This is a genomic window from Actinoplanes sp. NPDC051513, from assembly GCF_044454685.1.
GTDB lineage: Bacteria > Actinomycetota > Actinomycetes > Mycobacteriales > Micromonosporaceae > Actinoplanes.
Map to the genome: position 1 here is coordinate 372,610 of NZ_JBITDW010000004.1, position 56,154 is coordinate 428,763.

Consider the following 56,154-nt stretch of genomic DNA (forward strand, 5'->3'; position numbering starts at 1 on the left):
CGGTGATCGCCAGGCTGTACGCCTCCTCGCCCGAGGAGCAGGCCACCGACAGCAGCCGCAGCGTGCGCTGGGCCGAGCGGGCCGTGATGCGGTTCGGCAGCGCCTCTTCGCGCAGCGCCTGGAACTGCTCGTTGTGCCGGAAGAAATACGTCTCGGTGATGCTCAGCCGCTCGACGAGCTCGGTGAGCTCGTCGCCCCAGGGCCGCGCGGCCAGCCGGTTCAGGTAGTCGGCGCGGCTCATCCGGCTGGCCCGGGCCCGCTCGTCGAGCAGCGGCGCCAGCTGTCCCGCGTCCCGGTCGGTGAACATCCAGCCGAGCTTGCGGCCGAGCAGCTCCCGGAACCGGGTGATCTCCGCGTCGCCGGCGGTCACGGCACGCCCGCGGCCGCCGCCGCCGCTTCCCAGACCTGGTCGGGCACCGCGCGCATGCTCTGCAGCAGCAGCAACGGCTCCGCCCCGACCGTGCCCACCCCGGCCACGAGGCTGCTCGACGCGCCGCCGAACAGCGCCGGGTGGCCACCCGTCTGGGCAGCGTCGATGGTCCGGATGCCGAGCACCGCGCCGGTGGCCATGGCGACGGCGCCCCGCTCGGTGCCTACGGTGACGAAGCGCTGCGGGTCGCCGCACGGCCCGCCGCCGAGCAGGCGGGACACGTCGATCACCGGCGTGGGGACTCCGCGCAGCACGCTGATGCCCAGCACGAACGAGGGGGAACCGGCCAGCGGCAAGGTCTCCATCGGCCGCATGGTCTCGATGACCTCCTCCAGCGGCAACGCGCACAGCAGCGGCCCGGCACGGAAGACGAGCGCCGTGATGACGGCCTCGACTTCCGGCGTTTGTCCGCATTGCCGCACTGGCCCAGATTAGCCAGAGTTCGTGCCTTACATCCGGCTAAGGCTAGGTTTTCTCGCTTTTCCCGGCGGCCCAGGCGGAAACCACCTGACATTTGCGTCACCAGTTGACTACCGGGCGTACATGAGACACAGTGAGCGCGGATCGATCCGTGCGAATGTGCCATGAAACGTTCCGCGATTCGGGGGAAACTCATGTCATTGCTGCGCAAGACCTGCGCGCTCTCATCCGCGCTCCTGCTCGCCGCGATCTTCACCGCGTCCGGCCCGGCTCAGGCCGCGCCACCGGCGCTGCACTGCGTCGCCGAGGCCGGCACCCCCACCGCCGCGCCCGGCGTGCCGACCTGCTTCGCCACCTTCCCGGAAGCCATCTCCTTCGCCACCAAGGGCGCGGTCAAGTTGCCGGCCGGCGCCGGCTCACTGACCGCGAGCCAGCTCTCGACGGCGGCCCTGGCCTCGTCGGTGCTGGGCGTCTCGTACTGGAACACCGGCTACAGCGGCTCCAGCTACACCCACCTCGGCGGCAGCGGCTGCGACACCAACAGCGACGTCGACTTCTATTTCCAGTTCCCGACGGCCTGGAACGACAAGGCGGGCTCCGGCCGCGAGTACGGACTGTGCGACGCCACGTACTGGGACGACGGGCACGGCACGTACGGTTCGGGCGCCCAGGTCGCGGCCGACTGGTCGGGCGGGGCGATGAACGACCACGCCACCTTCATCGAATGGCGTTAGCCAACGGCGCCGGCTTCGTTCATTCCTGGAGCCGGGGCAGTCCCAGCCGGGCGCAGGTCTGCTCGTCGCCCGGCAGCACCGCGGCGATCCCGTTGTCCAGCGTGCAGGCGACCAGCGCCGGCACCGGGTAGTCGTCGCGCTTGTCGGCCGGCATGCCCACTTCCTTCGAGTTCAACGTCAGCAGCCCCTGCCGCCACAGGGCTGCGCAGATGTCGACTGCCGCCTCCGCCTTGCGCTGTCCCACCGCCGGCACCGCCTGCCCCACGGTCGTGCCGTAGAAGTCGTCGTCGCCGCCCTTCAGCGACGCCTTGCTGTAGCAGCGGGTCTGGTCGACCACCGGCACGGCGGCCGGCTTGAACGCCACGTAGGCCGCCGCCGCCCCGCCGAACAGCAGCACGGAAGCGCCCGCCGCCACGACGACCAGCCGGTACGTCACCCGCCGGCCCCGCGGCGCGAGGGACTCGACCACGTGGACCTCGAGGGTCTCCCGCCGCATCTGCGCGTGCGCGGCCGGAATCTTCCGCTCCGGGGGGAGCTTGGCCAGATCTATCATCGGGTCACTCCTTCGTCGCGTGGGAGAGCCGCACCGGCGGCGAGGGGAACGCGTTCTCGAGGCGCTTGCGGGCGCGGGCCAGCCGGGACCGGACCGTGCCGATCGGGATGCCCAGGGCGGTCGCGGCCTCCGCGTACGACAACCCCGACATGAGCACCATCGCCACGACGTCCTGCTCGCCACGGTTGAGCCGGGCCAGTTCCCGCAGGACCTCGCGCATCCGGCTCTCGTCGTCCAGCCGCTGCGCGACGTCGTCGGCGGGGTCGGGGACGGTGGGCGGCGACGGGAGCTTGAACAGCGCGGCGTCGTACCGGCGCCGCGCCCGGTTCAGATTGCGAACCACATTGTTGGCCACTCCGAGGAGCCACGGCACCAGTGACCCCTCGAAGTGAACCGCTCGCTCCCGCCGCCGCCAGATCTCGAGGAACACCAGCGACGTGGCGTCCTCCGCCGCGCTCCACGACCCCAGCCGGCGAAAGCAGTGGTTGTAGACCACGGTCCCGTGCCGGCGGAAGAGTTGCCCGAACGCGTCCCCACGCCCCTCGACCGCGAGCGCAAGAAGGTCGACATCTCTCAGACTCTCGTCCATCGCCGGCTCCATACCCTGTTATGTCCGCGGCCCGGCCCCGAGTTCCCACCTTGGTGAGCCTTGTCGGTGACCTGATAGCCGCCGTGCGCCCACTCTCGTAGCGTCGACGGGCGTATCACCCGGATTCGCCTACGTTCGCACATGGATTCTCGAGCAAGTTCGATGGAGGGGGCACACGGTGGCGGATCTGGACGTGGATCAGTTCACGAAGGACGTCGTTCAGTCGGCGTACCGGATCGAGCTCGCCGACGCCCTCGGCGGCGCCCGGGAAGCGATCACCTTCCCCGGGCGCGACCGTGAGGTGGTAGTGACTCCCGACGAGGTCGCCGAGGCCAAGCGCAACGCCGAAGAGCTGATCTCCCGGCCCAGCGTCCGGGATCGCCTCTGCCCGCAGCTGAAGGCCGTGAGCGACGATCTTGGCGACGTCGCCAAGGGCGTGGTGGGCGCCATGATCCCGCTGGCGATCGGGCCGCAGGCGGTCATGCCGCTCAGCGCCGTCGCCTTCGGCGCGCTGGCCGTCATCGTTCTTCGCGCCGGCGTGAAGACTCTCTGCCCCGACCCGCCGGCCCCGCGATGACTGCCCCCGGACCCTGGCTGGCGAGACTGCAGAACGCCGCCTACCGAGCGAAGCTGGGCACCACTCCGCCGGTCTACCGCGCCGACGACATACGGAAGTTGTTCGCCCGCAACCAGGAGGTGCTTCGCGCCGGCGGCGAGTACGAGCGCGAGATCGCCGCGAAGGTGGGTGACGACGCCCGGGCCCGGTCGGTGCTGGCCCTGCTGAGGCGGGGCCAGGAGCAAGTAAGCGCGCACCGCGACGTCGAGGCCGTGCTCGCCGAGTACGTGAACGCACCGACGCCGTACGTGGACCCGTTCCACCACTCGATCCTTACCCGGATCCAGCGGCAGATCGAGATCCTGCCCGCGATGTACCCCGCGCTCAGTTTCGGCCGGGCGCTGGCCGATCTCGCCGGCCGGGTCACCGTCAGCACGCTGCCCACCGGCCAGGTCAACGCGCGGACGGTGGCCGTGCCCGGGGGCGAGCACTTCTTGATTCTGTTCGATCCGGCGTTCTTCGACTTCGTCTACTACGCCAGCAACAACTTCGCGCAGGCGATCAACCCGGTCTCCATGAAACGCGAGGCCATGCGCTTCATGGAGACCGGGGAGTCGCGGCCCCTCACTCCGTCGATCAACTACGGCGACGAATCGGTGTCGCGGGAGTTCCTCAAGACATTCGAGATGTTCCTGCACACCGGCCTGCCGCCGCTGCCGACGCCGTACGACGAGGGGATCTTCCGGCTGGCCGAGCACCTGCGCGAGGGTGCGGTGCTGTTCATCTGCGCGCACGAGTACGCGCACATCCTGCTCGGCCACCTGACCCCGGACGAGGAGACCGCCCACTCGGTCCACGCCGGTCCGGGCTCGCCGTCGTGGGATGCCGAGATGGAGGCGGACGTGCTGGCCTTCGCCCTGGTGGACGCGGTTTCGGCCGCGCGCCTGGTGCGCCCGGTCCGCCACATGGGTGCGTACTTCTTCCTGTTCTCGGCCATGCTGATCGAGGCGGCCTTCGAGGTCGCGGACAGCGGCCGCACCAAGGAGCTCCACGAGTTCATCGCGCCCCCGGCGGACGACGAGCCCGCCACGGCGCACCCGGTGGCGCCGCTGCGCGTGGGCATCCTGAACGACTGGCTGGAACGAAAGTTCCCCACCACCGACTTCCGCGGCTCGCACTACCACGCCGCCGTGATCGCCGAGGTCGCCAGCTCGGTCTGGCATCACATCCAGCCCCGGATCGCGGCGATGCGCACGGACGGCGTCGCTCCCCGGGGCGTCTGGACCGCCTTCGACAGCGGCAACCACTGATCGCCCACCCTTTCCTGCGAGCCCGCCGTCTGCGTCAATGACACAGTGGACCTGCCCCTCTCCGAGCGCCTGCTCGTCGCCGTCGTCGGCCCGGCCTGACCGTCTCCGAGCTGCGCAACCCCGAGCGCCTGCTGGCGGCCTACCACGAAGCCCTGAAGGCCCTGGTCCCCGCCATCCTCGAAACCCCGTTCCGCCGAACCTGACCCGCCGCCCGCTTCAGAGCCGTTTCAGGGTCACTCCAGCGCCCGTCCCTAGCGTTGCGTCCGGCAAACGGCCGACGGAATGGGGACCACATGATCAAGCCGAGCAGAATCGGGGTCGTGGCGGGGGTGTGTTGCCTGGCGGCCGGCGTGGGGGCGGGCGCCGGGCCCGCCGTCGCGGACTCTCCGGCGGGGGAGCGCCCGCTCTACGTCACGAACTCGGACACCGCGAACATCTCCACCTTCGCCACCGACGTGCCCACCGGGCAGCCGGTGCTGTCCCGCGATCTGGCCGAGGCCAAGGACGGCGTCCGGCAGATGGCCTTCACCCCGGACGGGCGCATGGCGTACGCCGCCAACACCGATGTGGTCGGCACGATCTCGGTCTACCGGGTCGGGGCGCACGGGCGGCTGACCGAGGCGGGAGTCGTTCCCACCGGGGGAGACACGCCGCTGGGCATCGCGGTCACGCCGGATGGGCGCTCGTTGTTCGTCGCGCATGTCTTCAGCGACACGGTCGCCGGCTTCACCATCGCGTCCGACGGAAGTCTCAAGCGGCTGCGCACCACGGCCACCAGCGTGGCGAATCCGCGCGGGCTGGCGCTGACGCCGGACGGGCGTTTCCTGTACGTCGGCCACGGCGACCCGGGGGAGGGACGGCCCGACTCCGTCGGGGCGCTCACGGTCTTCGCCGTCAATCGGGACGGCAGCCTGACCTCGATCGGGACGCCGATCCGGGTGGGCCGGTTCTGCGGGGCGCTGTCGAGCACGCCGGACGGGCATCGCCTCTACCTGGTCTGCCAGGACACGAGTGAGATCTACGGCTACGCGATCGGCGCCGGCGGCGGGCTGACGCCGCTGCCGGGATCGCCGTACACCCCGGCGCACTTCCCCGAGGGGATCACGACGTCGCCCGACGGCCGGTTCGTCTACACCGCGAGCCCGGGCACGGATCCGGACGAGCTGGGGGCGGTCACCGGCTTCGCCGTCGGTGGCGACGGGGCGCTGACGCAGGTGCCGGGGTCGCCGTTCGCGGCCGGCAGCTTCCCGGTGGGGATCGTCGTGTCGCCGAGCGGGCGGTTCGTGTACTCGTCGGGCGGCGACGCCACCGGTGAGCTCAGCGCGTTCCGGATCGGCGCCGGCGGCACGCTGGCGCGCCTTTCCGGCTCGCCCTTCGACACCAAGGGCGTGGGGCCCGCCTACAACTCGGTGGCGGTTCTGCCCAACCAGGGGCCGGTCGCCGGGTTCGCGGCCGATGCCGGCGGGCGGTCGGTGAAGTTCGACGCGGCGGCCTCGAGCGACCCGGACGGGCGGGTGGCCCAGTACCGCTGGAACTTCGGGGACGGGACCACCCGGACCACCGCCGACGCGCGGGTCACCCACGTCTACGCGCGGGCCGGGACCTTCCGGGCGACCCTCGTCGTCACCGACAACGAAGGATGCTCCACGGCGTTGATCGCCACCGGGCAGGCCTACCTGTGCAACGGCACCGCGGCCGCGGCCACTTCACGCGACATCGTCGTCCGAGGATAAATAGCGCTACCGCGCCCCGTCTGTGGCAGCCGCCGCAGGCGGGGTTCGCGCGCTGCGGTTGTCCGGCCCCGCCGGGCCGTACGATATCGGATTTATTCCGTGCGCAAGGCGACGACCGGATCGAGGCGGCCCGCGCGCTGGGCCGGAACCACGCCGAAGATGATGCCGACGGCGGCGGAGACGCCGAAGGCCAACGCCATCGACCACCACGTGATCGCGGCCGGCACCGGCGTCAGGCGGTCGACCAGCAGGGCCGCCGTGACGCCCAGGGCCATGCCCAGAACTCCGCCGATCGTCGTCAGCAGCACCGCTTCCAGCAGGAACTGGATCCCGATGTCGCGGGGGCGGGCGCCCACCGCCTTGCGCAGGCCGATCTCCTTCGTTCGCTCGCGGACCGACACCAGCATGATGTTGGAGACGCCGACGCCGCCCACCAGGAGGCTGATGCCGGCGATCGCGGCCAGCACCCCGGTCAGCACGCCGAGGATGTCGCCCAGGACGCCCAGGATCTGCTCCTGGGTCACGGCGCTGAAGTCGGTGTCGGGGTGGCGTTTCACCAGCGCCGCCACCACCGAGGCGCCCAGCGCGTCGATCGTGTCGCGGTCGGGCGCCCGGATGGCCAGGCCGTCGATGCGGTCGGTGCCGAGCAGGCGCTGGGCCGCGGTGACCGGGACGTGCACCTCGCTGTCGCGGTCGACGCCGAGACTCTGGCCCAGTCTCTCGAAGGTGCCGATGACGCGGAAGCGGACGCCGCCGATGGTGACCTGGCGGCCGATCGGGTCGCGGTCGCCGAACAGCTGCGTGGCGATGCCGGCGCCCAGGACGGCCACCCGGCGGCCGGTGGTGACGTCGGTCCTGGTCAGGTACTGGCCGCGGTCGAGGTGGCGGACGAAGACGGTGGGGGTGGTCTCGAGGACGCCCTGCATGCTGGCGTAGGCCGAGCGCGAGCCGGAGCGGATGGTCTCGCCGGAGCTGATGGTGACGGCGACGCGGGAGCGGTCGCCGACCACGCGGGTGACGGCGTCCACGTCGTCCATGGTCAGCGTGGAGGTGGTGGGGGCGGCGCCGGGGTCGAGGCGGCCGGGGACGACGATGAGCAGGTTGGAGCCCAGGCCCTCGACCTGCTGCTCGATCTGGCGCTTGGTGCCGGTGCCGATGGAGACCAGCGCGACCACCGCACCCACGCCGATGACCACCCCGAGCATGGTGAGGATGCTGCGCAGCCGGTTGGCGCGCAGGGCATCGATGGCGACCCGCCAGGCTTCGGCGATCCTCACGCGACGATCAGCCCGTCCCTCATGGTGATCTGGCGCCGGGCCCGGGCCGCCACGTCACGGTCGTGGGTCACCACGACCACGGCGACCCCATCGGCGTTCAGGGACTCCAGCAGGGACAGCACCGACGCGCCGGTGGTGGTGTCGAGGTTGCCGGTGGGCTCGTCGGCGAGCAGGACCGTGGGATCGGTGACGAGCGCGCGGGCGATGGCGACCCGCTGCTGCTCGCCGCCGGACATCTGGTTGGGACGGTGGTCGAGGCGGTGCCCCAGCCCCACCCGCGACAGCATGGCCGTGGCCCGTGCGCGCCGCTCCCGGCGGCCCACCCCGCGATAGACCAGCGGCAGCGCCACGTTGTCCCGGGCAGTGGTGCGCGTCAGCAGGTGGAACGACTGGAACACGAACCCGATCGTGGTGTTGCGCAGGTGCGCCATCTCGGCCGGGCTCAGCGTGGACACGTCCCGGCCGCCGATGAGCAGCTTTCCGCTGGTCGGGCGGTCGAGCGCGCCCAGCAGGTGCATGAGCGTCGACTTGCCCGACCCCGAGGTGCCGACGATCGCCACGTAGTCGTCGGCCGGCACCGTCATGGACACGCCGCGCAGCGCCTGCACCGAGACGCCGTCGAGCTCGTAGGTGCGGGTCACGTCGAGGGCGACGATGGCGTCGGTCATGAGGCTTTCTCGCCGGCGCGCACCTGGTCGGCGCCGCCGACGACGATCTGCTGCCCGGGCTGGAGGCCCGAGGTCACCTGGACCACGTCCTCGCCCTGCACGCCGAGCTCGACCGGCACGCGTTCGTACCGGCCGCCGCGTACCGCCCAGACCGTGTCCTGGCCGTCGGCGTTGACGATCGCGGACGCCGGCACCGTCACCGCGTCGGAAGCCTGCCGGACCTGCAGCCGGACCACCGCGCTCATGCCGGGGCGCGGCGTGGGGGAGCCGCCGGCGAGATCGAGCCGCACCCGGTAGGACACGCCGCCGCGCGCCGAGGTGGTGGGCAGCAGGTCGACGGCCCGCACGGTCGCGTCGTAGGTGACGCCGGTCGCCGCGTCCAGCTCGACGGTCGCGGCGACGCCGGGCTGCACCAGCAGCACGTCGGTCTCGTCGACCTCGGCGACCAGGCCGAGTCGGCTCACGTCGACGATGGTGACGATCGGGGCGCCGGCCGCGACGTAGGCGCCCGGCGGCGTGGCCTCGTCGACGCCGGGGAGAGACGATCCGGCGGCGGCGGTGGGGGCGCTCCCGGAGGAGAGCAGGTCGCTGAGCGAGGACGTGCTTGCGCCTGCGGCGGGCCCGCCCAGCTGCACGGTTCCGGCGATCGGCGCCCGCAAGGTGAGCGCATCGACAGCAGCGTCCGCGAGGTCGTACGCCTGCTGCGCCTGCAGCCGTTGGGCCGTGGAGAGCGACTCGACCGCTTCGCCCAGCGACGCCACCCCGCGCTGGACCGAGCGCAGGGCCGCCGCGGCCGCTGTCGACGCTGCCTCGTACTGCTTCTCGGCCGCGTCGACCTGCTTGAGCAGCACGGCGCGTACGGCGGGGTCGGTGAGCTTGCCCGCGGCGGCGCGGGCGTCGTCGAAGGCGTTTGCCGCCTTCTTGTCCGTATTTTTCCGGACGGAGGTGTATCCGCTGAGGCTCAACGACGGTCGGCCGCCCGAGGATGCCTGGTCCAGTGCCTTCTCGGCCGATGACCGGCGTGCCTCCAGTTCCGGCGAGTCGATCACGGCCACGACGTCACCCTTGGTGACCTTGTCGCCGGAAGAGACCCGCAGGGAGGTCAGCGTGCCGGCCGCGGGCGCGTTCAGCGTGGCGGCGGCCCGGGCGGTCACCGACCCCGGCGCCTCGACGATCTCGTCGACCGTGCCCCGTGCGGCCGCGCCGACGGTGATGGCCTTGTCGTCGCCGTTGCACGAGGCCGCGGTGAGCGAGACCAGCAGAACGATCCCGAGCGCGAGAACGCCCGGCCGGAGCCGGGCGCGGGCGGGCCGGACGGTGGTGCGCGGAGCTTCGCGAGGCACGCACGCCACTCTATGCCTCGATGTATCGGGTCGTTCGCCTGACACCTGGCCGGACAAAACAGACAAATCCCGAAACGGCCCTTGACCACCTGGCACACGCTGAGTGAACCGTCCCCGCGGCCCCCACGTACCCCTACCGGCAAGTGAACCGTGAAGGACGTGAGTAGCAGATGCAGCGAGCCGACGAGCTGACCGTGGTGCACCACGACGACACCGTCAGCCGGTTCCGGGACGTGAACTACACGCTCGGCCGCGACGGGTTGCGCCTGGTCGCCGGCGACGGCAGCGAGCGCCATTTTCCCAGCCACGAGGTGCTGACGACGCACGCGCAGAGCAACGCCCGGGCCTGAAACAGGCCCGGGCGCCGACAGCGGAAAGCCAGGATCAGGTGCCCGGGCGACGCCCGATGACCTTCACCGTGGAACCGATCTTCCCGAGGCCGTAGTACGCCTTGGCGTCCTGCGGCAGCAGGTTGACGCAGCCGTGCGAACCGCGCCACTTGTCGTGGATGTAGGTGGTGGTCTGGTGGAAACCGCGCCCGCCGATGAACCGCTGCCAGTACGGCAGCCAGACGTGGTACGGGTTCGACCACTCCTTCTTGGTCCGCTTGTTGATCTTGAAGGTGCCGGCCGGCGTGCGATAGCCCTTCATGCCGGTGCGGGTGACCGTCGGCTTGAGGTACACCTTGCCGTTCTTCATCACCCACGTGGTCTGGTGGGTGAGGTCGACGCAGAAGGTGAGGCCGGTCTTCTTGGCCTTGCAGGCCGCCGTGCTCGTCGAAGCGAGCCGCTTGGCCACGTCGTACGTCGTCGGACCGGCCAGGCCCTGTGCCGGCTTGATGCCGAACCGGGCCTGGAACTTCTTGATCGCCGCGCAGTCGGCGGCGGACTGCTTGCCGTCGACCTTGACGGCGCCGTAGCCGCCGATCTTCTTGAGGTAGCCCTCGACCTGCTTCTGGTACTTACCGGTCGCACAACCCGCGGCCGCCGCCTTCGTGACCACCGTGGTGCTCACGACCTTGGCTGCCGGGGCGGTGCGCACCGCGGCGCCGGCGCCCGAAGGCGTCAGCGCCATGGCGCCGAGACCGCCGCCGACCAGGGTCGCCAAAGCGGCCCCGGCAAGGCGGGCGGAAACCCGTCTCACTCGCAACTTGGTCCTCCCCAGGACATGTGTTCGCACATCGAAGCACAACCACGCTTGCCGCGGCGCTCGGGGAACGACCGTGGCGCGAATCCGGGATGAGAATCGGTTCGCGCCCTGCCGAGTTAAGACAGACTTTCGTTATAAATCAGGTCGCGGGAGTGGCGAAGTCCTGAACCCAGTACGCAGTGTCATCGCGCGCGATGGCCAGGCCGATGCCCATCTGGTGCAGGCTGCAATCGAGGATGTTCTCCCGGTGCGCGGGGCTGTGCATCCAGCCGTCGACCACCTCGTAGGGGCTGTCGACGCCGCGCGCGATGTTCTCGCCGTATCGCTTCCATCGGTAGCCGTTCCCGCGCACCCGGTCGCCGGCGCCGTCACCGTTGGGCGACTGGTGCGCGAAGTAGCGGCGCCGGGCCATGTCGGCCGCGTGCTCGTTGGCCGCGTCGATGAGCCGCCGGTCGAGCGAGAGGTCGCCGCAGCCGCCGCGCTCGCGGTTCTGGTTGATCAGGGCGAGGATCTGCTGCTGCATCGGCGCGTTCGGGCTGTCCGAGATGTCGGCCGCGGTGACGTCCTCCTTCGCCGCGGTGATCAGGCTGCCGCCGGTCGCGCGCGGCGCCTCGACGTGGGCGGGCCTGCGGACCGGCGCCGGCTTCTGCAGGACGGCAGCGGGCTTCGGGCGTGCGGGCCTGGGTGCGGCGCGCACTCCCGCTGCCGGCCTTTCATCCGTATGGGAAATGTCGTCGTCGCCGCTGTCGTCGGCCGCCTGGTCGTCGCGATCGGCGGCGTCGCCGGACGCCGCGTCGTCGTCCGACCAGCTGTCGTCATCGTCGTCCACGCCGGAGCCGCCGCCGAACCCCGGCCAGGCGAAGAAGTTCGGCATCGCGAACCCCGGCCAGACCGGCGCGTCCGGCGTCTCCTCGGCGCCGGCGCTCGTGGCCGCGATGCCGCCGGTGAGCAGCAACGCAGACGCCGCGATCGCGACCACCGCCAGACGTTTCCTCCGCATACCGAATCATCCCTGTCGATCACTGGGCGCCCGGCCGCTCCGGCACGCCGCTACGCCAGGGGTCAACGTCACAAACCGGCCAAGGTCACCGGCACGGATCACGGACGTCGCACAGCCGCACAGACAAACCGGACAGTTCATCCCTTCGGGGTAAGCCTGCGGGGCGTCTTTGCCGACCGCCCGGACGGTCCCGCCACGCCGATCACCGCCGCTACCTTTCCCCGGTGCGAAACCGCTACCTGGACCTGCTCCGTGCCGCCGCGATCGTCCGGGTGATCGTCTACCATCTCTTCGGCTGGCCCTGGCTGTCCATCGTGCTGCCCGCCATGGGCGTCATGTTCGCCCTGGCCGGCTCACTCACCGCCGCGTCGCTCGAGAAGCGCGCGGCCGGCCAGGTGGTCACCTCCCGCATGCGGCGGCTGCTGCCGCCGCTGTGGCTGCTCGGCCTGGTCGCGGTCCCGGTCATGCTGGTCGCCGGCTGGCGGCACGAGGTCGACGGCGAGCACGCGTTCAGCGTCGCCCGGCTCGCGTTCTGGATCCTGCCGGTCGGCGACCCGCCCGGCAGCGACGCGGGGATCGACGCCTGGGAGCCGCTCTGGTACATCCGGGCGTACCTCTGGTTCATCCTGCTCTCGCCGATCCTGTTCGCCCTCTACAAGCGGATCGGCTGGGCGGCCGTGGCCGCGCCGCTGGCGCTGATGGCCGCGCTGGACGTGACCGGGCTGTCCCTGCCGGAGACGGCCGACGCGGCGCTGTGGGACTTCGTCACCTACGGCGCGTGCTGGATCGCCGGTTTCGCCCACCACGACGGCCGCCTGGCCCGTCTCAAGCCGTGGGTCGTGGCGCCGCTGGCCGTTCTGATGGGGGCGGCGGCCCTCTACTGGCTCAGCGGGCACCAGGGCGAGGACGCCTGGGACCTGAACGACGTGTCCGAGTCGCAGGCGCTGTGGTCGCTGGCGTTCGTGGTGCTGGCGTTGCGCTGGCAGCCTCCGATGGGCTGGCTGGGCCGGGTGCGGCCGCTGGACAGCCTGGTAACGGTGCTCAACGCCCGCGCCGTGACGGTCTACCTGTGGCACAACATCGCGATCGCCGCGGTGTGGCCGGTGCTGACCGTCGTCGCCCTCGACGACCTGGCCGGGGACATCGGGGGAGCGGTGGACCTCGGCACGTCGCTCGCGCTGACGCTGTTCGCGGTGGTGTTGTTCGGCTGGGCGGAAGACCTGGCCGCCCGCCGGGCGCCGAGGTTGTGGCCGACGGGGTCGCGGGCGCTGCAACCGGAGTCGTTGCCGGCCCGCCCGGCGCCGTCGGGGCCGGTGGAGCCGGTGGCGGTCCGGACGGGGCGCCCGGATGCCCGGGCCTACAGCGCGGCCGCGGCGATGAGCCGGCGGCCGGGGTCGTGGCCGCCCGGTCCGCGAAGCGCCCCGGATCCGGCCGAGGGGCGGCACGCGGCGGTGCCCGAGCCGCTCGCCGGCGAGGTCGTCGAGCGGCCGGACTGGTTCCGCTCCCACCCGGACCGGCCCTGACGGGCCGTCCCTACTCCCGATTTCGTGCCAAGGGTCACCTTCCTTACCGGAATCTCACAAGTGTCCGCATTGGATGGTCCGGCAGCGACCGGGGTCGATCCGGTCGCCCGACCGGAAGGACCTCATGACAGACCGGAACAAACGCCTGCTCGCCCGGGGCGCGGCCCTGGCCGTGCTGGTGGTTACCGCCACCGGGGTGGGAGTCGCCCAGGCGGCCGCCAGCCCGCCGCCGCTCGCGTTCGTGGCCGCCACCAACGCGGTCACCGCCGAGCGCTACGTCTACGACGACGAGGTGTGGCTCTCGTTCGACCTGGGTCTGCACGTGATCGCCGGCAAGGACCCGTTCGAGATCTGGGCGCATCGCACCGGCTACGACAAGCCGATCGCCGCCGAGCGGGTCGTCACGCAGAACGGCAAGAAGAAGAAGGTGGCGCTGCCGGCCGGCACGGTCACCGACTTCACCGGGCTCAAGGACTTCACCACGATCAGCATCGCCGATGCAACGGGGGCCGTGGTGCAGGAGTACAAGACGTCGTTCTGCGGCAACTCGTGGAGCTCGGCGCGGACCCGGCCGGACGCGCCGGCGACCACGCCGTACCCGACGCAGTGCGGGGGTGAGTGGAACCCGTTCACGCTGGGCGCGGTGTGGGGCATCCAGGCGGGGTGGGACTCGGCCGTGCCGGATCAGCCCTACTCGCGCGAGGGCACGTCGCTGGATCTCTCGCGCCCGGCCAGTACACCGCCACCGCTACGGTGAGCTCGAAGTACCAGCAGCTGTTCGGCATCCCCGCCGATCAGGCCACCGTGCATGTCTCCGTGACCGTCGTCGACGCCGACATGGACGGCAAGGCCGCGGCGGTGGCGGGCAAAGCGGCGGTGGCCGACAAATCGGTCAAACGGAGCGCTCGCGACGGCGAGCAGGTCTCGGACTACGTGCCTTCGCTGCGCGCCCCGGCCAAGCGGCCGACCTCGACGCTGAAGGCCGCCCCGGCGGCCGGCCCCAAGCCTGACCTGCGCTCCCTGCCCGCCTGGGGCATCGCGCTGTCGCAGGAAGACGACAAATGGTACGTGAACTTCGGCGCCACGGTCTGGAACGCCGGCACCTCCCCGCTGCTGGTCGACGGCTTCCGTCGCTCCGGCACCGAGCTGATGGACGCCTACCAGTACTTCTTCGACGCCAAGGGCAACCAGGTCGGCTCGAAGCAGGCCGGCACCATGGAATGGGACGACCGGGTCGGCCACAAGCACTGGCACTTCACCGATTTCGCGCAGTACAACCTGCTCGACTCGAGCCAGAAGCTCGCCGTGCGCAGCGGCAAGGAGGCCTTCTGCCTCGCCAACACCGACACGGTCGACCTGACCGTGCCCAACGCGAAGTGGCGCCCCGAGAACACCTCGCTCGAGACTTCGTGCGGGGCGAACACCGTCGTAGCCGTGCGTGAGGTGCTCGACATCGGCAACGGCGACACGTACAGCCAGGATCGGCCGGGCCAGTCGTTCGAGATCACCGACCTGCCGAACGGCATCTACTACGTCCAGGTCCTCGCCAACCCGGCGAACAAGCTAGCCGAGCTGAGCACGACCAACAACGCGTCCCTCCGCAAGATCGTCCTCGGCGGCGCCCCTTCGGAGCGGACCCTGGAGGTTCCGCCGGTCAACGGTATCGAGGGCTGAGAAAACCCTTCGGAAAGTGTCAGACCCCACGAGTAGGAAGGTCCCTGGAAGCCATCCAGGGACCGACCAGAAACTCGGGGACATGAAACGGCCTGAAGTGCCCGCGCCACTGCTCGTGCTGCTCTCGATCACCTCGGTGCAGTTCGGTAGCGCCATCGCGCGCACGCTCTTCGACGACCTGGGCGCGGCCGGGGTCACCCTGCTGCGGCTCGCGATCGCCGCCCTGGTGATCGCGGTCGCCACCCGGCCGCGCCTGAGGGGCTGGTCGGCCGCCGCCTGGCGGTCCGCCCTGCTGCTCGGCGTCGTCATGGCCGGCATGAACCTGATCTTCTACTTCGCCCTGCTCACGGTCCCGCTCGGCATCGCAGTCACGGTCGAGTTCCTCGGCCCGCTGCTGCTCACGCTCGTGCAGACCCGCCGCCTTCTCGACCTGTTCTGGGCGCTGCTCGCCGCCGCCGGCGTCGTGCTGCTCGGCACGACCAACAGCGGCGGCGCCCCGATCGGCGGCCTCGTCCTCGCGTTCCTCGCCGGCCTCTGCTGGGCGGGGTACATCGTGTTCAGCGCCAAGCTGGGCGGCCATGTGCCCGGCACCGGCGGCCTCACCGTCTCCCTCGCGGTCGCCGCCCTGCTCGTTCTCCCGTTCGGCGTCGAGGGCGCCTCCGCCGTGTTCCACAATCCCGCCCTGCTGATCGGCGCCACGGCCGTGGCCCTGCTCTCCTCGGTCCTCTCCTACGGCCTCGAGATCAACGCCTTGCGCCGCATCCCGACCCGGGTCTTCGGCATCCTCATGAGCCTCGAGCCGGCCGCCGCCGCGGTCGCCGGCCTGCTGCTGCTCGGCCAGCGCCTGACCGGCATCGAGGTGCTCGCGCTCGTGCTGGTCATGGCGGCCAGCGCGGGCGTGACCCTGGCCGCCCCCAAGAGCCCGAAGAACACCGAGCGGAAGGAGCCGGAACACGTCTGAAATGCTCAGATGCTTGAAGCCGCAACCGAAGGTCTAACCGACACGAGGAGGCGGCAGGGTGCGATATCAGCTACGCGATGAAGCGGGCGCGTCCCGCTCGGTCGCGTACCTGCTGATGGGCGCGGGGCCGTTCATGCTGGTCACGGGCGTGATCCTGCCCGACCATCGGTCGCCGGCCAGCGTCGTGACTTTCGTGCTGCTCACGTTCCTGCTGTGCGGCGCCGGCGCGCTCTGCCGCTGGCGTCCCGAGCGGGTGCCGCATGTGTTCTGGCTGATCGCGCCGTTCTTCGGCATCGGCATGGTCTCCGTGCTCAACCTCGCCACCCGCGACGCCAGCACCGGCTCGCAGCTGTTCTACCTGTGGCCGGTGCTGTACGCGGCGAACTTCCTCAGCCGCGTGGTCAACTACCTGACGATCGCGATGGTCTCGGCCGGCAACGCGGCGGTCGTGTTCTCGATCCTCGGCCCCAACGTGGGCCTCTCCGACTGGGCGTCGCTCACCGTCGCGATGATGCTGACCGCGGTGGTCGTCGCGTCGCTGCGGGGCAGGAACGAGCGCCTGCGGGAGGTTCTGGAGACCCAGGCGTACGCCGACCCGCTCACCGGCGTGGCCAACCGGCGCAGCTTCGACGGCGCGCTCGCCCGAGCCGTGGAGTCGGCCCACCGCACCGGCGAGCCGATCGCCCTGATGACCCTCGACATCGACCACTTCAAGAAGATCAACGACACGTGGGGTCACGGCGTCGGCGATCAGGCCCTCCAGCTGGTCGCCGACGCGCTGCGCCGGGTGGCGAGAGGCCGCGACGACGTGGTCGGCCGTCTGGGCGGCGACGAGTTCGTGGTGCTCATGCGCACCGACCGGATGGCCGCACGCCGCGCCGCCGACGAGGTGCGCGCCGCGGTCTCCGCGATCGAGACGCTGCCCGGCGGCCCGCCCGGCCTGAGCATCGGCGTGGCGGTGCTGCCCGACCACGCCGGGACAGTGATCGAGCTCGGCGCGGCGTCCGACGCGGCGCTCTACGAGGCCAAGGAGGGCGGCCGCGGGCGTACGGCGATGGCCCACCCGCCGGCCCCGCGCCACAACGTCGACCAGGTCCCGTCCGCGACGTTCACTTCTTGACGATCCGCTGCTCCGCGGTGTCCTCGTCGAAGGCGTCGTTCTGCTTCGCCGCCGGCGCCTTCGCCGGCGCCGGCTCCTGCAGCTCGCGAGGGTAGGGTCCCCAGCCGTCGCGCAGCACGTGGATGTAGACGGCCTCGAGACAGATCCCGATCCGCTCCGCCAGCTCCTGGTCATCGGGCCGCCCGAGCCGCACCGCCTTCGCGAAGTGGTCGAGCGCCTCCATGTGCCGCCCCTGGTCGAAGCAGCAGCGTCCGGCGTTCTCGTGCACCACGCTGCGCAGCGCGTCCGGCACCCGCGCCGAGGCCGCCTTCGCGAACAGCCGGTCCGCCTCCTGGAAGTCCCCCCGCAACCGCAGAATGTGCGCCAGCTCGGCCTGCGCGATCACCATCGACTGCACGTCCCGCGCCGACTCCGCGTGCGCCAGCGCCAGCCGGCTGGCCGCGGCCGCCATGCCCAGCTCACCGAGCAGCCGGTAGACCTCGGCCCGAACGCTCAGCAGCCCCGCCTTGGCCACGTTGTCGACCTCGTCGGCGAGCGGACCGTCCAGCCGTTCGCCCACCTCGCGAAGCGCCTGCGTGTCGTCGACGACCTCGCGCAGCGTCCCACCGTCGAGCCGCCACCGGATCGCGTCGAGACCGGCCGCCGCGAGCGCCGCCGGCGGCTTCATGGGCTCCGCGGCAGCGTCCTTGCCATGGACCGGCTCCGGCCCCGGAGCCTGCGACAGCGCCGTCATCCGCCCGGCCACTTCGGCCCGCACCGCAGCGGCGTCCGGCGGCCCGCTCTTGCCCGGCCCGGCTTGCGGCTGGTCGCCGCCTTCCCCACCCTGATCCGTACGTCCGTCAGCCCCGTTCCCCGAGCTCACGTCGCCGTCGGCCGTCTTCTCCGCCGTCGTGCCGCCCTCACCCATGGCCACCCCGTCGAGCAGCCCCGCAAGGTCGAGGTCGAGCACGATGCCGTCGTCCCCACCGTCGGCCCGAGCCGCGGCAGCGCCGGCGTTCCCGTTCCCGGCGTTCCCGTTCTCGGCGGCCGTGGTTTCGGCGGGCTCGTCGTCCTTCCCCGGCGCGACGAACCACATGCCGCCGAACTCGGTGTCTCCCTGCCGCCGAGGCTCCTGATCCGGCCCGGTCAGCGTCAGGCGGGCGATCGGCTTGAGGTTGTGCAGCGTGCCGTTCTCATCCATGTACGGCGCCGCATGGGCCCCGCGCCGGCGATCCTCGACCCCACCGGCCTGCGCGGAGCCTTCGACCCCGTCCGGCGCCCCGTGCCGTCCTTGCCGATCCCCGCCCTGTGAGCCCGGCTGCCCGGCGTGCGGCGCTTGCTGCCCGGCTTGCGCCGGTTGCGCGACATGCGACGTCTGCCCGGCTTGCATTGGTTGCCCGGCTTGCGCCTGCTGCCCGGGTTGCATTTGCTGCCCGGCTTGCGCCTGCTGCCCGGCTTGCGTTGGCTGCCCGGCTTGCGTTGGCTGCCCGGCTTGCGTTGGCTGCCCGGGTTGCGTTGGCTGCCCGGGTTGCGCTTGCGGTCTGGCTTGCGCTTGCTGCGCGGGCGGCTGCCCCGCCGGCGGTTGCGCAGCCTGCATCGGTTGCCCGGCTTGCTCCGCCGGCTGCGTGGCCCGCGTGGGTTGTCCGGTCTGCGCCGCTTGCCCAGCGCGCGCGGCCGACTGCCCCTCGGAGGAAGGCCGTTGCATCGGCACCCCCGCCACCCGCGCGTCGCCACCCGCCCCCGGGCCGCGGCCCGCGACGGGCATACCCGGGTCAACCGGCGCACCCTGCTGCGCCGCCGGGCTGACAGGTCGAGCAGGTGCGGCCGCACGGGGCTGCTCAGCGAGCGGCGCCTGCGCTGCGGGTCGAGCCGGCGGCCACTCCTGGTGCGGCACCCCGGGCTGACCCTGCGGCGCGTGCGGCGGTGCGACCGGCTGACCCTGGGCGGCCTGCTGCGGTGCGACGGGCTGACCCTGGGCGGCCTGCTGCGGTGCGACGGGCTGGGCCTGCGCGGCCTGCGGGGGCATGCCAGGCTGCGCCTGCCCAGGACGCTGCGGTGGCGCGAGCGGCTGGGTCGGCACGCCGCCATGTTGAGGCGCCACGGCCTGCGACGGCTGCGCCGGCGGGTAGGGCGGGGGTCCGGCAGGCTGCTGCGGCATCGGAGGCTGCGGGCGCCGAGCCCCGGACGGCGCGCTGACCGGCGCGGACGCCAGCGAGGTGGGCCGGGCGCCTGGCTGCTGCGCGACCTCAGGCACCGACGGCGGCGCTGGCCAAGGCCCATGAACCTGCCCGGCGGAAGCGGGCGGCGCGGGAGCCGCCACTCCGGGCGGCGTAGCCAGGGTGCCGGGCGGGACGGCAGCAGGCGGGACTGCAGCGGGCGGCATCGCGCTGGGCGGCATCGCGCCGGGGGGAACTGCGCCGGGCGGCATCGCGCCGGGAACCAGCCACCGAGCGTCCGGCGGCGGGGCCGGCGCGGCTTGCGGCTGACCGCTCGGCGCGGCGGCCGGGCTGACCGGACGGCTCGGGTCGATGCCGGGTCGCGGGAGATTCGGAGACATCGGGCGGGACAGGCCGCTGATCGGCTCGGCCGCGGGCGGGGCCTCGTCCGGGACCATCGACCATGGTCCGTCGCCGTCGGTGAACATGACGTGGGCCGTGCGCGGGCTCCGCCGCGAACGGGCCGGCCCGTCCGGATAGGGCGCCGTGAGCCGCGAGTTCGTGTCGGCCGGCGTTCCACCCTGCTGCGGCACGCCCAGGCGGGTGCCGGTGTCGGCCGGCGAGCCGCCATGCTGGGGCGCACCCAGGCGGCTTCCGGTATCGGCAGGGGAGCCGGGCATGCCGGGGCGGGCCCCGGTGTCGGCGGGCGAGCCGCTTTGCTGTGGCGCGCTGAGGCGGGAGCCCGTGTCGGCGGGGGAGCCGGGCATGCCGAGGCGAGTTCCGGTGTCGGCGGGGGAGCCGCCCTGCTGGGGCGCGCCCAGGCGGGTGCCGGTCTCCGAGGGAGAACCGGGCCGGCGTTGGAGCGCGGCTGGGTCGAGGCGGTCAGGCTGCTGGGCGGGCGGGGTCTGCGGGCCGGACGCGGCCGGAGTGACCGGAGCCGGCGGCGGGGTGACCACGCGGGCGGCGGGCGTGGCCGGGTTCGTGCCGACCACCCGGGGTGTGGCGGCGGGCTCGGCCTTCTTGACGACGCGCGGGACCGGCGGCGGCTCCTCGCGGCTGATCACCCGCGCCGGGGTGGGCGGTGGGGCCTTGCTGATGACGCGCGGGCCGTTCCCGTCCTCGTCCTCCGGCTCGAGCTCGGGGCCCTGCTGGTCTGACCGCGTGTCCTGCTGTGCGACCGCGGGCTGGACCGGCTGGTCGGCCGGGTCGGCGCCGGGACGGCGCAAGCGGTCGGTCTCGGGCTCGGCGTCGAGTCGGCGCGAGCGGTTCGCGTCCTGCTCGGCGGAGGCAGCGGCGGCGGCGCGTTGCGGGTCGGTGGTGGGGCGGCGCGGGTCGGTGGTGGGGCGGCGTGGGTCGGTGGTGGGGCGGCGCTGGTCGGTACGGCCGTCCGTGAGCTCGGCGGCCGGGTCGTCGTTCCAGGTGGCCTCGCCCTCGATGTCCCATGTGGTGACACGCTCGCGCTCGTCGTCCCAGCCGGCGTTGTCCGACCAGGCGACCTCGGCGGTGCGGGGGTCGCGGTGGCCGCGTGGGTCGTCCTCGGACCAGCCGGTGCCACCGACCGGGTGGAAGCCCTGGTCGTAGTCGCCGGCCGCGGTGACCGGCGGGCGGCCGCGGCCACGGTCGTCGTCGGGGCGGCCTCGGCGGCGGGTGTCCGGCTCGGGGCGCTGGTCGTGCTCGTCGGCGCGTGGGGGGCGCCGCGCGGACAGGCCGTCGGGGGCCTCCGGGTCCCAGAACGCTGTGCGCTCGCCCATCCGGCCGGGGCGGCGGGGCTGGTCGGGGGTGTCCGCCCAGGCTGCGGGCTCGCCGCGGCGGGTGCGCGGGTCGCCCACCGGACGCTGGATCCGCGGGTCGATGGTGTCCAGCTCGTCGCGGGAACGCCGGCCGCGCGGGTCCGGGCCCTCGCCGGTGCGCCGTCCCCGGGTGTCGGTGATCTCGAGCTCGCCGTCGATCGGGCGTCGGGCGGGGCCGCGACCGTCCCCACGGGACCGCCCGCCCTGCTGCTCAGCCGCCCACCGCTGCTGGTCGCTGCCCGACCCCCGCCGCGGGTCGCCGTCAGGAGCCCGCCGGCGATCGCCGTCGGACGCCCACCGCTCGTCGCTCTCGGACGCCCATCGCTGATCACCGCGGACGCCGTCCCGGCGGCGGCCGTCGTCGGGCCCTCGCCGCTCGTCCCCGGGACGCCGGTACAGGTCCATCGGATCGTCCGGCCGCGCCTCCGGCACCCGCGCACGCCCGCTGGCCGCGGGCTCCGCGTCACGCCACCCGGGCTGGTCGGCCGGACCTCCACGTCCCGGCCGCCCATCGCGCGGCTCCGTCCCACGTCCCGGCCGGCCATTGCCCGGCTCGTCCGGAACCATCGCGGCCACCCGGGGTCCGCGCCCGGCGCTGCGCCCGCGGGGATCCGCCTCCGGCTGTCCTCGGCGCGGATCGCCGTCGCGTCCCGCCCGCCCGTCGCGCGGGTCCGCCCCACGGCCGGTCCGCGGGTCCACGACCTGTCCGGGCTGAGCGGCACGCGGGTCGACGACCCGCCCGGGCTGCGCGGCCCGAGGATCAGCGGCCCGAGGATCAGCGGTTCGGGGATCCGCAACCCGGGGATCAACGACCCGAGCATCGACGGCCCGGGGGTCGGCGGTTCGGGGATCAGCGACCCGACCCGCCTGCGCCGCCCGGGGGTCGGCCACGCGGCCGGGTTGCGCCGCCCGGGGATCGGTGTCCGGCCCGCCGCGGGAGTCCCGTCCGGGCGGCGCCGGGCGCGATTCCGGCTGCGCGCCGCGCGAGTCGGCCCCCCGGCCCTTCTTGCCGCGCTTGTCGGTGGCGCGCTTGCGGTCCTCGTCCTCCTGGGCCTGCCTGCGCCGCAGCCACCCCTTGCGAGCCGGCTTCGGCGCCTCCTCGGCGGGGCCGACCCTGGTCTCGGTCTGCGGGCCGTGCCCGTACGCCTCGAGGTCGCGGTGGTCGAAAGGCTCGTCGATGTCGTCGGCGAAGTCGCCGAACCGGTCGTCGCGACGGCCGGGGTCGCCGGTGCTGCTGATCGGGAAGTCGGGCGCGTCGAAGTCGGCGCTCAGCTCGGGCCGGTTGAAGTCGACGTCGGCGAAGGCGTCGCCCGCGAGGTTGGGGACAGAGGTGTCCACAGGGGAGAAATCGGGATCGTCCAGCCAGCTCGGACGCTGCGAGTCGAACGCGCCCTGCGGTTTGCGCGGCGTGGCCGACGGCGGGGCGGTGTTAGTTGCAGCACGTCGCTGCCGCCGGGCGGCCAGCTCGTCGACCGGGCTGTCCTCGTCCCCGTGCGGATTTCCGGGGCGCCGGGTGGGAATCACCGGGTCGGGCGCGGACCGCTTGGCGTATTGGCGTTCTTGAACGACCGCCGTATTCGGCATGATGGAATACTCGGAGTATTCGTCGTCCCAGTATTCGTCGTCCTCGTAGCTCATGCGGCGGCCCCGCGGGCGGGCAGGCGGCGACCGGGGGTCCGTCTCTCGCCCCAGTGCCGCATCGTGCCCCCCGCTCTCGCCACGGTCGTCCTCCCCCTACCGGCCCGGATGAGTTCCCCCTCCCATCCGGTGGATGTGGAAGGTTAACCACGCTTTTGCGACGGGCGCCAGCACCCTCGTGAGCGCGTCACCGGGCCGCGTGGCCGTGTGGTGACCGAGAGTTGGCGCGGCGGTCGCGCGGGCCGCGTGCTTTTCCTCGCGGGAGAGTACGTGTGGCCCGGCCGAACAGTTCAAACACGATGGGGAGCAGCACGGATCGTCGGCGGCAATTGACGCCACGTCACCGTGCTCCGGAAAGTCGACTTAAAGAATTCTTAAACTCGTTTTGAGGATCCCCACGGATTTCCGGGCGACCCTGATCGGGCGAAGATCCGTAACCTCCCGGTGTCGGACAGGTGTCCGGAGGGTGTCCAACGCCACTCTCGCTTCCTGCGGATCAAGGTGCTAGGGGATGTCACGGTGGATGAGCGCCCGGGACACCGAGGTCCCAGGGCTCCGGATCGAACGACACCGACCGAAAGGATGCGGACATGCCGCGCCTCGACATCGGCGCCGTACGCGCCACCTGGCGGGCGGCCCTGAGCCGCCTCGACCTTTGGACTCTGGAGACCCTCAATCCCCCGGCCGGTGGCCGCCGCCCCCGTAATTAGCGGCCACCCCGCGCCACACCCAACGGACGCTCACACCGCTTGCCCCCCATGCGCGTGTGAGTCCATGGCGGCGCGAACCGGGAGAGGAACGGCGGCGGGGTGCACACCGCCGCCGTTTCGCACGAAAAGCACTACGCAACCCGGGCGAAGAACTAGGAAACGCGCTCCAGCGCGGCCACGGCCGCACCGCGGGCGCCGGCCATGTCGAGGTCGGCGACCAGCGCGAACGATGTCGCGGCCTGCTGCTCCTGCCGCAGCTGGGTGGCCTCGCGTACGGAGTTGAGGAACCACTGCCGGAATCGGGGCGCGGCCTCGACGACCCCACCGCCGAGCAGGTACGCGTCGGGGTCGGTGAAGTTCGCGGCGATGGTGAAAAGTTTCCCGATCGCTTTCGCCTGCTGCCCGAACACCGCCAGCGCCAGCGGATCTTCCTTTTCCCCGTACCCGCGCAACAGTTTGGCCGCCTTGCCGATCGACTCGGCCGCCAGCGGGTGGTCGGGGAACTTCGACAGCCAGTACGGCAGCAGGTTGTTCTTGATGCCGGTCAGCGAGGCGATGCTCTCGACGTCGCCCTCGAACCCGCAGTTGCAGGCCGGCACCGGCTGGTCGTTCTCGAGGACGCCGTGCAGCGGGATCTGCACGTGGCCGAGCTCGCCCGCCATCCCGGCGGCCCCGCTGACGACCTTCCCCTTTTCCACGACCCCGCCGCCCATCCCGGTGCCGACGATCGCCGCGACCGACGAGCGACTCATCGCCTCCGCCCCGAAGTGCCGATGGTGGGCGTAGAGCGCGGCCGCGTTCGCGTCGTTGTTGTAGATCACCGGCAGTCCCAGGCGGGACTCGAGCGCGCCCCGGATGTCGTACCCGTGCCAGGACACCTGGTTGAAGTTGGTGGACCCCTTCGACGAGATCACGCCGGTGGCGCTGGCCGGGCCGGGCGTGTCGAGGCCGACCGCGCGGACCAGCGTGCGCGGCGTGCTGGTCAGCTCGAGGATGTTCAGGAACGCCTCGGCGAGCGCCTCCACCGCCGATTCCGGCCCCTCCTGCACGAGGCTCGGATTTTCCACCAGGTGGTCGACGAGGTACTGGCCGGTGGCATCGAGCACGGTGGCGTTGTTGCAGGTGCCGCCGTTGTCGAGGCCGACGACGACCCAGGAGGCTGGCGTGCGTACCGGTTCTGCCTGATCCACAAGCGTGAGCGTACGTCCGTTTCGGGCCACGGGATACGGGTGCGCGCGGATTGCGGCTCGGTAAGTCACGGTTGCAGCGGCGACGCGGTACCCCGTACGCGTCGAAGGGTCTTGCATGACGACCCGCCGTACGCTCATCGCTGCTGCCGGAGCCGCCACCGCCGTGACCGTTCTCGGTCTGACCGACGTGGCGCAAGCCGCGGAGAAGGCCGATCCGATCGCTCACCTGCTCCGCCGCGCCACTTTCGGCCCGACGCCCGCCTCGCTGGCCGAGGCCACGAAACTCGGCGTCTCCGGGTGGCTGGACCGGCAGCTCAGCCCCGCGAGGATCGAAGACGCGCAGGTCGACTCCCTGCTCACCCGACTGCCGCTGGCCGGCGCCAGCATCGCGTCCGTCCGAGCAAAGATCAAGCAGCATTCGTACGAGGCATTCGGGCAGCTCGGACGAGCGGCGGTGGCCCGTGCCGCGTGGAGCAACCGGCAGCTGTTCGAGGTGGTCGCCCAGTTCTGGGCCAATCATCTGCACATCGCGGCCCCGTCCAGCGGCGTCTGGGACAGCCGCAGCGACTACGAGGTCCAGGTGATCCGCAAGTTCACGTTCGGGAAGTTCGCCGACATGCTCAAGGCGTCGATGAAGCACCCGGCGATGCTCACCTACCTGGACAACCGCTCCTCGCCGAAGGCGCATCCGAACGAGAACTACGCCCGCGAGCTGATGGAGCTGCACACGGTCGGACTGATCTACACCGAGCAGGACGTGGCCCAGGCGTCCCGGCTGCTCACCGGCATGACCGTCGGCAAGGACGGCGCCTACATGTACGACGCGTCCAAGCACGCCGACGGCCCCGTCAAGATCCTCGGCTGCACGAACGAGAACAAGGGCGAGGCCGGCCCGGTGGCTCTCGCCGACTATCTCGCCCGGCACCCGGCGACCGCCCAGCGGATCGCCACCAAGCTGTGCGTGCGGTTCGTCGCCGACGAGGCGCCGCCGTCGCTGGTGACGCGGCTGGCCAAGGTCTATCTCGACAACGACACCGCGATCGTGCCGGTGCTGCGCGCGCTGTTCACCTCGGCCGAGTTCGCCGCGTCGGCCGGGCAGAAGGTCCGCACGCCGTTCGAGGACATGATCGCCACGATCCGGGCGCTCGGCCTCGGACCGGAGGCAAGCGGGATCAAGGCCCTCGACGCGCTCTACAACGCCATGGTCGACGCCGGGAACGCGCCGTTCCGGTGGAACCCGCCGAACGGCTTTCCGGACGTGGCCGCGATCTGGGCGTCGCCGTCGACCTTCCTGCTGCGCTGCAACCTGCACCTCAATCTGGCCACCGGCTGGTACCCCAGCCAGCTCACGCGCCCCGCCGACCTGCTCAAGTCGCTGGTTCCGGCGCTGCCGGGCACGTACGGGGCGCTGGTGGACGCGCTCGCCGTACGCCTGACCGGGGTGAAGCTGCCACCGGCGCACACCGCCGCCGTGCTCAGCGTCGCCGGGAAGCTGCCGACGAGTCCTCTGAGCTCCACCGACAAGTCCGTGGCGGGCCACGCGCCGTACCTGATCGCGCTCGTCCTGAACTCGCCGACCTTCCAGCTGAGGTGATCATGAAGCTTGCCGGATGCGCCGAGAACGTCAGCCTCACCCGCCGCGGCCTGCTGGGCGCGGCCGCCCTCACCGGCCTGGCCGGCGCCGGGCTGTCGACCAGCCTGGCCTTCGCCGACCCGGGATATACCGGCGACACCCTGGTCGTGCTGTCGCTGCGCGGCGGCTTCGACGGCCTGTCGGCGGTCGCCCCGATCGGCGACCCCGACTACTACCGGGCCCGCCCGGCCATCAGCCTGCCGAAAAGTCAGGTCATCGCCGGCGACGGCATGTTCGGCCTGCACCCGGCCCTCGCGCCGCTGCTGCCGGCGTGGAAGGCCGGCCAGCTCGCCGCCGTGCACGCGGTCGGCCAGGGCAACCCGACCCGCTCGCACTTCGCCGCCATGGAGGCCATGGAGAACGCGGCCCCCGGCACCTCGATCCGCACGGGCTGGCTCGACCGGATGCTCGGCGCCACCGGCGCGACCGGCCCGCTCGCCGGGGTCTCGCTCGGCCACGCCATGCCGGCCCGCCTCTTCGCCGGGCCCGCCCCGGCGGTGGCGATGTCCTCGATCGACAAGTTCACCCTGGCGGGTGATTCCGACAAGCGGCCCATGGCCGCGGCGCTGCGCCAGATGTACGGCGACGGGCCCGCTCGTGCCGCCGACAAAGCGCTGACGGCCGTGCGTGCGGTCACGGCCAAGCCGGCGGCCACCTACCCCGCCACCGACCTGGGCGCCGCGCTGCGCGACGTGGCCCGCCTGATCAAGTCCAAGTCCGGCCTGGTCACGGCGGCTGTCGACTGCGGCGACTGGGACATGCACGACGCGCTCGGCACCGCGGTCAAGGGACAGCGCATGTACGACAACCTCACCGACCTGGCCTCCGCGCTCGCCGCCTTCACGGCCGACCTCGGCCCCGCGGGCATGGCCGGCGTCACCGTGCTCACCATCAGCGAGTTCGGCCGCCGCGTCGAGGAGAACGCGTCGCGGGGCGCCGACCACGGCCATGGCAACGCGATGCTGCTGCTGGGCGGCGGGGTGCGCGGCGGCAAGGTGTACGCGAACTGGCCCGGCCTTTCGCCCGGCGCGCTGATCGCGGGGGATCTCGCGGTCACCACCGACTACCGCTCGGTGATCGGGGAGGTCCTGCAGAGCAGGTGCGGGTTCGGCGCCCTCGACGCGGTCTTCCCGGGCGTCAAGCCGTCCTCGTTCGGGCTGGCCACCTTGCGTTCATGATCAACGTTTAGGCTGGCAGCACCATGGAACCAGCCACCGGGCACATCGTGCTCGACACCGCAGAGGACGACGGGTTCACCTCGCTCCGCCGCCCGGCCCGGCCGCGCGCCGAGAGGTACGGCCTGGGCCGGTCGTTGCGCGAGCGCGCCCACCGTTCCGACATGGCGTACTGGACGCGGCCCGACGACCGGGCCGACCCGGTCCAGCAGGTGATCGAGCAGAACCGGGGCCGCCAGCCCTGGCTCATCCCGATCCGGGTCGGCCGCATGATCTCCTCGCCGTACGCGTTCCTGCGCGGCTCGGCGAACATCATGGCCGACGACTTCGCCGCGTTGCCCGCCACCGGCATCACGCCGGTCATCTGCGGCGACGCCCACCTGGGCAACTTCGGCTTCTACGCCTCGCCCGAGCGCGAGCTGGTCTTCGACCTCAACGACTTCGACGAGGCCCACCCCGGCGCGTGGGAGTGGGACCTGCGGCGGCTCGCGGTCAGCGTGCACGTGGCCGGCCGGCAGAACGGCTTCCGTGAGGCCGCCTGCTCCGACGCCGTGCACCACTGCGTCGAGGAGTACCGCGAGCAGCTGGCCCACCTCGCCGAGCGGCCGCTGCTCGGCCGCTCGTTCGACCGGCTCGACGTCGACCAGCTGCGCTCGGCGGCGTCGCGGGCCAGTTTCCGCGACGAGATCGAGCGGGCCGCCCGCCGGGCCCGCCGCCGCACGAGCGACCGCGCGCTGCCGCGCTTCACCGACCGCAGCGACGGCACGGCCCGGCTGGTCCAGGAACCGCCGCTGATCACCCGGCCGTCCGAGGGCGAGCGGGACGCGCTGGCCGAGGCGCTCGACGGCTACCTCAACTCGCTGCCGCCGCACTGGGCACGCATCCTGGCCGGTTACCGCATCGTCGACATCGCGCACAAGGTGGTCGGCGTCGGGTCGGTCGGCCTGCGGGCGTACGTGGCGCTGTGCGAGGGCAGCAGCCCCGACGACGTCGTGTTCCTGCAGCTCAAGCAGGCCCGCCGGTCGGTGATCGCGAAGCATCAGCACGGCGAGTCGGCCTGGCACCGGCACCAGGGCCAGCGCGTGGTCGAGTACCAGCAGGCGCTGCAGACGGTCAGCGACCCGCTGCTGGGCTGGACCACGGTGGGCGATGTCCAGTTCTACGTGCGGCAGTTCCGCGACATGAAGGGCGCCATCGTCGTCGAGGGCATCGACGCGTCCGCGCTCGGCGACTACGCCGGCATCTGCGGTTACCTGCTGGCCAAGTCGCACGCCCGCACCAGCGGCGCGTCGATGATCGCCGGCTACATCGGGAGCAGCGACAAGCTCGCCGACTCGCTGTGCCGGTTCGCACGCACCTACGCCGACCAGGTCGAGTCCGACCACGCGGCGCTGAAGGCCGCGGTCCGGCTGGGCGTGCTGCCGGCGGAGCCGGCGTGAGCGGCGTCGTCTCGCTGGAACATCCCGCGCTTCGCTCGTTCTGGGCCGAGCGGCACCTGTGCACGCTCACCACGCTGCGCAAGGACGGCTCCCCGCACGTGGTGGCCGTCGGCGCGACCCTGGAGGACGCCATCTGCCGCGTCATCTCGTCGGCCACATCGGCACATGTCAGGCATGTCAGAAATAGTCCGCGCGTGGCGCTCTGCCAGGTGGACGGCGCCCGATGGACCACGATCGAGGGCCTCGCGGTCGTCAAGGACGATGCCGAGTCCGTTCTGTCCGGCGAGCGGCTCTATGCGGCGCGCTACCGGCCCCCGAGGCCCAACCCGCTGCGCGTCGTCATCGAGATCAGCGTGACGAAGGTCCTCGGCTCCAGCGCCTTCGCGAAGTAGCGTCGAGGTCGTGAGCAGCTTCGAGGCAGATCCCGAGGTCGGGCCGGAGCTCCCGGTCACTATGGAGTTGTTGGAGGGCGCGCCGGTCGCGCTCGGCGGGCCGCGCGGCTTCGCCGTCACCCGGACCCTGCCCAACCGGCAGCGGCGCATGGTCGGCGCGTGGTGCTTCCTCGACGCGTACGGGCCGCACGACCTGGGCGACTCCGCGGGCATGCGGGTCGGCCCGCACCCGCACACCGGCCTGCAGACCGTGACCTGGCTGGTCGCCGGCGAGGTGCTGCACCGCGACAGCCTCGGCAACCTCCAGGAGATCCGCCCCGGCCAGCTCAACCTCATGACCGCCGGCCGCGGCATCTCCCACGCCGAGGAGACGCCCGCCGAACACTCGCCGGTGCTCCAAGGCGTACAGCTGTGGGTTGCCCTGCCGCGCGCCACGCGTGACATGGCCCCGGAGTTCTCGCACCACGCCGATCTCCCGGTCGCCGCCTTCGGCGACATCACCGCCACCGTCCTGATGGGCACGCTCGGCGACGCCACCTCACCCGCGCGAACCCACACGCCCCTGGTGGGCGCCGAACTCGTCCTGGCTGCCGGGGCGTCGGCCACCGTGCCGCTGAGGCCCGACTTCGAGTACGCGGCGCTGGCCCTCGACGGCGCGCCGAATGTGGACGACGCCACCCTCAAGCCCGGTCCGCTGCTCTACCTCGGCGCCGGCCGCACCTCGCTGAGACTCACCACCTCCTCCGAGTCGCGGGTCTTGCTGCTGGGCGGCGAGCCCTTCGAGGAACGCCTGGTCATGTGGTGGAACTTCGTGGCCCGCGACCACGACGAGATCGTCGGGATGCGCCTGGACTGGGAGTCGCACACCCCGCGCTTCGGCGAGGTTCACGGCTACGACGGCCCGCCGCTGCCGGCCCCGGCGATGCCCATCACCCGCCTGGTGCCCCGCGGCCGCGTTCGCTGATCTCCATTCGCACCACCACCTCCTGCTCGTCTCGCTCTCGCTGACGAACACAAGCCTGGCGTCTCCCCCAAGGGGAGAGTCAAGCGGTCATCGTGGCACGTCCTCCGGTTGGCGCGATGCGCGCGCAATCCGCTTGACGCGGTTCGCCGCGCGGGCGGATGGTCGAAGGGACGGCCGGTAGGTCCGGCCGCGGGGAGCCTCTCGTGAACGTCTGGGATGTGGGGAAACTCGTTCTGATCGTGGCCACGCCCACCCTCATCGGCGCGGCGATCGTCTGTGCGCCGCGCTGGTGGGGCGCCGCCGCCGGCTACCTCGAGGCGCGCCGCCCCCAACCCCCGCAACCGATCGGCCCGCCCATCGAGCAGCTCGCCGCCGACCTGCGTCGCCTGCTGCGCCTGCACGGCTCGCTGACCGCCTCGGCCGCCGTGGCCATGCGGGCGCATCGCCTCTGGGCGGTGGAGGCGGCGATCGCGGTGCGCGCCACCGAGGCGGCCCGCGCCCTCGACATCCCGCACCGCGAGCCCGAGATCCCGGGCGCCCTGCGCCGCGACGAGCTGGTCTCGCTGCTTCGCGCGCTCTCGGCCGCCGGCCTGGTTCTGCCGGCCAAGGTCGGGCCGTTCACGTCGGACGGACGCCTCGGCTGATCGAGCTTTACGCCGTGATGAAAGACTATTACAGCGTATCGATTGATCTAGATATTGACGTTCGTGATCGGTAACGTCGCCCCTACCATCCGCGACCGGGGGGTTCGGATGGCCAGAAGGGGGACCGCTGATGCGACGGAGCGTCGCAACCATCTCCGCGGCCGTGCTCGGCCTGGCGTTGATCACGCCGGCTGCCGCCCACGCCGCACCATCCACCGGCACACCGACCCAGGACACCCCGCTGAGTCCGGCCGAGAAGGCGTCGCTCGCCGCGGGAATCGGCGTCGCGCCCAAGGCGCCGTACGGGGCGAAGCCGAAAGGCCCCAACCCGTTGCTCGCCGAGGTCGCCGACGCCTCCAAGGTGGACTTCGCGGGCTGGGCCAACTACATGAAGGTCCAGGCCAAGGCCAAGACGGCCACCCGACTCAAGGCCAACTCCCTCGCCGCGGCGGCGGCCGCCACGCCCGCCGTGGTCGTCGACGAGGACGAGATCGACGGCACCTACGGCGGCAACGACACCCCGGCCAACGCCCAGCGCGTGACCGGCTTCGGCACCGGCGCTGCCCAGTACTCCAAGATCCGAGTCCTGGGCAGCCTCGACAACGAGACGATCAGCACGCCGGCCGTGCCCGCCCCGGCCGAGGACAACGGCTCGATCACCCTGGCCGGCGACACCGGGATCGGCTCGATCCGCAACGGCGCCGTCATCGAATCGCAGATCGGCGACGGCCCGCACGGCCGCCAGACCGGCGACGGCAGCAACGACTTCGACTTCTACAAGCTGTCCGCCCCGGCCGGGAAGACGCTCACGCTCAAGACCGCCACCCCGACCGGCCCGCTCGACACCGTGCTGCTGCTGTTCGCCCCGGACGGCACTCTCGTCGCCTCCAACGACGACTTCAGCGGGCTGGACAGCCAGATCACCTACGACGTGACCGCCGCCGGCACGTTCTACCTGGCCGTCGTCGCCTACAGCGGGCTGCCGGCCGACCCGTTCGACTCCGGCTCCGGCGACGGGATCGGCGACCCGAGCCCGCCGACCGAGGGCCCGTACACGCTGACGCTGACCTCGGTCTCCGTGGACAAGGACTTCTTCGCGATCAAGCTGAAGCCCGGCGACGTGATCGGCGCGTCCGTGAAGGGCTCGCCCACCTATCTCACCGTCTACGACACCGTGCCGCGCGAGGTGCACGGCTCCGACCAGGACGCCTCCTTCATCTACCCGATGGACTCGCCGCTGCCCGGCGGCGGCAACGCGGTCACCGACTACGTGGCGACCAAGGCCGGCTGGCACTACGTTGGCGTGGCTGCGGGCGCCGGCGCGTACGACATCACGGTCGAGGCGTACCGGCCGCCGCTGCAGGGCACGACCCCGGTGCAGACCCTCTACCTCGACTTCGACGGCGCCCGGGTGAACACCGGCGTGTTCGGCGGGCCGGGTAACCGTGACCTCAGCCCGTTCGCCGCGTTCCTCGCCAGCTGGGGCCTGACCCGCGCCGACGAGGACGCGCTGATCGACGCCGTGACCGCCGGCGTCACCGAGAACATCAAGAAGGACCTGCAGGCCAGCGGCCTCAACGCCAAGTTCAAGCTGAAGATCAAGAACAGCAAGGACGACGCGGACCCGTGGGGCCAGGCCAACGTCAGCCGGATCGTCGTGGGCGGCACCATCGACGAGTCCGGGGTCGACACGATCGGCATCGCGCAGAGCATCGACCCCGGCAACTTCGAGACGGCGGAAACGGCGCTCGTGCTGCTCGACGTGCTCAGCGCCCCCGCCGGTGACTCGGAGGCGTCGCTGAACACGTACCTGACCCCGGCCAGCAACCGGATCGCGTTCCTCGGCCAGGCGCTCAGCAACGTGATCTCGCACGAGGCCGGGCACTTCTTCGGCGACTTCCACACCGACAACGAGGACGCCCTGCCCAACCTCATGGACGCGGGCGGCACCGGCTTCGCGACCCTGTTCGGGGTCGGGCCGGACGGAGTCGGCGGCAGCGCCGACGACGTCGACGTCGACTTCGGCGACAGCGCATTCCTGCCGGCCGAGGGCTTCACCGGCACCGAGGACACGCTGGGCCGCATCGTCTTCGGCGTGACCAGCTAAAGATCATCGCGTACGAGATGACGGCCGTCCCCGGAAGGGGGCGGCCGTCACCTGGGTAAGGTCGGGCAATGTCCGAGCTGAAGCGGCTGCAGGCCGGTCATGCCCCGGCGGTGCTGGCCTTCGAGTTGACGAACCGCGCATACTTCGCCGCCTCGATCTCCGATCGCGGCGACGACTTCTTCGACCAGTTCGCCGAGCGGCACAACGCCTCGCTGGTCGAGCAGGAGGCCGGCAGTTGCGCCTTCTACCTGCTCGTCGCCGAGGACGGCGCGATACTCGGCCGGTTCAACCTGTACAACATCGAAGACCACTGCGCGGAACTCGGCTACCGGGTCGCGCAGCATGTTTCCGGGCGTGGCGTGGCGACCGCGGCCGTCCGGGAGCTGTGCCGGCTGGCGGCGGCCGAGCATGGGCTGCACACGCTACGAGCGGCCACGGCCCACCAGAACGCCGCGTCGCGGAAGGTGCTGACCAAAGCTGGGTTCGTTCCGGTCGGCCCGGTCGGCCCGGCCCGCCTCGGGGGTAAGCCAGGCACTTGGTATCAGCGCGACCTGCAGCTATCGAGGTCCTAGTCTTTGATGGCGGCCGATACGTCGGGGAACAGGGCAAGGTAATCGGTGAGGCCGAGGGTGTCGAAGAGGCGGCGCAGGAAGCCCGACGGTGCGGCCAGGCGCACCCAGCCGCCTCGCTCGGTGGCCCGGCCGCTCGCGGTGACCAGCACGCCGACCCCCATCGAGTCGCAGAAGTCCAGACCCGACACGTCCACCACGACGCGCGGGGCGGGGCGTTCGACCAGCCGGTTGAGATTCGCCTTGAGGGTGGGCGCCGTGTCGATGTCGAGGGAACCACGCAGCACCAGGACGGCCGTGTTCGGCGGGTGGTGCGCGACCGAGACCTGCATGGTGGTGTCGCTTTCGGTGGGAACGGGGGGCGGTGGCGAACAGCCTATCGATCCCGCCCGCCGATCGCCCCCCGGTGGATCTTCAGGCCAGCGTCGCCGTGGCCTGACCCGCGTTCCCGCCGCGGCTGTACTGGACCCGCACCTGATCGCCGGGCTGCTTGCCGACGGTGGCCAGGAACAGGCTTTCCGGCGCGCTCATCGGCCTGCCGTCGATGGCGGTCACGATGTCGCCCTCCTTCAGGCCGGCGTTGTCGGCCGGGCCGCCCGGGGCGACCACCCGCAGGTACAGGCCGACCGGGGCGCCGAACTGCTCGGCCACCGCCTGCGGCACCGGCACCGACTCGACGCCGAGCGACGGCGGCGTGTAGTTCCCGTGCTCGATGAGCTGGTCGGCGACCACCATCGCCACGTCGGCGGGGATGGCGAAGCCGATGCCCACGCTGCCGCCACCGGCTTCGCCCGACGCGTTCGGCACGGTCGCGATCGCGGTGTTGACGCCGACCAGGTCGCCGTCGCAGTCCACGAGGGCGCCGCCGGAGTTGCCGGGGTTGATCGAGGCGTCGGTCTGCACCGCGCCGGGCAGCACCGCGGTGACCCCGTTGTCGGCCGGCACGGGCACGTCGCGGCCGAGCGCGCTGACGATGCCGGCGGTGACCGTGCCGGAGAGGCCGAGCGGGGCGCCCAGCGCGACCACCGGCTGCCCGACCAGCAGCGTCGACGACTTGCCGATCCCGATCGTGGGCAGTCCCTGCGGCGGGTCGACCTTGACCACGGCCAGGTCGACCCGGGGCGCCCGGCCGACGATGGTGGCGGGCAGGCTCTGGCCGCCGCTGAACAACGCCGCGATCGAGCCGCCCGCCCCGGCGGGGGAGATGACGTGGTCGTTGGTGAGGATGTAGCCGCCGTCGCGGATCACCTCGCCGCTGCCGTTGCCGGCCGACGCGCCGCTCGACACGGCCAGGGTCACCACCGAGGGCAGCACCTCATCGGCGATCGTGGTGGCGGCACAGGCGGCGGTGGTCGCGGCCGGGTCGTCGGTCGCGCGACCGACAAATCCGCCTATGAGGCCCGCGACGAGGGCGATCACGGCCGCAATCGCGATGAAGACGCCGAGCGAGGGCGGCCGGCGCGACGGCACGTCGACGGCCTCGTGCGTGGGCGGCGACGGCGTGGCCGGGGGCGGCCCGGCTGCGGGTGGCCCGGCTGCGGGTGGCCCGGCTGCGGGTGGCCCAGCCGGGGGCGGCACGGCCGGCGGGTTGGTGGGAGCCGTCATGCGTCAGCCCCTTCCGATTCGGGCCATCACGAGGTCGGTGAAGCCGTTGGTCAGCAGAATCACGGCGATGCAGGTGAGCAGGATGCCGGAGATGGCAAAGGTCGCCCCGCCCACAGTCAGCGGAAACGTGATCGGCGTGAAGAGGACATTGCGCCGCGGCCCCCCGTCGGGGGCCGCGACCGCGGGGGAGGGCACGACCGCGGGGGAGGGCACGACCGCGGGGGAGGGCACGACCGCGGGAGAGGGTGCAGCGACGGAGGAGGCCGCGCCCGCCGGGGACGGTGCGGCCGTGGGAGAGGGTGCAGCCGCCGGAGAGGGCGCGGCCGCCTTCACCTCCTCCTCAGCGGATGAACCACGCATCATGGGCACCGAGGCGAAAATCAGCGCGATACCACCCGTAGCCGTCAACGCCGCCGGGCTGATCCCCAGCAGCTCGAGCAGGGGATCCCCGATCCAGATCGCCGCCAGCACGAACACGGCCATGTTGACGACCAGCCCGATCGCGAGCCGCATCTGCCGCTCGTGGCCGAAGGGCCGGACCACGGGCAGGTAGGACGACAGCGCCGCGACCGGGCTGTACAGACCCACGAGGGCCAGGAACAACGCCAGCGCCTCGTACGTGATCGACATGTCAGAACTTCACGGCGTCCCGGCTGAGCGGACACGTCATGCAGTGCCCGCCCCCGCGGCCGCGCCCGAGCTCCGCGCCCACGATGGTGATCACCTCGACGCCGGCCTTGCGCAGCAGCGTGTTGGTCTTCGTGTTGCGGTCGTAGGTGAAGACCGTGCCGGGGGAGAGGGCGACCGCGTTGTTGCCGCTGTCCCATTGCTGGCGCTCCGAGGCGTACACGTCGCCGCCGGTCTCGATGACCCGCAACGACGGCAACCCGAGCGACGAGGCGACGACATCGACGAACGGCGTCGTCCCGTGATCCGTGACGTCGACGTTGCCGCGCTCGCCGGGCCGCAGCGAGAACGCGTGGACCCCGTCGACGATCGTCGGGTACAGCGTCACGATGTCGATGTCGGCGAAGGTGAACACCGTGTCGAGGTGCATCGCCGCGCGCAGCTTCGGCATGCCGGCCACCACCACGTGGTCGGCCGCGCCGTTCTCGAACAGCGCCGCCGCGACCTGCGTGATCGCCTGGCGGGAGGTGCGCTCGCTCATCCCGACGAGCACGACGCCGTTGCCGACCGGCATGACGTCGCCGCCCTCGAAGGTGGCCTGGCCCCAGTCCTTCTCGGGGTCGCCCCACCAGATCTTCGAGCCCACGAACGACGGGTGGAACAGGTAGATCGCCTTCATCAGCAGCGTCTCGTCGTGCCGGGCCGGCCAGTACAGCGGGTTCAGCGTGACGCCGCCGTAGAGCCAGCACGTGGTGTCGCGGGTGTAGAGCGTGTTCGGCAGCGGCGGCATCAGGTACTCGCGCACGCCGGTCGACTCCCGGGCGAGGGTCACGTAGCCGGAGCGGAAGTCGTCGGGCAGGTCGGAGGTGGCCAGCCCGCCGATCAGGTACTCCGCGAGCTGCCGCGGCGTCAGCGTCTCGAGGAACCCGCGGGTGTCGTCGATGAGCCCGATGCCGACCTCGTTCGGCACGATCTTGCGGTCGAGCAGCCACGCCTTCGCGTCCGGGATCGCCATGGTCTGCTCGAGCAGGTCGTGCAGCTCGATCACCTCGACGCCGCGCTGGCGCAGCTTGTTCACGAAGTCGAGGTGGTCGCGCTGGGCGTTCTCGACCCACATGACGTCGTCGAAGAGCAGGTCGTCCGCGTTGGAAGGGGTGAGCCGCCGGTGGGCGAGGCCCGGCGCGCAGACCAGGACCTTGCGCAGGTTGCCGACTTCGGAGTACACGCCGTGGCCGTTCATTGCACCGTCCTTAAGTAGTTCAGATCGAGATCCAGCCCAGGGCAAGTGCCGCGATCCCGGCGAGAGCGCCGGCTACCGACACGACGAGGATGATCAGTTCGCGTGGGGAGAACACCCGGCGGCCTTGTTCGCGGCGGGCCATCACGAAGAGCACGGTGGCCGGGGCGTACACGATGAAGGAGATCAACACGAACTTCAGGCCGGCGGCGAAGATCAAGAAGATGGTGTACGCCGTGGCCAGCCCCGCGATCGCGATGATCCTTCCCCGGGCCAGCCGCAGCGCGTAGGCGGCCGCGAACAGGAACGGGATCAGCGTGAGCGCGCTGGTCAGGTCGAGCGCGAAGTTGAACGCGTCCTCGGAGAAGTAGGTGATGACCAGGACGATCTGGATGAGGATCGTGGTCAGCAGCAGCGACGGGAAGGGGACGTCGCCGTGCCGGGTGCCGGCCAGGAAGCGCGGCATGTCCTTGTCCTTGGCGGCGACGAAGAGCACTTCGGCGGCCATCAGCGTCCAGGCCAGGTACGCCCCGAGCACCGAGACGATCAGGCCGACACCGACGAAGACCTTGCCCCACGTGCCGTACGCGGCCTCGAGCACGCCGCCCATCGACGGCTGCCGCAGCTGGGCGATCTCGTTGTACGGCAGGATGCCGTAGGAGACGATCGTGACCGACGCGAAGATCGCGAAGACGCTGAGGAAGCCCAGGACGGTCGCCCGCCCGACGTCCTCGCGCCGCTGCGCGTGCCGGGAGTACACGCTCGCGCCCTCGACGCCGAGGAACACGAAGACGGTGACCAGCATCGTGCCGCGCACCTGCTCGAAGAGCGAGCCCAGGTCGGCGTTGCCGACGAAGTTGTCGGCGAACACCTTGGGGTCGAGCGCGAACAGCGCCAGCACGACGAAGACGAGGATCGGGACGACCTTCGCGATCGTGACGACCCGGTTGATGATCGCCGCGTCCTTCACGCCCCGCTGCACCAGGTAGAAGAACACCCAGACGCCGACCGTCGAGAGCGCCACCGCGAGCACGGTGTCCCCCTCGCCGAGGGCCGGCGCGATCGCCCCGACGGTGCTCATGATCAGCACCCAGTAGGTCACGTTGCCGACGCACGCGCTGGCCCAGTACCCGAAGGCCGAGAAGAAGCCGATGTACTCACCGAAACCGGCTTTCGCGTACGCGTAGACGCCCGCATCCAGGTCGGGACGGCGCACCGCGAGGTACTGGAAGACGAAGGCGAGCATGAGCATGCCGACGCCCGCGACGACCCAGGCGACGAGCGCGCCGGCCACGCCGGTCTCCTGGGCGAAGCGTCTCGGCAGCGAGAAGACGCCCGCGCCGACCATCGAGCCGACGACCATCGCGGTCATCGTCATGAAGGTCAGCTTCTGCGGAGTGCTCACCTCGGTGGCCGTGCCGGGATTCGCCATCGTCATTCCCCCCGGCCGTCAGCCTCTGTGACAAGGCGAGGGCACGGATCATCCGCGATGGGTGATTGCCACCCCTGTTACTCGCCGGTACATCCGAGTAATTTTCTTGTCATGGCAAACAAGGGTGACGTGATCGACGACTTCGAGCTGCCCGACCAGGACGGCGTGCCACGCCGCCTGAGCGACTACTTGGCCGGCGGCCCGGTCGTGCTGTTCTTCTACCCCGCCGCGATGAGCAGCGGGTGCACCGCCGAGGCGTGCAGCTTCCGCGATCTCGCCGCCGAGTTCCGCGAGGCCGGCGCCCAGCGCATCGGGATCAGCCGCGACAAGCCGGAAAAGCAGAAGAAGTGGGCCGAGCTGAACAGCTTCGACTACCCGTTGCTGAGCGACCCGGACAGCAGCGTCGCCGTCGCGCTCGGCGTGAAGCGGAAGTTGCCGCTGGGGCCGCTGAGCACGAAGCGCATCACGTTGGTGATCGACTCCGACCGGTCGGTCGTCGAGGTCATCCACTCCGAGACCAACATGCAGGAGCACGCCGCCAAGGCCTTGGAAGCCCTCGCCGCCCGCAAGCCGCAGTCCTGAGAGAATTTCGGCATGAGACTGCACAACCGGCGTACGGAGACCGTCTTAGGGGGCGTGACCTTCGAGGAATTCGCGATGGCCCGGCTGTCCAGTCTTCTGCGTTACGCGGTCGTCCTCACCGGCGATCGGGATCTGGCGCAGGACGTCGTCCAGGAAGTGCTCGCGCGGGCACAGACCCGGTGGCGACGGATAAGCCAGTCCGATTCGCCGGAGGCGTACGTCCGGCGCATGGTGCTCAACGAGTACCTGTCCTGGCGGCGCAGCTGGCAGTTTCGGAATGTGCACGCGGTGGGCGAGCGCCTGACCGACCTGGACGACGCCCGGGGCGGAGTGCTCGACCACGCGGACGGGGTGGTCGAGGCCGATGCGTTGTGGGCCCGGTTGTCGACGCTGGGCCGTAAGCAACGTGCCGTTCTCGTGCTGCGCTACTACGAGCAGCTCGACGACGACCAGATCGCGGATCTCCTCGGCTGCGCCCCCGCGACGGTGCGCAGCCATGCCTCGAGGGCTCTCAAGACGCTCCGCCTCACGGAGCGGGAACGCATCCATGCCGAGGAGAAGTCGTGACCGAGCACGCAGATCAGCTGCGCGAGGCCTTCGAAACCTATGAGAACCAGGCTCCCGACCCGGTGGCTGTCTACGCCCGGGTGCAGGAGCTGTCGACAAAATACAAGCGTCGCCGCCGTGGCCTTCAGGTCGCGGGTGGCACCGCGCTGGCCGCCATCGCGGTGGCCGGGGTGGTCACCCTGCCCAACCTGCTCCCCGGCAACGCCCGCAACACCTCCAGCATCAGCTTTCCGGCCGGCGCGGTGCCGACGTCGGCGGCGCCGTCCGCCATCCCGTCGATGAGCCAGGCCGACCTGGAGCGTTACTGGCGGGCGTACTTCGCCGCGGGCTACGGCTACGACGACGCGGTCAAGCTGGCCGACCTGTGGCACGTCAACGCCGAGATCGGCAACGTCAAGGCCGAGGCGGGCCGCCGTCTGCTGGCCGGCGAGACCCTGCCCTTCCCGGGAACGCCTAACCCGGTGGACCCGCCCGCGGACCCCGACGACCCCGCGATCAAGGCCGCCCAGGCTCAGCTGGACGCCTTCTTCGGGGCCGGCTACACCTGGGACGAGGCCGTCAAGCTCGCCAAGATCTGGCACCTGAAGGACCCGTCGGACGCCAAGACCATGGCCGGCAAGAAGCTGCTCGCCCACGAGACGCTTCCGGTCAAGCCGAAGCCGGTCAACGTCGCGGCGGCGCTGGAGAACAAGCGGGTCGACGCCTTCTTCAAGAAGGGCTACGACGTCGGCGACGCGATCAAGCTGGCCAAGACCTGGCACCTCAAGACCGCGTACCAGGCCAAGGTCGAGGGCGGCAAGCGCATCCTCGCCGGTCAGACCCTGCCCATCCAGCCGTGACCCCGAGTCTGCGCCGGCGTATCGGCTTCGAGATCGAGTTGATGGCCCCGCAGGGCCGCAGCCGGCGCAGCCTCGCCTACGACCTGGCCGGACGCATCGGGGGACGCATCCGGCCGGTCTGGCACCACGACAGCGAACCGTCCCTGGTCCCGGGCCTGGGGCGGTTCCTGCATCTGACCCAGGGGTTCGAGGTGCTGCGGGCCGACGGCTCGCAGCTGTGCACCCTGGTCGACGACATCACCCTGATGGACGGCCTGCAGCCCCGCACCCCCGCGCCGCCGGGCTGGTACCGCGTCCTCAGCGACGACTCCCGCCTGCTGTCCCTGCTGGCCGCCCAGTGCGACCCTGGCGCCCCGCTCGAGCGGGTGCTCGACCCGGTCGCCACGCTGTGGGGCCCCGGGGCCGAGGCCGAGATCGTGGGCGACGTGGTTCGGCTGGACGACCCGTCCGGCGCCACGATCGCGCTGGTCGCGCCCCAGGGCGCCGAGCGCGAGCGCCCCTGCGAGATCGTCACCCCGCCGCTGTCCGAGAACCACGCCGAGGCCCTCGAGGAACTGCTCGAGCCGTCCCGCGAGCTCGGCTTCACCGTGCCGAACGAGGCCGCGGTGCACCTGCATCTCGACGGCGCCCCGTTCCGCGACCCGCGCGCGCTCGCCAACGTGGTGCTGCTGTTCGCCCACTACCGCGAGGGCCTGCGCGAGCTGCTGCAGACCAATCCCGCGTGCCGCCGCCTGGCCCCGCTGCCCGCGCAGCTGGTGGCCGCCGCAAGCCGGGGCAAGCCCACCATCGACGAGTTGCGCGAGGCGGCCGACGAGGGCGAGCTGACCAAGTACTTCGACGTGAACCTCACGCAGCTGCTCAAGGACCGCCCGCTGCGCGACACCCTCGAGATCCGCATCCTGCCCGGCGCGATCACGGCCGACGAGATCGTCAACCGCGCCGCCCTGGTCGAGCTGCTGCTCGACCGCTGCGAGGACCCGGAGCCGTTCCCGGTCGCCCCCACCGGGAACGTCTCCGCCCTGATGGAGATCGCCGCCGAGGCCCTCGCCGACCGCTCCGCCTGAGGCCGTTGCCCATCTCCTGGCCGTCACCTGATGCCACGCAAGGTTCCGGGCGGGGGTGACCCAAGATCGGCATCAAGCCTGACCGGGCGATCTTTGGGGCACTCCCGCCCGGAACCGTCAACCCCAGAAATGCGTCAGATCGAATTGCGCCAGCCGCGGCCGCTGCGGCCGATGAGCCGGTCGGCGTCGGTAGGCCCCCAGGACGCGGCCTCGTACGTCGGGATGGGCGACTTGTCGTTCGCCCAGTGCTCGATGATCGGGTCGACGATGCGCCAGCACTGCTCGACCTCGTCGGTGCGGATGAACAGCGTCGGGTCGCCCAGCAGCGCGTCGAGCAGCAGACGCTCGTAGGCCTCCGGAGACTCCTCGGCGAACGTCTGCTCGTACGAGAAATCCATGCTGGCCGTGCGCACCCGGAACGAGTGTCCCGGGACCTTGGCGCCGAAGCGCAGCGAGATGCCCTCGTTCGGCTGGATCCGCAGGATCAGGGCGTCGGCCTCGAGGCCGGTCAGCTGGTCCTGCGGGATCGGCAGGTGCGGCGGCCGCTGGAACTGCAGCGCCACCTCGGTTACCCGGGCCGGCAGCCGCTTGCCGGTGCGCACGTAGAAGGGCACGCCCGCCCAGCGCCAGTTGTCGACGTTGAGCCGCATCGCCGCGTACGTCTCGGTGCGTGACAGCGGATCGACGCCCACCTCCTCGCGGTAGCCCGCCATGAGGTCTTCGCGGGTGCCGCCGCGGGTGTACTGGCCGCGCACCGCGAGGTCGGCGATGTCCCGGTTGGTGGGCAGGCGGATCGCCTGCAGCAGCTTCACCTTCTCGTTGCGCAGGCCCTCGGCCCCGAACGACGCCGGCGGCTCCATGAGGGCGAGCGCGAGCACCTGGAGCACGTGGTTCTGCACGATGTCGCGCATCGCGCCGGCGTGCTCGTAGAAGCCGCCGCGGGTGCCGACGCCGAGCGTCTCGGCCACGGTGATCTGCACGTGGTCGATCCAGGAGCGGTCCCAGATCGGCTGGAAGATCGAGTTGGCGAAGCGCAGGGCCAGGACGTTCTGCACGGTGTCCTTGCCCAGGTAGTGGTCGATCCGGAAGACCTGCGGCTCGTCGAACGCGGCGTGCACGATGCCGTCGAGCTTGCGCGCGCTGGGCAGGTCGTGGCCGTACGGCTTCTCGATGACCAGCCGGGAGAACGAGCCCTCGCGCGCGTGGTTGAGACCGGCGCCGGCCAGCCCGTTGATCACCGGCTCGAAGGCCTCGGCCGGGGTGGAGAGGTAGAACAGGCGGTTGCCGGACGTGCCGCGCTGGGCGTCCAGCTCGTCGAGCGTCTCGGCCAGGCGCTTGTACGTGTCGGGGTCGTCGTAGCCGCCCGAAACGTACCTGATTCCGCCCTGGAGCTGGCGTTTGTCGGCGAGGCCGCGGCCGCCCAGGGCGCTCTCGGCGAACTGGTCGTCGGACATCGGGGTACGGGCCACGCCGACGAGCGCGAACTCGCTCGGGAGGCGGTTGTGCCGGGCCAGGCTCTCCACCGCCGGCAGCAGCTTGCGGCGCGTCAGGTCACCCGAGGCGCCGAAGATCACCAGTGTGGCTGGTGGGGCGCTGCGCTCCTGGATGAGCTGGGGAACGTTGTCCATCGTCTGCGAGTCCTCCGACCGTTGTGACCATCCACGCAAACCCTACGCAGCGCGGCAGCCGAGCGTTCAGATCCATCCCGCGATGCGACCAGGGCCTCAGCGACAAAAGTGGCAAACTGGGTGATATGAAGTACCGACTCGTGACCCGGAGCGATTTCGACGGGCTGGTCTGCGCCGTGCTGCTGCGCCACCTCGACATGATCGACGAGATCAAGTTCGTGCACCCCAAGGACGTGCAGGACGGAGAGGTCGAGGTCACCGCCAACGACATTCTGACCAATCTCCCGTACGCCCCGGGCGCGTACATGGTCTTCGACCATCACCACTCGGAGACCCTGCGCAACGAGGGCAACCTCGACAATCACGTCATCGACGCCGACGCGCCCTCGGCCGCCCGGGTCATCTACGAGCACTTCGGCGCCCGGCAGCGCTTTCCCAAGGTCTCCGACGACCTGATGCGCGCGGTCGACCAGGCCGACTCGGCGCAGTACTCGCTCGACGACATCCTGCACCCCGAGGGCTGGACGCTGCTGAACTTCCTGATGGACAGCCGCACCGGCCTGGGCCGCTTCCGCGAGTTCCGGATCTCCAACTACCGGCTGATGATGCAGCTGATCGACGCGTGCCTGGAGTTCCAGGACGTCAACCAGATCCTGTGCCTGCCGGACGTGGCCGAGCGGGCCGACCTGTTCCGCTCCCAGTACGACCTGTTCGTCGAGCAGCTCAAGCGGGTGAGCCACCTGGACGGCGACGTCGTGGTGGTCGACCTGCGCGACGAGGAGGTGATCCACGCCGGGAACCGGTTCATGGTGTACGCGTTGTTCCCCGAGTCGCGGGTGTCGGTGCACGTGATCTGGGGCCGGCAGAAGCTGAACACCGTCTTCGCCTGCGGCAAGTCGATCCTCGACCGCACCTCGCCGGTCGACGTCGGCGAGGTGATGCTGCGCTACGGCGGCGGCGGGCACATCGCCGCCGGCACGTGCCAGGTGCCGCACGAGGACTCCGAGCGGGTCGAGCGCGAGATCATCGAGGCCCTGAAGTCCCCGCACACCGTGACGGTCTGAGCCAGGATGCGCGACGGGGTGGGAGGGCCGAACCCCTCCCACCCCGTCGTCCGCGGGTCGTGGGCCATGCCCAATTGGCCCCACCCGCCGGTCGTGTTCCGCGCCCCACGCGCATCATCACGACACTGTCCCGCGTCCACCAGCGCGGGAGTCCGCTACCCCGCTTCAGGAGCGGAGGCTCCACTTGCCGGCGGTGACCGGCTCCTTCTCGTCGTCCGACGCGGTGGCCGTGGTTTCAGGCTGGTCCTCTGGCCGGTCGTCGGGCTCGTCGTCCTCGTTCGCCCGGTGCCGGCCGCGCAGGAAGTAGAACGCGGCGGCCAGCAGCGCGAGGGCCGCGACCACCCAGCCGCCGATCGACCAGATCGACGGGCCACGGGTCGCGTCGGCGACCGTCTTCGCGAAGGCCTCGTCCTCGGCCGACGAGCCGGTCGTGCCGTCCGCGGCCGTATTGGGGTCGGTCGCGGTGCCGCCGTGGTCGTGGCCGGTGGCCGGCAGCCCGGTGCCCGGGGCCAGCGCGAGCGAGACGGGCGGCATCGTGGGTCCGGCCGCGCCGTTCGCGTACGTGCTGGTGATGGTGAACTGCATCGTGCTCAGCGTGGGCAGCGGCCCGATTGCCACCGACAGATCGGCCGACTTGCCGGGCGCCAGCTGGTGGCCCTGCACCGCCAGCCAGGTGATCGAGCCGGCCGACTCGGTCGCGGGCGTGCCGCCGTGGATGGTCGCGAGTGGGGTCGCGAGCGTCCTCATCTGGATCTTGGGCGCCCAGTCGTCCACCGACAGCGGATAGACCTCCGCCACCGGCGTGTCGGCGGGAATGCTCAGGGTGACCGTCTGGATCGGCGCGGTGCCGGTGTTGGTCACGTGGAAGGTCAGGTTCTCGCCGCTGCCCTGGACGGCCGTCGTGGGGGAGACCGTGGCATCGGCGAGGGCCGGGCCGGCGACGAGTGCGCCGAAGACCGCGGCCAGGGCGGGTACGCCCGCTCGGCGGGCAAGGTGGAAGTGCCTCACGACCGGTAGTTCGTATGGGGCGCGCGAATGGTTCAACGCCCCGCGAGAACTTTTTCGAGGTCGTCGGCGATGATGACCTGATGCGTGACGTGGTGATCGACGGCGACATGATCAGACTCGGACAGTTCCTCAAGCTGGCGGATCTCATCGAGACCGGGGGAGAGGGCAAGGTCCTGATCGCGTCGGGCGACGTGACCGTCAACGGCGAGGTCGACGTGCGCCGTGGCCGGCAGCTGCATTCCGGCGATGTGGTCGAGATTTTCGGCCGGACCGCTCGGGTGGTGTCGCACTAGGACGTTCGGGCAGCGGAACGTGACGAACGGTTGACATCGTGTGATCTCAGGCATGTACTGAGATCCCTGGTGTTACCGGCGTCACCCGCCTCGATGGGGAGGCCCGCATGCGTATCAGGCTCGCTGTGGCCGTTGCCGCGATCGCCGCGATGCTTTCCGGATGTGCTGGCTGGGGCGGTGGCCCGGGTGGTGGGGGACCGAACTCCATCAATGTCCTGATGGTGAACAACCCGCAGATGATCGACCTGCAGCGGCTCACCGAGGCGAACTTCACCAAGGCCACCGGCATCAACGTCAACTTCACCGTGCTGCCTGAGAACGACGTCCGCGACAAGATCAGCCAGGAGTTCTCGAGCCAGGCCGGCCAGTACGACGTCGCCAGCCTGAGCAACTTCGAGATCCCGATCTACGCGAAGTCGAAGTGGATCGCCCCGCTCGACGACTACACCACGGCCGACACCCAGTTCAACCAGGCCGACATCCTGCCGTCGATGACCCAGTCGCTGACCGCCGACGACGGCAAGCTCTACGGCGAGCCGTTCTACGGCGAGTCCTCGTTCCTGATGTACCGCAAGGACGTGTTCGACCAGGCCGGTCTCACCATGCCGGAGAACCCGACCTGGCAGCAGGTCGCCGACCTCGCCGCCCAGGTCGACAACAAGCAGCCCGGCATGCGCGGCATCTGCCTGCGCGGCCAGCCCGGCTGGGGCCAGATCTTCGCCCCGCTCACCACGGTGGTCAACACGTTCGGCGGCACCTGGTTCGAGAAGGACTGGACGCCCAAGGTGGACGCGCCCGAGTTCACCGCCGCCACCAAGTTCTACGTCGACCTGGTGCGCGCGCACGGCGAGAACGGGGCGCCGCAGGCCGGCTTCACCGAGTGCCTGAACAACCTGGTCCAGGGCAACGTCGCGATGTGGTACGACGCCACCAGCGCCGCCGGCTCGCTCGAGGCCGACTCCTCGCCGGTCAAGGGCAAGATCGGGTATGTCGCGGCGCCGGTCGACAAGACGAAGAGCTCCGGCTGGCTCTACGCCTGGTCGTGGAGCATCCAGCAGGCCAGCGAGAAGAAGGACAACGCCTGGAAGTTCATCTCCTGGGCCTCCAGCCGCCAGTACGAGGAGCTCGTCGGCCAGCAGGTCGGCTGGTCGAGCGTCCCGGCCGGCAAGCGCGCCTCGACGTACAAGAACCCGCAGTACCTGGCCCAGGCGGAAGCGTTCGCGGCCCCGACCGAGAAGGCCATCTCCGGCGCCGACCCGCGCAACCCCGGCGTGCAGCCGCGCCCGGCGATCGGCATCCAGTTCGTCGACATCCCCGAGTTCACCGACCTCGGCACCCAGGTCTCGCAGTACGTCAGCTCGGCGATCGCCGGCCAGATGTCGGTCGACGAGGCCCTGGAACGCGGCCAGCGGCTCGCCGAGGACGTCGCCGAGCGCTACCAGTCCCGGCAGGAGGGGTGAGCATCAGATGACATCCGTCGCCGAGGAGACCAGCGCGCAGGTCGAAACCCCGCAACGGCCGGCCCGCACGGCCCGCAGCATCGCCTGGGTCCGCCGGGCCCCGCTGCTGCCCGCGCTGGTCTTCATGATCATCGTGACGCAGCTGCCGTTCGTGGCGACCCTGGTCATCTCGTTCATGGACTGGAACGCGTACTACCCCGACGAGATCGGGTTCGCCGGATTCAACAACTTCAAGCGGGTCTTCACCGACGTCAACATGCGCGACGCGGTGCTGACCACGATCTGGCTCACCGCGGGCGTCGTACTCATCAGCTTGCTCTTGGGTTTGGGCATCGCGCTGCTGCTCGACCGGAAGTTCCGCGGGCGCGGCGCGGTGCGGACCATGATGATCGCGCCGTTCCTGGTGGTGCCGGTCGCGGCGGCGCTGCTCTGGAAGCACGCGCTGTACAACCCCGAGTACGGCCTGTTCAACGGCGCGATCACCTGGGTGTGGAAGCTGTTCGGCTCGGACAACCCGCCGCAGCCCGACTGGATCAGCAACATGCCGCTGTGGGCGGTCATCTTCGCGCTGGTCTGGCAATGGACGCCGTTCATGATGCTGATCCTGCTGGCCGGCCTGCAGGGCCGCCCGCTCGACGTGATCGAGGCGGCCCGCATCGACGGCGCGAACGGCTGGCAGATCTTCCGCAGCATGACGCTCCCGCACCTGCGGCAGTACCTGGAACTGGGCGCGCTGCTCGGGTCGATCTACATCGTGCAGAACTTCGACGCCGTCTTCACGATCACATCGGGCGGATTGGGCACGGCGAACCTCCCGTACACGATCTACCAGATCTTCTACCAGGCCCACGACTACGGCCGGGCCTCCGCGGCGGCGGTCATCGTCGTTCTCGGCACGATCATCATCGCGACGTTCGCGCTGCGCACCGTCTCGTCCCTCTTCAAGCAGGAGGCCAACCGATGAGCACCGCCACCGCGCCGGCCGTGCCCAAGAAGAAGGACCGCGGCGGCCCTTGGCTGTCGCTGCTGGCCTGGGTGGTCGGGATCCTGTTCGTGCTGCCGGTGCTGTGGATGGTGCTCACCTCGTTCCACTCCGAGGAGGACGCGGCGACCAACCCGCCGGCCGTCTTGGCGCCGCTCACCCTCGACGGGTACCGCGAGTTCTTCTCCGGTGGCGCCTCGCCCTGGCCGCCGCTGCTCAACTCGCTGACCGCCAGCGTCATCTCGACGGCGCTCGTGCTCCTGCTGAGCTTCCCCGCCGCGTACGCGTTGAGCATCAAGCCCGTGCGCAAGTGGACCGACGTGCTGTTCTTCTTCCTCAGCACCAAGATGTTGCCGATCGTGGCGGCTCTGCTGCCGCTCTACCTGTTCGCGCAGCAGACCGGGCTGCTCGACAACATCTGGCTGCTGATCGTTTTCTACACCTCGATGAACCTGCCGATCGCCGTGTGGATGATGCGCTCGTTCCTGTCCGAGGTGCCGGTCGAGATGCTCGAGGCCGCCTCGGTCGACGGCGCGACCCTGACCAGGACCCTGCGCTCGGTGATCGCGCCGGTGGTCATGCCCGGCATCGCCGCCACCGCGCTGATCTGTTTCATCTTCAGCTGGAACGAGCTGCTGTTCGCCCGGGTGCTGACCGCGACCGTGGCCGAGACGGCGCCCGTCTTCCTGACCGGGTTCGTCACCAGCCAGGGCCTGTTCCTCGCCCAGCTGTGCGCGGCCGCGTTCATCGTGTCGCTGCCGGTGCTCGTGGCCGGCTTCGCCGCCCAGGACAAGCTCGTCCAGGGCCTGTCGCTGGGCTCGGTGAAGTAGATAGCTTTCCGCCCCGCCCCCGATGAGGGTGGCCGGTCCCGATGCCCGGGGCCGGCCACCTTTTCTGTCGAAATCTCCCCGCGGGCCGGAACCGATCATGGGTCCGGTTCGTCCTAGAGGTCATGACTCGTCTCCGCGGCGCCATCATCGCCGCCGCCGTTCCCCTGTTCCTGATCACCGCATGTGCCCAGACTGCCGGCAACCAGGCGGCGGGCGCTTCGGACTCGGCCAGGAGCGAGAGCGCCAGCGCGTCCCCTTCCGGCGCTGACGACCTCGTCCTGCGCGTCGAGTCGTTCGGCGGGTTCGTGCCCGCCGAGCAGAACATCGGCCGGATCCCCGCCGTCAGCGTCTACGGCGACGGCCGGATCATCACCCAGGGCCCGACCACCATGATCTTTCCTGGCAAGGCGCTGCCCAACCTGCAGGAGCAGTTGCTCACGCCCGAGATGGTGCAGGAACTGGTACGCAAGGGGACTGCGGCCGGCGTGCGCAACGGCGCCGACTTCGGCAGCCCCAACATCGCCGATGCCCCGTACACCCGGGTGGTCGTCGGCGATCAGTCGGTCAACGTGATGGCGCTCGGCGAGGCGCAGGCCAACGACCCGCAGCTGACCGCCGCCCAGCGTGACGCGAGGACCAAGCTCTCGGCGTACGTGAACGAATTGCAGTCTTTGGGGTCGGCGGAGGGCGTTGCCAAGCCCGTGCAGTACCAGCCCGAGACGCTTGCCGCGCTGGCTCGCAAATACGTGGCGCCGCAGGCCGCCGACGCCGGCGCTCCGGTGGCATGGCCCGGCCCCGCGCTGCCCGGCGACATTCTGAACGAGAACCTCGGCATCGGTTGTGTCGCGGTGACGGGCGCCGAGAAGGACACGGTGTGGAAGGCCGCGGAATCGGCGACCGCCATCACGCCGTGGGCCAGCGGCGGCAAGAACTGGGGCGTGACGTTCCGGCCGCTGCTGCCGGAGGAGAAGGGCTGCCTCGCACTCAAGGGGGCGCGGTGACGCCGATCGGGGAGCCGTTCCCTCCCGCCCCTCCACCGCCGCCCTCTCCTTCCTCTTCGGGCAAACGTTGATCTTTCGTCACCCGGGTGTCCTCTGGGGACAGAATGCTGGTGTCCGCTTCTGTCCCCTCACGAAGGAACATGTGCATGCGGGCCCTCGCCTGGTTCCTCGCACCCCTGCTCGCGTCCGCGTCTCTGGCAACGCCTGCGGCCGCTTCCCCGACCCTCTCGCCGTTCGACGCGGTCGACCAGTTCATCGGCACCGAGATGGACACGACCCAGAACAAGAGCAATGACGCGTACGGGAACACGTTTCCCGGCGCGGCAGTGCCGTTCGGCATGGTGCAGCCCTCGCCCACGACCTACCAGGCCGGCAACGCGCTGGTGGGGGAGAAGGGCGGGTACGAGTACACCGCCTCGCTGATCCGCGGGTTCGGAATGACGCGGTACTCGGGCACGGGATGCACGGGACGGTACGGGGGCTATGAGTTCCCGACCATTCCGTACGCCGGCCCGCTGGTGGGCGGCGTGCTGCCGGTGAACCCGTCCGTCGATGTGAAGGGGTATCACCTCGGCTTCAGCCACGCCGGCGAGGTCTCTTCACCGGGGTACTACAAGGTCGGTCTCGACAACGGGGTCACGGCCGAGCTGACGGCTTCCGCTCGTACCTCGGTCTCGCGGTACTCGTTCGCCGATGCCGCAGCGCTGATCCTGGATGTGTCCGGCCCGAACAACCGGACGTTCGGCAGTGAGGTCACGATCGATCCGGTTTCCCGCACGGTCTCGGGTTGGATGTACGGCACCGACGTGTGCGACGTCGGCAACTTCTACAAGGCCTACTTCTCCACGAAATACGACCAGCCGTTCGCCTCCTACGGGACGTGGAACGACGGTCTGCAGACCGCCGGCTCGACGCACGCTCTCAAGAGCGGCGCCGACACAGGCGTGGACTACCGGCACGAAACCGGCGCCTGGATCACCTTCGCCGCAGGCGCCCGGGTCACCGCCAAGACCGGCTTCAGCTACGTGAGCATCGACAACGCGGCGGACAATCGCGAGCGCGAGGTGGGTCGCTCGTCGTTCGAGAAAGTGCGGGCGCAGGCGCGTTGTCTCTGGGAGCAGGCGCTGGGAACCATCTCCCTCGGCGGCGGCACGTCCGCGCAGCGGACCTCGTTCTACACGGCGCTGTATCACGCGCTGCTGCACCCGAACGTGCGCGACGACGTGAACGGGCAGTACCTCGGCTACGACAACCAGGTGCACCTGGTCGCGCGGGGCCGGCACTTCTACGGGAACCTGAACTTCGCCGGCTCGGGCTGGGACATGTACCGCAGCCAGGCCCAGCTCATCGCCCTGACCTTCCCGCAGGTCGCCGACGACATGCAGCAGTCGATCGTCGACATGGTCGGGCAGCGCGGCTCGTGGGCGCCCGGCAACGCCCGCATGCAGGGCGACAACTACCAGGTCATCCTGGCCACGCTCGACGACATGGGCGCCACCGGGTACGACCGGAAGGCCGCGCTGGCCGCCATGGTCGCCACCCAGAAGCTGCCGGCCACCTCGACGTCGCGGTCGGACGGCTACCAGTACTTCTCGACCGGCATGATCGAGAACCGGAAGGGCGACTTCGCGACGTCGCGCGTCCTCGAGTACTCGATCGACGACTTCGCCATCGCCCAGCTCGCCTCGCGGCTGGGGGATCGCTCTTCCTACGACTTCTTCATGGGCCGGGCCCAGAACTGGATGAACGTCTTCGACCCGGTCAGCGGGCACATCCGGCCGCGCGAGCGCACCGGCTTCGACCGCCCGTTCGACCTGCGCGTGCGGGACGACGGCGCCGGCCGTGGCCAGTTCAACCAGTCGACCGGCTATCAGTACGGCTGGCTGGTGCCGCAGAACATGTCCACGCTGATTCGTTCACGCGGCGGCGTGGCCGCGGCCAAGGCCCAGCTCGACGTGCTGATGGCCCAGTTGGACGCCGGCGCCTACACCCAGACCGGCAACTACCTGTCCAACCAGCCCGCCTTCAACACCCCGTGGGTCTACAACTGGCTGCAGTCCCCCGCGTCGGCGGTGGACGTCCTCTACCGGGCTGTCTCGGAGATGTACGACACTTCGCCTTCGGGCCTGCCCGGCAACGACGACCAGGGCTCGCTGAGCGCCTGGTACGTCTTCGCCAACCTGGGCGTCTACCCGGCGATCTACGGCACCGGCGACCTGGTGATCAGCGCGCCGATGTTCCGCAGCATCACCATCGACCCGGTCGGCGGGCACCGGGACATCCGCATCACCGCGCCGGGCGTCCAGGACGGCAAGAAATACGTCGCGGGCCTGCTGGTCAACGGCTCCCGCCAGTCCGCGAACTGGCTGGACGCCCATTTCGTGCGCACCGGCGGCCGCCTGGACTTCACGATGTCGGCCACGCCCGGCACGTGGGGAACCGGCGCGCGGGACGTCCCGCCGTCGTACCCGGACGGCGCGGACGCCCGCAACAACGTCGGCACCACGCCGGACGGGCAGGGCAACCTGGGCTCGATGGACCTGAGCGACTGGTCCTTCTCCCGGGCCGGTCTCGCCGCCGCCGGCGCGGCGCCCGGGGCGTCGCTGCCGCTGGGGTCCACCGGCATCGCGTTCACCTGGCCGTCGGCCGCCCCCGGCGCGCCCGACAACTGGATTCCGCACGGCCAGCGGGTGGACCTGCGCGACGCGGCGGCCGGCAGCGTCTCGTTCCTGGGGCTTTCGACCAACGGGCCGGCCGCGGGGGAGGCAACCGTGGTTTACACCGACGGCACGACCCAGCAGATTCCGGTGTCCTTCGCCGACTGGGCGGCGACGGCGCCCGCCGGCAACACGGCCCTGATCACCTTGAACGGCCGCAACAACGCGAACGGCACGGCCGGCACGGGCACGTTCCGCGTGTTCGCGACCGACCCGGTGGCGCTGGACGCCACCAGGACGGTGGACGCGGTGCTGCTGCCGCAGTCGACCGACAAGGGCATCATGCACGTCTTCGACGTGGCGGTCTCGCCGGCCGCCTGAGCCATGGGCGGCGCCGTCCTTCGACGGCGCCGCCTTCTCAGTCCGTCGCCTTGTGCAAGAACGTCGCCAGACCGACTCCCACGGTGACGCCGGCGGCCACGCCGGCGAGACAACCCGCCGCGACACCGGCCCCCGCCGCCACGGCGAGAATGACCACCCACCTCAGCGGCAGGCCTTTCGTGCGCTCGTCGGCGGTCTGTTTCCGCCGTAGATTGGGCATCGTTCGAATCCTCTCGTTGGCCCACAGCGAGTTCTTCGAGCGGGCCGGCCTCGGGGTGCCACCCGGGGCCGGCATTCTCGGCACGGCCTGTAAGTGGAAGATTTTGTAAACGAGATGCCCTTTACAAAACTTGACATTTACACCATGCTCAGAGATGTTATGACGCCCATGCCCCCGATGTCATCCCCGCCGCCGTCCGAACTGGACGGGTTGGCACAGCTGCGCGTCCAGCTGCAGCAACTCCACGGCCGCGCCGGGGCGCCGAGCACCCGCGCGATCGCCGGCCGGGCCGCCCAGCCGATCAGCCACACCACGGTCGCGACCGTCCTCAAATGCGCGAAGCCCCCGCGCTGGGCCCAGCTGGAGCTGGTCGTCCAGGCCTTGAACGGCGACGTGGAGCTGTTCCGCACGGCCTGGATGGCCATGCGCAACGAATCGTCCGCGCCGCCGGAGCCGCCGGGGGAGCAGGGTGAGCTCGAGCAACTGCAGGCGGAGGTCGCGAAGCTCCGCCAGGAGCGGGACGAGCTTGCGGCCCGTGTTCTGCGGCAGCCACGCCCGTCTCTCCCACAGCTCGAATGGCGGGGCATCGACGCGTTCCATCCCACCGTGCTCCGCATCATCCTGGGCGACCACCTCCGGAGGCTGCGCGAAGCGAAGCGCATCACGCACGAGAACGCGGGCTGGGAGATCCGGTCCTCAGCGTCGAAGGTCATGCGGCTGGAGCTCGGCCGGGTGACCTTCAAGGAAAGAGACGTCCTCGACCTCCTGACGCTCTACGGTGTCACCGACGCCGAGGAACGAGACGCGATCCACGCTCTCGTCCGCCAGTCGCCCATCTCGGGGTGGTGGCAGCGGTACGCCGTGCCCCTCCCGGCGGCACTGGAGCCATACCTCGCGATGGAGGGACGCGCCACGCTGATCCGCGCCTTCGACTCGCAGCACGTACCCGTCCTGCTCCGGACGCCTGACTACGCCCGCGCCGTCTTCGCGGCCGGCCATCCCGAGGCGTCGGCAGACGAGACCGAGCGCGCGGTGGCCCGGTGCGCCGAGCGTCAACGACGTTTCCTGGGGACCGCGGAGGCCACGCTGTGGACCGTCATCCATGAATCCGTCCTCCGTAGCGCCCTGGCCGGTCCGACGGTGATGCGGCAGCAGGTCGCGGCCTTGCTGGAGGCGGCCGAACGGCCCAGCGTGCGACTTCAGGTCGTCACGGGCAACGTGCCGTCGCCGTCGCCGTTCGTCGTCCTGCGGTTCCCCGAAGACGAGCTGCCCGACGTCGTCTACATCGAGCTCACCACCGGCGCCCTCTATCTGGACGCCCCGAACGAGGTCGGCGCGTACATCGCCGAGCTGAACCGGGCTGCGATCGACGCCGAATCGCCCGACCGCTCGCGGGAGTTTCTGCGGCGACTCCTCGAGGAATCGTGACTCAGCGGCGCTCGCGCAGCGTCTGCGACGGCGACACCCCGAACCGGGCCCGATAGGCCCCCGCGAACCGCCCCAGGTGGGTGAACCCCCAGCGGTACGCCACCTCGGAGACGTTCACCTGCCACGGGTCCGACTTCGACAGCTCCGCGTGCACCCCGTCGAGCCGCAGCCGTCGCAGGTAGGCCAGCGGCGACACCCCCACGTGCTGACGGAACGCCTCCTGCAGCACCCGCACGCCGACCCCCGCGATCGCCGCCAGGTCACCCGCCGTGAACTGACGCCACGGCTCGGCGTGCATCGCGTCGAGGGTGCGTTTCACCGTCCGGGGGCGTCGAGGGCCCTGCAGCCCCGCCGGCTCGTCCCCATAAGGGTGCTCCACCGTCAGCGCCAGCCCGCTGACCACCATGTCGCGCCAGCGGGCCGCCATTCTCGGGCTGGCCGCCAGGCCGTCCTCGGCGCACAGCTCGTTGTGCAGCAGGCGCACCAGCGCCGACCACGTGCGACCCGGGCCGTCGGCCAGGTCGAAGCTCTCGCCGAGCAGCAACGGCGACACGATCTGCTGGTCGAGGGCCGCGTCCAGCTCGCGTTCGAACGCGGCCCGCTCGACCTTGACGCTGAGCAGGCGCGTGTCGCCGGGCCACTCCAGGTCGATGTCGCCGACCGGGCGGTAGACTGCGGCCCGCGTCGAGTCGGCCAGCACGACCGTGCCGCGGTGACGGGAACGCAGCGAACCGGTCAACGGGGCCAGGACGTGGTAGGACGTTTCCAGGTCGGCGATGTTCACCCGCACATCAGCGCCGTAGCTGATCTCACCGACCGTGATGGGGCCCAGCATGACCACCTCGCCGGCGAAGGCGAAGCCGCTGAGGTCGCCGACCGGGTTCACCTGCAGCGGGCCGTAGAACAATTTGCGGCAGAACGCCCTGGCCTCGTCCACGTCGCTCGTCCGCAGAGCGACGTGGACCGGGGAGTCCCCCGGGTGGACAGCCATGCCGTCCACCCTAGACCCGAACCGTCACGCGGCGGCCATCGGAAATGTCCCCGACGGTCGGCGTAACGCCACACTGAACGCCCGAACGGTCAGGCCGCGGCCACCGATGCGGGCGGCCAGGCGAGCTCCGCGACCCCTCCATCGGGGACATCGACCTCCGCGAGCGGCGTCACGGGGTCGCGCCACACCGTGTACCGGCCCGTCGGAAGGCTGTCGACGACCACCGCGAAAGACACCCCGCCGCGTACGAAACGGGCCCGCACCGCCGCATGCTTGCGCGACGCCGGATCAGTGACGGGACTGACCTCGATCTCGTGCCCGTGCAACGAGGCCGGCGTGTGGACGACCAGCGCCCCGATGCCGGCGCCGATGTTGAGGACGACCGTGCCCTGTCCGGAGGGCGCCAGGGTGTGATGGTGATGATGCTCGTGACTGATCATGGGTTGTTGAATCCATCGAACGGGGTACCGAGGAACGGGAACTTCTTGAGCAGCCCGGAGCTGACATTCTTGATCGACAGGCCCTGCTCGACCAGGCCGGCCGCCGCGTCGGGCTTGAAGGTCTCGTCGACCAGGGCGAACGTCACGCCCGCGATGGCCCGGATCGAGATCGACACGACGTCGTCCTCGATGCGCCGGCCGTTGGGGAAACCGGCCAGGTCGCCCGCCAGCAGGCCGAACCCCTTGGCCTCCTTGGCCGGCGGTACCGCGGTGTTGAGCCGCAGCATGTCGGCCTTGGTGTCGCCGGTGGCGTTCTGGAAGTTGTCGATCAGCCCGTCCGGGATGCCGGTGAGCAGGATCGCGACCAGATCCGCGCGGGCGGTGCCGGCCTT

Annotated in this window: 51 protein-coding genes and 1 pseudogene (2 of these 52 cut by a window edge); 30 read left to right on the forward strand and 22 right to left on the reverse strand. The window is 71.0% G+C overall.

The genetic code is table 11. The annotated features are described in order from the left end of the window. Both ACIA5D_RS16195 and ACIA5D_RS16200 read right to left on the reverse strand, forming a co-directional pair. Positions 1 to 370, reverse strand: partial view of a CheR family methyltransferase gene (locus tag ACIA5D_RS16195; protein WP_396030701.1) — the beginning only. 1,019 nt of this gene lie to the left of the window's left edge; the window shows 370 of its 1,389 coding nt (coding positions 1–370); it begins with the start codon at positions 368 to 370; its stop codon lies off the left edge, out of view. Then, entirely contained in the window at positions 367 to 852 is a 486-nt protein-coding gene (locus ACIA5D_RS16200) for a chemotaxis protein CheW (RefSeq protein WP_396030702.1), read from the reverse strand. The genes ACIA5D_RS16195 and ACIA5D_RS16200 overlap by 4 nt, the downstream gene beginning before the upstream one ends. A gap of 192 nt (positions 853 to 1,044) precedes the next feature. Here ACIA5D_RS16200 and ACIA5D_RS16205 point away from each other — a divergent pair, with 192 nt between their 5' ends. After that, positions 1,045 to 1,584 (forward strand): hypothetical protein, encoded by a 540-nt coding sequence (locus tag ACIA5D_RS16205; RefSeq protein WP_396030703.1) that lies wholly within the window; start codon positions 1,045 to 1,047, stop codon positions 1,582 to 1,584. Between the two features lie 19 nt (positions 1,585 to 1,603). On the opposite strand, the gene ACIA5D_RS16210 is transcribed toward ACIA5D_RS16205, so the two are convergent. Further along, positions 1,604 to 2,137, reverse strand: coding sequence for a hypothetical protein (locus ACIA5D_RS16210; RefSeq protein WP_396030704.1), 534 nt, complete (start codon positions 2,135 to 2,137; stop codon positions 1,604 to 1,606). Between the two features lie 4 nt (positions 2,138 to 2,141). Further along, positions 2,142 to 2,726, reverse strand: a complete 585-nt coding sequence (locus ACIA5D_RS16215) for an RNA polymerase sigma factor (protein ID WP_396030705.1) — start codon at positions 2,724 to 2,726, stop codon at positions 2,142 to 2,144. Between the two features lie 193 nt (positions 2,727 to 2,919). Here ACIA5D_RS16215 and ACIA5D_RS16220 point away from each other — a divergent pair, with 193 nt between their 5' ends. The 3 genes from ACIA5D_RS16220 (at position 2,920) to ACIA5D_RS16230 (ending at position 6,325) form a co-directional block, all read left to right on the forward strand. Continuing rightward, positions 2,920 to 3,303 (forward strand): hypothetical protein, encoded by a 384-nt coding sequence (locus ACIA5D_RS16220; RefSeq protein WP_396030706.1) that lies wholly within the window; start codon positions 2,920 to 2,922, stop codon positions 3,301 to 3,303. Beyond that, entirely contained in the window at positions 3,300 to 4,592 is a 1,293-nt protein-coding gene (locus ACIA5D_RS16225) for an ImmA/IrrE family metallo-endopeptidase (protein ID WP_396030707.1), read from the forward strand. Before ACIA5D_RS16220 ends, ACIA5D_RS16225 begins: the two co-directional genes overlap by 4 nt. Positions 4,593 to 4,885: 293 nt before the next feature. Continuing rightward, positions 4,886 to 6,325, forward strand: a complete 1,440-nt coding sequence (locus tag ACIA5D_RS16230) for a beta-propeller fold lactonase family protein (protein ID WP_396030708.1) — start codon at positions 4,886 to 4,888, stop codon at positions 6,323 to 6,325. 92 nt (positions 6,326 to 6,417) lie between these two features. On the opposite strand, the gene ACIA5D_RS16235 is transcribed toward ACIA5D_RS16230, so the two are convergent. The 3 genes and pseudogenes from ACIA5D_RS16235 to ACIA5D_RS16245 form a co-directional block, all read right to left on the reverse strand. Further along, complete coding sequence (locus ACIA5D_RS16235) at positions 6,418 to 7,602, reverse strand: ABC transporter permease (protein WP_396030709.1); 1,185 nt, start codon at positions 7,600 to 7,602, stop codon at positions 6,418 to 6,420. Further along, a pseudogene (locus ACIA5D_RS16240) lies at positions 7,602 to 8,270 on the reverse strand (ABC transporter ATP-binding protein); the annotation flags it as partial. The gene ACIA5D_RS16235 and the pseudogene ACIA5D_RS16240, both read right to left, overlap by 1 nt. Then, the gene (locus ACIA5D_RS16245; protein ID WP_396030710.1) at positions 8,267 to 9,613 is read right to left on the reverse strand and encodes an efflux RND transporter periplasmic adaptor subunit; all 1,347 of its coding nucleotides are present in this window, start codon (positions 9,611 to 9,613) and stop codon (positions 8,267 to 8,269) included. The pseudogene ACIA5D_RS16240 and the gene ACIA5D_RS16245, both read right to left, overlap by 4 nt. A 170-nt stretch (positions 9,614 to 9,783) precedes the next feature. Between ACIA5D_RS16245 and ACIA5D_RS16250 the strand changes: the two genes are divergently transcribed. Beyond that, positions 9,784 to 9,963 carry a hypothetical protein gene (locus tag ACIA5D_RS16250; RefSeq protein ID WP_396030711.1) on the forward strand — a complete coding sequence of 60 codons (180 nt, stop codon included), beginning with the start codon at positions 9,784 to 9,786 and terminating at the stop codon, positions 9,961 to 9,963. A 34-nt stretch (positions 9,964 to 9,997) separates the two neighbouring features. Here ACIA5D_RS16250 and ACIA5D_RS16255 read toward each other — a convergent pair whose 3' ends face one another. Beyond that, complete coding sequence (locus ACIA5D_RS16255; protein ID WP_396030712.1) at positions 9,998 to 10,762, reverse strand: L,D-transpeptidase family protein; 765 nt, start codon at positions 10,760 to 10,762, stop codon at positions 9,998 to 10,000. A gap of 139 nt (positions 10,763 to 10,901) precedes the next feature. After that, positions 10,902 to 11,762 (reverse strand): CAP domain-containing protein, encoded by an 861-nt coding sequence (locus ACIA5D_RS16260; protein WP_396030713.1) that lies wholly within the window; start codon positions 11,760 to 11,762, stop codon positions 10,902 to 10,904. A 224-nt stretch (positions 11,763 to 11,986) separates the two neighbouring features. Between ACIA5D_RS16260 and ACIA5D_RS16265 the strand changes: the two genes are divergently transcribed. The 5 genes from ACIA5D_RS16265 (at position 11,987) to ACIA5D_RS16285 (ending at position 17,040) form a co-directional block, all read left to right on the forward strand. Beyond that, positions 11,987 to 13,285, forward strand: coding sequence for an acyltransferase family protein (locus ACIA5D_RS16265; RefSeq protein ID WP_396030714.1), 1,299 nt, complete (start codon positions 11,987 to 11,989; stop codon positions 13,283 to 13,285). A 124-nt stretch (positions 13,286 to 13,409) separates the two neighbouring features. Beyond that, positions 13,410 to 14,042, forward strand: a complete 633-nt coding sequence (locus tag ACIA5D_RS16270) for a hypothetical protein (RefSeq protein ID WP_396030715.1) — start codon at positions 13,410 to 13,412, stop codon at positions 14,040 to 14,042. Then, entirely contained in the window at positions 14,039 to 14,959 is a 921-nt protein-coding gene (locus ACIA5D_RS16275) for a lysyl oxidase family protein (protein ID WP_396030716.1), read from the forward strand. The genes ACIA5D_RS16270 and ACIA5D_RS16275 overlap by 4 nt, the downstream gene beginning before the upstream one ends. A gap of 82 nt (positions 14,960 to 15,041) precedes the next feature. Continuing rightward, positions 15,042 to 15,920, forward strand: coding sequence for an EamA family transporter (locus tag ACIA5D_RS16280; protein WP_396030717.1), 879 nt, complete (start codon positions 15,042 to 15,044; stop codon positions 15,918 to 15,920). A 58-nt stretch (positions 15,921 to 15,978) separates the two neighbouring features. Then, the gene (locus ACIA5D_RS16285) at positions 15,979 to 17,040 is read left to right on the forward strand and encodes a GGDEF domain-containing protein (RefSeq protein ID WP_396030718.1); all 1,062 of its coding nucleotides are present in this window, start codon (positions 15,979 to 15,981) and stop codon (positions 17,038 to 17,040) included. Here ACIA5D_RS16285 and ACIA5D_RS16290 read toward each other — a convergent pair. Both ACIA5D_RS16290 and ACIA5D_RS16295 read right to left on the reverse strand, forming a co-directional pair. Next, positions 17,030 to 22,603: a tetratricopeptide repeat protein gene (locus tag ACIA5D_RS16290; protein ID WP_396030719.1), complete on the reverse strand. Its 5,574-nt coding sequence runs from the start codon at positions 22,601 to 22,603 to the stop codon at positions 17,030 to 17,032. The two genes, ACIA5D_RS16285 and ACIA5D_RS16290, sit on opposite strands and share 11 nt — an antisense overlap. 862 nt (positions 22,604 to 23,465) lie before the next feature. Continuing rightward, positions 23,466 to 24,503 (reverse strand): ROK family protein, encoded by a 1,038-nt coding sequence (locus ACIA5D_RS16295; RefSeq protein WP_396030720.1) that lies wholly within the window; start codon positions 24,501 to 24,503, stop codon positions 23,466 to 23,468. A 115-nt stretch (positions 24,504 to 24,618) separates the two neighbouring features. On the opposite strand from ACIA5D_RS16295, the gene ACIA5D_RS16300 reads away from it, so the two are divergent. The 8 genes from ACIA5D_RS16300 (at position 24,619) to ACIA5D_RS16335 (ending at position 33,429) form a co-directional block, all read left to right on the forward strand. Continuing rightward, positions 24,619 to 26,097, forward strand: a complete 1,479-nt coding sequence (locus ACIA5D_RS16300; RefSeq protein ID WP_396030721.1) for a DUF1800 domain-containing protein — start codon at positions 24,619 to 24,621, stop codon at positions 26,095 to 26,097. Between the two features lie 2 nt (positions 26,098 to 26,099). Beyond that, a complete protein-coding gene (locus ACIA5D_RS16305) occupies positions 26,100 to 27,314 on the forward strand; it encodes a DUF1501 domain-containing protein (RefSeq protein ID WP_396030722.1) in 1,215 nt (404 codons plus the stop codon). Positions 27,315 to 27,337: 23 nt separating this feature from the next. Further along, positions 27,338 to 28,750, forward strand: coding sequence for a DUF2252 domain-containing protein (locus ACIA5D_RS16310; protein WP_396030723.1), 1,413 nt, complete (start codon positions 27,338 to 27,340; stop codon positions 28,748 to 28,750). Further along, complete coding sequence (locus ACIA5D_RS16315) at positions 28,747 to 29,142, forward strand: PPOX class F420-dependent oxidoreductase (protein ID WP_396030724.1); 396 nt, start codon at positions 28,747 to 28,749, stop codon at positions 29,140 to 29,142. The genes ACIA5D_RS16310 and ACIA5D_RS16315 overlap by 4 nt, the downstream gene beginning before the upstream one ends. A gap of 10 nt (positions 29,143 to 29,152) precedes the next feature. Further along, positions 29,153 to 30,106, forward strand: coding sequence for a pirin family protein (locus ACIA5D_RS16320; RefSeq protein WP_396030725.1), 954 nt, complete (start codon positions 29,153 to 29,155; stop codon positions 30,104 to 30,106). 203 nt (positions 30,107 to 30,309) lie between these two features. Then, positions 30,310 to 30,750: a hypothetical protein gene (locus ACIA5D_RS16325; protein WP_396030726.1), complete on the forward strand. Its 441-nt coding sequence runs from the start codon at positions 30,310 to 30,312 to the stop codon at positions 30,748 to 30,750. Between the two features lie 130 nt (positions 30,751 to 30,880). Then, positions 30,881 to 32,857: a PPC domain-containing protein gene (locus ACIA5D_RS16330; protein ID WP_396030727.1), complete on the forward strand. Its 1,977-nt coding sequence runs from the start codon at positions 30,881 to 30,883 to the stop codon at positions 32,855 to 32,857. A gap of 68 nt (positions 32,858 to 32,925) precedes the next feature. Next, positions 32,926 to 33,429, forward strand: a complete 504-nt coding sequence (locus ACIA5D_RS16335) for a GNAT family N-acetyltransferase (protein WP_396030728.1) — start codon at positions 32,926 to 32,928, stop codon at positions 33,427 to 33,429. Here the strand turns inward: ACIA5D_RS16335 and ACIA5D_RS16340 are convergent. The 5 genes from ACIA5D_RS16340 to ACIA5D_RS16360 form a co-directional block, all read right to left on the reverse strand. Next, on the reverse strand, positions 33,426 to 33,758 hold the full coding sequence (locus tag ACIA5D_RS16340; RefSeq protein WP_396030729.1) for an STAS domain-containing protein: 333 nt from the start codon (positions 33,756 to 33,758) through the stop codon (positions 33,426 to 33,428). The genes ACIA5D_RS16335 and ACIA5D_RS16340 overlap by 4 nt on opposite strands. Before the next feature lie 82 nt (positions 33,759 to 33,840). Beyond that, positions 33,841 to 35,031 (reverse strand): S1C family serine protease, encoded by a 1,191-nt coding sequence (locus tag ACIA5D_RS16345; protein WP_396030731.1) that lies wholly within the window; start codon positions 35,029 to 35,031, stop codon positions 33,841 to 33,843. A 3-nt stretch (positions 35,032 to 35,034) separates the two neighbouring features. After that, positions 35,035 to 35,661, reverse strand: coding sequence for a MarC family protein (locus tag ACIA5D_RS16350; RefSeq protein WP_396030732.1), 627 nt, complete (start codon positions 35,659 to 35,661; stop codon positions 35,035 to 35,037). 1 nt (position 35,662) lies between these two features. After that, a complete protein-coding gene (locus tag ACIA5D_RS16355) occupies positions 35,663 to 36,898 on the reverse strand; it encodes an arginine deiminase (RefSeq protein ID WP_396030733.1) in 1,236 nt (411 codons plus the stop codon). A gap of 19 nt (positions 36,899 to 36,917) precedes the next feature. Then, a complete protein-coding gene (locus tag ACIA5D_RS16360; RefSeq protein ID WP_396030734.1) occupies positions 36,918 to 38,327 on the reverse strand; it encodes a basic amino acid/polyamine antiporter in 1,410 nt (469 codons plus the stop codon). A 111-nt stretch (positions 38,328 to 38,438) separates the two neighbouring features. Here ACIA5D_RS16360 and ACIA5D_RS16365 point away from each other — a divergent pair, with 111 nt between their 5' ends. The 4 genes from ACIA5D_RS16365 to ACIA5D_RS16380 are packed head-to-tail and all read left to right on the forward strand — an operon-like array spanning position 38,439 to position 41,379. After that, entirely contained in the window at positions 38,439 to 38,909 is a 471-nt protein-coding gene (locus ACIA5D_RS16365; RefSeq protein ID WP_396030735.1) for a peroxiredoxin, read from the forward strand. 12 nt (positions 38,910 to 38,921) lie between these two features. Beyond that, entirely contained in the window at positions 38,922 to 39,476 is a 555-nt protein-coding gene (locus tag ACIA5D_RS16370) for a SigE family RNA polymerase sigma factor (RefSeq protein WP_396030736.1), read from the forward strand. Further along, entirely contained in the window at positions 39,473 to 40,315 is an 843-nt protein-coding gene (locus tag ACIA5D_RS16375) for a hypothetical protein (RefSeq protein ID WP_396030737.1), read from the forward strand. The genes ACIA5D_RS16370 and ACIA5D_RS16375 overlap by 4 nt, the downstream gene beginning before the upstream one ends. Beyond that, the gene (locus tag ACIA5D_RS16380) at positions 40,312 to 41,379 is read left to right on the forward strand and encodes an amidoligase family protein (RefSeq protein ID WP_396030738.1); all 1,068 of its coding nucleotides are present in this window, start codon (positions 40,312 to 40,314) and stop codon (positions 41,377 to 41,379) included. Before ACIA5D_RS16375 ends, ACIA5D_RS16380 begins: the two co-directional genes overlap by 4 nt. A 134-nt stretch (positions 41,380 to 41,513) precedes the next feature. On the opposite strand, the gene zwf is transcribed toward ACIA5D_RS16380, so the two are convergent. Further along, on the reverse strand, positions 41,514 to 43,007 hold the full coding sequence (gene zwf, locus ACIA5D_RS16385) for a glucose-6-phosphate dehydrogenase (RefSeq protein WP_396030740.1): 1,494 nt from the start codon (positions 43,005 to 43,007) through the stop codon (positions 41,514 to 41,516). 125 nt (positions 43,008 to 43,132) lie between these two features. On the opposite strand from zwf, the gene ACIA5D_RS16390 reads away from it, so the two are divergent. Next, complete coding sequence (locus tag ACIA5D_RS16390; RefSeq protein WP_396030742.1) at positions 43,133 to 44,071, forward strand: exopolyphosphatase; 939 nt, start codon at positions 43,133 to 43,135, stop codon at positions 44,069 to 44,071. Between the two features lie 165 nt (positions 44,072 to 44,236). Here ACIA5D_RS16390 and ACIA5D_RS16395 read toward each other — a convergent pair whose 3' ends face one another. After that, complete coding sequence (locus tag ACIA5D_RS16395; RefSeq protein ID WP_396030743.1) at positions 44,237 to 45,079, reverse strand: DUF1775 domain-containing protein; 843 nt, start codon at positions 45,077 to 45,079, stop codon at positions 44,237 to 44,239. Between the two features lie 80 nt (positions 45,080 to 45,159). Between ACIA5D_RS16395 and ACIA5D_RS16400 the strand changes: the two genes are divergently transcribed. The 6 genes from ACIA5D_RS16400 (at position 45,160) to ACIA5D_RS16425 (ending at position 52,683) form a co-directional block, all read left to right on the forward strand. Continuing rightward, positions 45,160 to 45,372, forward strand: a complete 213-nt coding sequence (locus ACIA5D_RS16400) for an RNA-binding S4 domain-containing protein (protein WP_396030744.1) — start codon at positions 45,160 to 45,162, stop codon at positions 45,370 to 45,372. 107 nt (positions 45,373 to 45,479) lie between these two features. Then, positions 45,480 to 46,832, forward strand: coding sequence for an ABC transporter substrate-binding protein (locus ACIA5D_RS16405; protein ID WP_396030745.1), 1,353 nt, complete (start codon positions 45,480 to 45,482; stop codon positions 46,830 to 46,832). 7 nt (positions 46,833 to 46,839) lie between these two features. Further along, complete coding sequence (locus ACIA5D_RS16410; protein ID WP_396030746.1) at positions 46,840 to 47,796, forward strand: carbohydrate ABC transporter permease; 957 nt, start codon at positions 46,840 to 46,842, stop codon at positions 47,794 to 47,796. Next, positions 47,793 to 48,644 (forward strand): carbohydrate ABC transporter permease, encoded by an 852-nt coding sequence (locus tag ACIA5D_RS16415; protein WP_396030747.1) that lies wholly within the window; start codon positions 47,793 to 47,795, stop codon positions 48,642 to 48,644. Before ACIA5D_RS16410 ends, ACIA5D_RS16415 begins: the two co-directional genes overlap by 4 nt. A 122-nt stretch (positions 48,645 to 48,766) precedes the next feature. Continuing rightward, on the forward strand, positions 48,767 to 49,645 hold the full coding sequence (locus ACIA5D_RS16420) for a hypothetical protein (protein WP_396030748.1): 879 nt from the start codon (positions 48,767 to 48,769) through the stop codon (positions 49,643 to 49,645). 146 nt (positions 49,646 to 49,791) lie between these two features. Continuing rightward, positions 49,792 to 52,683: a GH92 family glycosyl hydrolase gene (locus ACIA5D_RS16425; RefSeq protein ID WP_396030749.1), complete on the forward strand. Its 2,892-nt coding sequence runs from the start codon at positions 49,792 to 49,794 to the stop codon at positions 52,681 to 52,683. Between the two features lie 37 nt (positions 52,684 to 52,720). On the opposite strand, the gene ACIA5D_RS16430 is transcribed toward ACIA5D_RS16425, so the two are convergent. Further along, on the reverse strand, positions 52,721 to 52,903 hold the full coding sequence (locus ACIA5D_RS16430; protein WP_396030750.1) for a hypothetical protein: 183 nt from the start codon (positions 52,901 to 52,903) through the stop codon (positions 52,721 to 52,723). A 144-nt stretch (positions 52,904 to 53,047) separates the two neighbouring features. On the opposite strand from ACIA5D_RS16430, the gene ACIA5D_RS16435 reads away from it, so the two are divergent. Next, complete coding sequence (locus tag ACIA5D_RS16435; protein ID WP_396030751.1) at positions 53,048 to 54,331, forward strand: helix-turn-helix domain-containing protein; 1,284 nt, start codon at positions 53,048 to 53,050, stop codon at positions 54,329 to 54,331. Between the two features lies 1 nt (position 54,332). On the opposite strand, the gene ACIA5D_RS16440 is transcribed toward ACIA5D_RS16435, so the two are convergent. From ACIA5D_RS16440 to ACIA5D_RS16450, 3 genes are all read right to left on the reverse strand, one after another. Continuing rightward, on the reverse strand, positions 54,333 to 55,322 hold the full coding sequence (locus tag ACIA5D_RS16440; protein ID WP_396030752.1) for an AraC family transcriptional regulator: 990 nt from the start codon (positions 55,320 to 55,322) through the stop codon (positions 54,333 to 54,335). Positions 55,323 to 55,411: 89 nt separating this feature from the next. Beyond that, positions 55,412 to 55,762, reverse strand: a complete 351-nt coding sequence (locus ACIA5D_RS16445; protein ID WP_396030753.1) for a phospholipase — start codon at positions 55,760 to 55,762, stop codon at positions 55,412 to 55,414. Further along, positions 55,759 to 56,154, reverse strand: the end of a protein-coding gene (locus ACIA5D_RS16450) for a DUF4331 domain-containing protein (protein WP_396030754.1). Its footprint extends 996 nt past the window's final position; the window shows 396 of its 1,392 coding nt (coding positions 997–1,392); its start codon lies beyond the right edge, outside the window; the stop codon is at positions 55,759 to 55,761. The genes ACIA5D_RS16445 and ACIA5D_RS16450 overlap by 4 nt, the downstream gene beginning before the upstream one ends.

What these genes read in the sequence shown, in the direction of transcription:
- ACIA5D_RS16425 (WP_396030749.1), top strand. Translation starts at nt 49,792, where the DNA reads ATGCGGGCCCTCGCCTGGTTCCTCGCACCCCTGCTCGCGTCCGCGTCT.
- ACIA5D_RS16370 (WP_396030736.1), top strand. Translation starts at nt 38,922, where the DNA reads ATGAGACTGCACAACCGGCGTACGGAGACCGTCTTAGGGGGCGTGACC.
- ACIA5D_RS16405 (WP_396030745.1), top strand. Translation starts at nt 45,480, where the DNA reads ATGCGTATCAGGCTCGCTGTGGCCGTTGCCGCGATCGCCGCGATGCTT.
- ACIA5D_RS16365 (WP_396030735.1), top strand. Translation starts at nt 38,439, where the DNA reads ATGGCAAACAAGGGTGACGTGATCGACGACTTCGAGCTGCCCGACCAG.
- ACIA5D_RS16350 (WP_396030732.1), bottom strand. Translation starts at nt 35,661, where the DNA reads ATGTCGATCACGTACGAGGCGCTGGCGTTGTTCCTGGCCCTCGTGGGT.
- ACIA5D_RS16305 (WP_396030722.1), top strand. Translation starts at nt 26,100, where the DNA reads ATGAAGCTTGCCGGATGCGCCGAGAACGTCAGCCTCACCCGCCGCGGC.
- ACIA5D_RS16440 (WP_396030752.1), bottom strand. Translation starts at nt 55,322, where the DNA reads ATGGCTGTCCACCCGGGGGACTCCCCGGTCCACGTCGCTCTGCGGACG.
- ACIA5D_RS16400 (WP_396030744.1), top strand. Translation starts at nt 45,160, where the DNA reads ATGCGTGACGTGGTGATCGACGGCGACATGATCAGACTCGGACAGTTC.
- ACIA5D_RS16355 (WP_396030733.1), bottom strand. Translation starts at nt 36,898, where the DNA reads ATGAACGGCCACGGCGTGTACTCCGAAGTCGGCAACCTGCGCAAGGTC.
- ACIA5D_RS16270 (WP_396030715.1), top strand. Translation starts at nt 13,410, where the DNA reads ATGACAGACCGGAACAAACGCCTGCTCGCCCGGGGCGCGGCCCTGGCC.
- zwf (WP_396030740.1), bottom strand. Translation starts at nt 43,007, where the DNA reads ATGGACAACGTTCCCCAGCTCATCCAGGAGCGCAGCGCCCCACCAGCC.
- ACIA5D_RS16225 (WP_396030707.1), top strand. Translation starts at nt 3,300, where the DNA reads ATGACTGCCCCCGGACCCTGGCTGGCGAGACTGCAGAACGCCGCCTAC.
- ACIA5D_RS16330 (WP_396030727.1), top strand. Translation starts at nt 30,881, where the DNA reads ATGCGACGGAGCGTCGCAACCATCTCCGCGGCCGTGCTCGGCCTGGCG.
- ACIA5D_RS16290 (WP_396030719.1), bottom strand. Translation starts at nt 22,603, where the DNA reads ATGAGCTACGAGGACGACGAATACTGGGACGACGAATACTCCGAGTAT.
- ACIA5D_RS16390 (WP_396030742.1), top strand. Translation starts at nt 43,133, where the DNA reads ATGAAGTACCGACTCGTGACCCGGAGCGATTTCGACGGGCTGGTCTGC.
- ACIA5D_RS16215 (WP_396030705.1), bottom strand. Translation starts at nt 2,726, where the DNA reads ATGGACGAGAGTCTGAGAGATGTCGACCTTCTTGCGCTCGCGGTCGAG.
- ACIA5D_RS16210 (WP_396030704.1), bottom strand. Translation starts at nt 2,137, where the DNA reads ATGATAGATCTGGCCAAGCTCCCCCCGGAGCGGAAGATTCCGGCCGCG.
- ACIA5D_RS16415 (WP_396030747.1), top strand. Translation starts at nt 47,793, where the DNA reads ATGAGCACCGCCACCGCGCCGGCCGTGCCCAAGAAGAAGGACCGCGGC.
- ACIA5D_RS16230 (WP_396030708.1), top strand. Translation starts at nt 4,886, where the DNA reads ATGATCAAGCCGAGCAGAATCGGGGTCGTGGCGGGGGTGTGTTGCCTG.
- ACIA5D_RS16300 (WP_396030721.1), top strand. Translation starts at nt 24,619, where the DNA reads ATGACGACCCGCCGTACGCTCATCGCTGCTGCCGGAGCCGCCACCGCC.
- ACIA5D_RS16250 (WP_396030711.1), top strand. Translation starts at nt 9,784, where the DNA reads ATGCAGCGAGCCGACGAGCTGACCGTGGTGCACCACGACGACACCGTC.
- ACIA5D_RS16410 (WP_396030746.1), top strand. Translation starts at nt 46,840, where the DNA reads ATGACATCCGTCGCCGAGGAGACCAGCGCGCAGGTCGAAACCCCGCAA.
- ACIA5D_RS16430 (WP_396030750.1), bottom strand. Translation starts at nt 52,903, where the DNA reads ATGCCCAATCTACGGCGGAAACAGACCGCCGACGAGCGCACGAAAGGC.
- ACIA5D_RS16435 (WP_396030751.1), top strand. Translation starts at nt 53,048, where the DNA reads ATGCTCAGAGATGTTATGACGCCCATGCCCCCGATGTCATCCCCGCCG.
- ACIA5D_RS16280 (WP_396030717.1), top strand. Translation starts at nt 15,042, where the DNA reads ATGAAACGGCCTGAAGTGCCCGCGCCACTGCTCGTGCTGCTCTCGATC.
- ACIA5D_RS16340 (WP_396030729.1), bottom strand. Translation starts at nt 33,758, where the DNA reads ATGCAGGTCTCGGTCGCGCACCACCCGCCGAACACGGCCGTCCTGGTG.
- ACIA5D_RS16310 (WP_396030723.1), top strand. Translation starts at nt 27,338, where the DNA reads ATGGAACCAGCCACCGGGCACATCGTGCTCGACACCGCAGAGGACGAC.
- ACIA5D_RS16360 (WP_396030734.1), bottom strand. Translation starts at nt 38,327, where the DNA reads ATGGCGAATCCCGGCACGGCCACCGAGGTGAGCACTCCGCAGAAGCTG.
- ACIA5D_RS16205 (WP_396030703.1), top strand. Translation starts at nt 1,045, where the DNA reads ATGTCATTGCTGCGCAAGACCTGCGCGCTCTCATCCGCGCTCCTGCTC.
- ACIA5D_RS16445 (WP_396030753.1), bottom strand. Translation starts at nt 55,762, where the DNA reads ATGATCAGTCACGAGCATCATCACCATCACACCCTGGCGCCCTCCGGA.
- ACIA5D_RS16345 (WP_396030731.1), bottom strand. Translation starts at nt 35,031, where the DNA reads ATGACGGCTCCCACCAACCCGCCGGCCGTGCCGCCCCCGGCTGGGCCA.
- ACIA5D_RS16260 (WP_396030713.1), bottom strand. Translation starts at nt 11,762, where the DNA reads ATGCGGAGGAAACGTCTGGCGGTGGTCGCGATCGCGGCGTCTGCGTTG.
- ACIA5D_RS16420 (WP_396030748.1), top strand. Translation starts at nt 48,767, where the DNA reads ATGACTCGTCTCCGCGGCGCCATCATCGCCGCCGCCGTTCCCCTGTTC.
- ACIA5D_RS16335 (WP_396030728.1), top strand. Translation starts at nt 32,926, where the DNA reads ATGTCCGAGCTGAAGCGGCTGCAGGCCGGTCATGCCCCGGCGGTGCTG.